This is a genomic window from Paenibacillus sp. SEL1, assembly GCF_054602535.1.
In genome coordinates this window covers 785514-843184 of record NZ_CM137723.1, presented here as the reverse complement: position 1 = coordinate 843184, position 57671 = coordinate 785514, and the positions used below count along the sequence as shown (strand labels likewise).

The following is a 57671-nucleotide window of genomic DNA, read 5'->3' as shown; positions in this document are numbered from 1 at the left end:
AATCCCGATGAAAATATTCCCGGCTGTTCATTATTCAATGGGCGGTATGTGGGTCGATTACAATCAGATGACGAATATACCGGGCTTGTTCGCGGCTGGTGAGTGTGAATTCCAATATCACGGTGCGAACCGTTTGGGTGCGAACTCGTTGCTGTCAGCCATTTACGGCGGGATGGTGGCTGGACCTAAGGCTGTGGAATACATTAAAGGCTTGAAAAAATCTGCACAGGATATAGCTACCTCCGTATTTGATGCAGCAGTTCATCAGCAGACGGAGAAGTATGAGCGTATTTTGCATATGGATGGAAAAGAAAATGCTTATGTTCTTCATAAAGAGCTGGGTGAGTGGATGACGAACAACATGACTGTGGTTCGTTATAATGACAAGCTGGAAGCCACGATCCACAAGATCAAGGAGCTGAAGGAGCGTTACTCTAACATTAACATTAATGACGCTTCGCGCTGGAACAATGCGGGTGCGGCGTTTACACGGCAACTGTGGAATATGATGGAGCTGGCTGAAGCGATGACCAAAGGTGCGCTACTGCGCAACGAAAGCCGCGGGGCCCATTACAAACCAGACTTCCCGGATCGCAACGATGAGGATTTCCTGAAAACAACGATTGCGGACTGGACACCGGAAGGACCACAAATCTCGTATGAAGCGGTGGATGTTTCGCTGATCAAGCCGCGTATTCGGGATTATTCCAAGAACAAATAACGGAAGGGAGTGTATTTAGATGTCGGAGCAAGCAGTGAAGTCGAATAAAACAGTGAAGTTCGTTGTGACCCGTCAAGCTGATCCTAAAGCCAGTCCCTATACGGAAGAATTCGAATTGGCTTATCGTCCGGGGATGAATGTGATTAGCGCGCTGATGGAAATTCAGCGTAATCCGGTGGACAGCCACGGTAAAGAGACGGCCCCGGTATGCTGGGAGTCGAATTGCCTAGAGGAAGTATGCGGAGCATGCTCCATGGTGATTAACGGCAAGCCGCGCCAGGCCTGTGCGGCGCTCGTCGATAAGCTGGAGCAGCCGATTACGATCGCGCCGATGAGCACGTTCCCGGTAGTTCGGGATTTGGTCATCGACCGCAGCCGGATGTTTAATGCGCTCAAGAAGGTCAAAGCGTGGATTCCGATTGACGGTACCTACGATCTGGGCCCTGGTCCTAGAATGGCAGAGAAAAAGCGTCAGTGGGCGTATGAGCTGTCCAAGTGCATGACCTGCGGTGTCTGTCTGGAAGCTTGCCCGAACGTCAACGAGAAGACGACGTTCATCGGACCTGCGGCGATATCTCAGGTTCGTCTGTTTAACAGCCATCCGACAGGGGAAATGAATCAGGAAGAGCGGCTGGAGGCGTTGATGACGGACGATGGGCTGGAAGGATGCGGGAACTCGCAAAACTGCGTACGCTCTTGCCCGAAAGGCATTCCGTTGACAACTTCTATTGCCGAAATGAATAAGGAAACGACCAAGCATATGTTCAAGCGCTGGCTGACTGTATAGCAAATAGGTTATGCCCAAACAGGCTTTTTCTCAAACTGGAGAAAGCCTGTTTTTTTGCGCTCAGAAAAGATGGAGGGTAACATGGAGGAAGGAGCGCGGATAGCAGTTATGGTATAATTATGGTATTGTGTATCGTTTTTGGAGAAAAGGAGGCTGGACAGGTGACTGTGCAACCGATAACGAATCGACCTGTCACTAGGTCGGATGTCATGAAGGGATTAAAGGAGCTGGGAGTTCGGAGCGGCATGACATTGCTTGTTCACTCGTCGATGCGCAGCTTTGGACGCTTTATTCCAGGCGGGGCCTCGGCCATTCTTGCCGCGCTAACCGAAGCGGTTGGCCCGGAAGGGACGCTGGTGATGCCGACACAGTCTCATGACTTGACTGATCCTTCGACCTGGATGAACCCGCCTCTGGATGAGTCATGGTGGGAACTGGTACGCGAGGAAATGCCCGCTTATAATCCGGCCTGGACGCTGACCGGGGGGATGGGCATCATTGTAGAAACGTTCCGTGGCCTGCCGGGAACCAAGCGCAGCGGGCATCCGCATGTTTCTCTGGCGGCACGTGGACCTGCTGCTTTGGGATTACTGACAGATCATCAGCTCAACTATGGGCTGGGTGAGCATTCGCCCTTGGCAAAGCTGTATGAGGCAGATGCCTATGTGCTGCTGTTGGGCTGCGGACATGACAGCAACACGTCCTTGCATTTGGCGGAATATCGAACAGCCTATAATGGACGAGAAGTGATCACGCATCAAGCTCCTATGATGGTGGATGGAGCAAAAGCGTGGGTATCTTTTCAGGATTTTAATATTACCTCAGATGACTTTGAGAAGCTGGGACTTGATTTTGAACGGGACTGTCCCTCAGCTTTTACGCGAGTGAACATTGGAGAGGCTTCATGTTTTTTCGCGAGGCAACGTGATTTGGTAGACTATGCGGAGCAGTGGTTGTCCACCCATCGCTAAAGCTTCTGGACAGTAAGAATTTCTAAAAAGTGAGATCAAGGAATAGATCGCAAGGGGGAACGCATATGGAGAAGACGCCGCACACCCGCCGCGAGAGTCAGGATGGCCCGCATCAGGGGGCCGCTATCCCTCCCGGTTCTTCGCGGCGTTCCGTTTCAAATGAACCAGCCAATCCTTCGCGCCGCCATTTTTTGAAAAAAGCGGCTTTAGCCACAGCCGGAACCGCGCTTCTGGCTGGAGGATATGCTTCCTTATGGGAGCCTAATCATTTGGAAATTACACGCTTCAACTTGACTCTCCCTCGTCTTCCGTCTGCTTTCGACGGAATCAGGGTCGTACATTTCAGTGATGTACACTTGGGTTTTCATATGGATGAGCAGGATCTGCGCGAGCTTGCGGACCGTATAGCAGGTCTGAAGCCAGATTTGCTCTGTTTTACAGGCGATATTGTAGATGACTATGCAGTATCCATGAAGGCTGCTGTTCCAGTTATGGCTTCGATGCACGCCACACTCGGCAAATTTGCTATTTTGGGCAATCATGATTATAGAGGCTTACCAGCCGGAGTTCAGGAATTATACCCAAAAACCGGATTTACGTTGCTGAGAAACGAGCATGCGATTGTAGAGCTTGCGGGACAGCGTGTAGCCATGGTCGGTTTAGAGGATAACATTATGGGCAAGCCCAATCCGCAGCGTGCCATCCACGGGCTACCTGATGAGATGTGCAAGCTGCTGCTGATGCATGAGCCGGACTATGCAGATGTAGCGGCGCAAATGTCCTTTGATCTTCAACTGTCGGGGCATACGCATGGAGGACAGGTACGCTTGCCGGTCATTGGAGCACCAATGCCGCCTCCGGGTGGACGCAAGTACATCCAGGGGTTATTTCATGTGGGAACAGAGAGAATGCCACTGTATGTCAGCCGAGGCATTGGCATGACACATTTGCCGATTCGCGTGCTGTGCAGACCGGAGCTTAGTGTCATTACGCTAAAATCCAGCCAATAGGCCATGATCTTTTTTTCATCTTTATCATATATGTTGGAACTACATAAAGATGGCTTGAATGTAGTGTAGAGATGTAGTCGTTTCGGACAAAGGAGTGAGGTTCAGATGGATCGTATTGCTGTCATTTCAGATATTCATGGCAATTGGCCTGCCTGTGAGGCGGTGCTGGAGGATATTGCTTCCCGAGGCATTAGCCGTGTGTTTTGTTTGGGGGATCTGATCGGCAAAGGGCCTAGCCCGTGCGAGGTTCTGGATGCTGTCCGTCAACGTTGTGAAGTGGTCGTGCGGGGGAATTGGGATGAGCTGGTTAGTATTACGGATGATCTCAATTTTAGCTGGCAAGCCGAACGCTTGGGGGCAGAACGAGTGCAGTATTTGGCACAGTTACCGTTTCATTATGATTTCAGAATGAGCGGACGCCGTATCCGTCTGGTGCATGCCTCGCCGCAAAGTGTATATCACCGTGTGCAGCCATGGGATGAGCCGGAAAAACGGCTTGCCATGTTCGATCCGTTAGCAGAAGAAAATGGAAAAGTTGCTTTTGCTCCAGATGTTGTGGGATATGGTGATGTGCACAATGCTTTTATCCAGCATTTTCAGGGAAAAACCCTTTTTAACGTCGGCAGTGTCGGGAATCCGTTGGATGTTACGCAGGCTTCCTACTGCATTTTAGAGGGCGAGATGGGAGAGGATCAACCTACGTCCTTCTCCATTCATTTTGTACGTGTACCTTATGATATAGAACTGGCGGTAAAACAAGCGGAGGAAGCTGCTGTGCCTTCTTTGCCGTATTATATTCGAGAGCTGCGCACAGGAATTTACCGCGGGATTCAGGACCTGGATTAAGTATGGAAACATTCATTTCTAAAAGCCAATCCATCCGCAGGGGGGAACATTGTGCTGACCAGAGAAATGCTTCGTCTTGGGCTACCGGAGCTTTACGCCCGCCGAGTCCGATTGCGCCAGCTAAGAACGGAGGATTATCCCGCGCTGGAAAGGATTCTATCCGATCCATTGGTGATCCAATATGTGAATCGAATTCGCAAACCAGTCAATACACGAATGCGGCGTCTGGTTGCGCAAATTAAAATATCTGCTGATTCACTAGATTCCCTGCATTTTGCGGTGGAATGGCATCAGAGAAATACAGGAGAAAGCAATCTACTAGGTGAATCCAATGAGCTTACCTCCTCACCGTTGCTCGGTATCGTCTCTTTTCAGCAATGGAATGAAAGAACGGGTGAGGCACAACTGGGCTATATTCTGGATCGTCCTTTTTGGGGACAGGGGCTGGCTACAGAAGTGGTGGGAGAAATGCTGAATTTTGGTTTCGGATCTTTGAAGCTCAAGCGGATCGAAAGTCGTTGCCAAGAGGATAATCAGGCTTCCATGCGCGTACTTATTAAAAATAAGATGCGCCTGCTGCGTACAATTGGTGCTTATGATCCCTCAGGAGAGGTGCCGAGTGTATTGGTATTTTCGATGACCCAAGGGGATTATGCCTAGAAATGGAAGTGGAATATTTTGTTACAAAGATGAAATATAACTGCAAAACAACTCTAACACAGGACGGGTACAATACAGACATGACCCCCTTTTGAATAATAAATGTTGCTGGGACCCGATGATTCGGGTCCTCTTTTTTTGTTATTCTATAGTTAGGACTGAACAGGAAAGAAGGGCTGATATTGGCTTTGAATATATGGAGTGCAGACATTCATCATTTATTTGACCAATTCACGGAGCTTGTGGATGGTCGTATTCATCATAAAAAATGGGAGCAACAACTCACGCTTCCCCCGCATATGGGCAAGGGAAGCATGACACGCACACAGATTCGCCCAGGTATGGAAATCGTGGTCACGGATCTCACCTTTGAACAGAATATGAAGCTTCATATTCAGGAGGCTTGTCCGCTCTTTGAACTCAGCTATTGCTTAAACGGTGAAATATACTGTGAATGGAACGGCAAAGAAAGTCATACCAATCGTTTGACCGGGAATGTTTTATATTTAGAGGATGAACTGGTTTATGAGGAAAAGAAGGCAGGAGTTCGCCATCAAATGCTGGAAATACGATGTTCTCCACAAGAGCTTTTTCATTATGCCGGGGATATCGCAGAAAAGCATAGCATGGAAACATGGTTACAGCGTTACAAGGGGAATATCGACTCTTATGCGGATACGCCAGCCATGCATAAGTGTGTTTTTGACATGATACATTGCAACTACAATGGGGCGATGAAACGGTTATACATGGAAAGCAAGGCAATGGAGTTTATTGCATTATTTGGGGAGATGGATGGACATGAAACAAGGGGGACAAGCCATTTTATAAGTCGTGAAGATATATCCAAGCTCCAAAAGGCTCGTGAATTCGTCATTCTTCATTTTGAACATCCCCTGTCTATTCAAGCGCTGGCCCGAAAGGTTGGGCTTAATGAATTCAAGCTAAAGAAAGGATTCCCCCATGTATTCGGAATGACTATTTTTGAAATGGTGCGTAAGCAAAGAATGGAAAAAGCACTCTGGTACTTGGAAGTTGAACAATTAAACATTGGAGAGACTGCCTTTTCAATTGGGTACAGCAACGCCAGCAATTTTACGACAACCTTTCGAAAATATTATGGTTGTAATCCTAGCGAATATATCAAGAAAATACGTAACCCAGATACATTTTCGAATAAATCTTAATGAAACCATCCTTCAAGCATGTCCATCATGTTTGGAGGATTTTGCATTTGTGCTCCTTCTATAGGGATAGAAAATACCTCCGTAGGTAGAGCCTCCTTGCTTTATAGATGATAATGGTTATCAGTTGAGATGAGAAATGAAAAGGTCAAGATAACCATTATAGAGTTGGAGGAACTACAATGAAAGATCGTTTTGCCATATCCATGACTAATCCTCAAGCAGTACAGCGGGTAGACTCGCGTCGCTGGTACGCATTAGCTCTTATTTTACTTCCCACTTTGTTGATTTCATTGAATACCTATATGATGCAGGTTGCCCTTCCGATGATGCAGGCGGACCTGCATGCCAGCTTTTCGGAGGCACAGCTCATATTTACGGGCTATTCTCTGGGATTGGCTGTGGCCTTGATATTGGGTGGCAAACTAGGAGATATGTATGGTAGAAGACGCATGTTATGCATCGGGGTGTTGGGTTTTACATTAATGGCTTTGTTAGGAGGGATCGTATCGCACCCTACATTAATCATTATGATCCGTGTGCTTCAAGGGATATCAGCCGCCATGATTCAACCTCAGGTTCTATCTATCATGCAAAGCAGCTTTCTTCCCAGGGAGAAAGGGCTGGTATTTGCGATTTATGGAGCTATCATTGGGGTTGGGTTTACACTTGGTTTAATTCTGGGTGGATTTTTGGTAGACTGGAACCTTTTTGGCCTGGGTTGGCGTATTATTTTCTTTTTTAATGTTCCCTTTGGGCTGTTAGTGTTACTCTTTTGTCCTATTATTTCGGAATCCTATGGCAGATCCGTGCCAAACATGGATTGGGCAGGGGCCTTTCTGTTGCTTCTTGGTTTATTGTTGTTTGTCTATCCGTTGACAACCGGACAAAAGCAGGGCTGGGCTTCATGGACATGGGGTTGTCTGCTGTTGTCTATTCTAATTTTGGTTGCTTTTATAGTTACGCAAATGGGAAAAGAAAAGAAGGGAGGCTCGCCTTTTATTCGTCTATCTATATTTAGAAAGGGTTCATTCGGCGCAGGGATATTGACGGTAATTGTCATCTATCTTAGTATGTTTTCGTTCTTCTTTATTTTGAATTATTATGTACAATCTGGTTTGAAATACAGTGTTCGATCCACAAGTATGGTCTTTTTACCGCTAGGTGTTGGCTTTTTTCTTACCTCATTATGGTCGTCCAGGCTGGTTAAGAGGTGGGGGAGCAAGGTGCTGAAATCAGGTATGCTAATCATGGGGATTTGTAGCTTTCTGCTCATTGGATCGTTACATCTAGATGCGTTCCACCTATTTCATATTCAAAATATCATGATACTAGGTGTATATGGTTTAGGTCTCGGAATGGCCACAACGCCACTGGCTCATGTCGTCCTGGGTGCTGTATCGGCTGAAGAGGCAGGAACGGGCTCAGGCTTGTTTACGACCTTTATGTACTTGGCTAATTCTTTGGGAGTCGCTTTGATCGGGTTCTTGTTCTCTTCCTCGCTTCATCACACGCTTTCAGAAGCTAAATTGTCAGATTATATTAGGGCATTCTCTATCTCTGTGGCGGCGAGTGGCCTTCTTGCCTTGGCTGGGCTCATTTGTATTTCAGTTTGTTACAAAAATGAAACATAACTGCAAAGTTACTTTAACATAGAGTGGGTACAACATAGACATGACCCCCTTTGAATTATATATATTGCTGGGACCCGAAGCTTCGGGTCCTTTTTTTTATGATTTATAAGAACGGTTCAGGCTGGTTACCAGCTCTGGAAGCCATTCATGTAGGGAGAGAAATGAGTACCCCTCTGACTGGGCTTTGGACGTTTCCATGTACCACGATTGTGTAATACCAAATGGAGACATGTGCTCGTCTGCTGTTTTTTCTTTCATTACAGCTTGTTTTCCCGTTACCTGCTCAATGATTGAAATGATCTCTCCAATCCTCACGGTACCGTCGGAGCAAGCATTTACGGGACCAGTTAAATGAGTGTGACCAAGCCAAAACAGAAAATCTGCGGCTTCATCGGAACGAATAAATGAGATTTGTGCTGCGGAATTAGGGACTCCTATTTCTATTCCTTCACGAACATGTTCGATATGAAAATGAAGTCTTTTCGTATAATCGTCTGTCCCCAATACAATCGGAAAACGAACAGCAACTACAGGGAATGTAGCTTGCTGCATAAAAACTGCTTCTGCCTGCCGTTTAGCCTCCTGATATGTAAAATCGTCCTTTCCGCCCTTGCGAACCGGGTAAGCCTGAGGGTCAAAGATGCTCTCTGTCAGCACTTCCGGGCTCGAATCATAGACGGATAGGCTGGAGGTCACAATATATCTCTTGGCTGTAGCATCAAAAATGCGGCAGGCTTCGCTGGCTTCATCTGGAGAAAAGCAAATATTATCATAAACAACGTCCCACACTTGCTCACCTACCGCCTCAGCGAGCGCTTGCCGGTCGGTACGGTCTGCACAGATCCGCTGAATGCGGTCACCAAACGAATCGCTCGTTTGGCCTCGTGTGAGGATGGTAACGGAGTTCTCGGAACTCTCCAGCAGACGTTCCACCAGTCGCTTGCCAAAAAAGCGCGTTCCACCCAAAACAAGTATCTTTTTCATACTTACATCACTCCTTATAAGCTTGTTTTTATTAAGGTAGACGAAATAATGACTGTTAAGGATACAGGGCGAATGAAAAGAGTTTGATGAAGTGCTCTTAGTTACATAGCTCATCTAACAATTAAGTAAAAAGAGGAGGATCATAGGTTGTAGTGGAGTCGCATGTCCTGAGGGGCAGATGAATTTGAACCGGAGTGGAGAATTTGAATCTGGAGAAGCGCAGGCGTTCGCCTTTGCAATGGGATTCTACCCTTTAAAGGGCTTATAATATCCAGTGAATCCCGTTGCAACAGCGATCATAAGATCAAATCATTCGCATAACGGTGGAGCACCGCCTAATCTTACTCTCCTAGAAGCTTCAAGAAATTGGCCGGCACCGTAATTTGCTGATTATTAATCATAATCTTCCGAAGCTCCTCTATGGAGTCTTCTTCACCTCTAGCGTCTTTAATCTCCTTAATTTCACGATGCAGTCGCTCCATTTGAAGATCGAGAGCATTAGCGGAATCTGCTGCGTTCTTTAATTCACGTGTCAGGTTTTCGGGCACAGACTGGTTGTATTTATAAAAGATTTTATGCTCCAGGCTGGCCCAGAAATCCATCGCAATGGTTCGAATTTGCACTTCTACGCAGACTAGCTCCTCACAATCCGACATGAATACAGGAACTTGAACCAGCAAATGCAGGCTCTGGTAACCGTTCGGCTTGGGATTCTTGATGTAATCCTTAATTTCCAGTACCTTCAAGTCACTTTGTCTCTGAAGCATGTTACTGACATCATAAATGTCAGAAATAAAAGAGCAAGTAATACGCAAACCTGCGATATCCTTGATATGATCTTTGATAGCATCCAGCGATAACTCGCTATTTTTACGAATCATTTTATTCATGATGCTCTCAGGAGATTTAAGGCGTGATTTGGTATGCTCAATAGGGCTGTAATCGTGCAATGCTTGAAATTCCTGCTTTAATATTTCAATCTTGGTTTCCATTTCGTCGAGCGCAAATTTATAGATGAGCATAAATCGCGTGATGTCATGCTTTAGCTTTTTAAGCTTGTTCATAGGATCTTCCAAGTGCATATGTAATTCTCCTCACACATAGATGTCATAATCTTGCTAAGCGTTCGCCTTTGCAATGGAATTATCACCTTATAAATTATAATCCCCAACAATCCCATTGCAGCAGCGTTCGTAAGATCAAATGATTTGCGGAGCGGCGATCCCCAACTTAAACAAATTTTAAAGCGCCACAGGAATTTTACGTTTTTCTTTAAAATAGACCCATTCCCGGAAGCCGATATCCTTCAGCATTGCCTTTACTTCTTCCCAGTCATCGCCAACCCGCGAAGGCTTATGGGCATCCGAACCAAAAGTGACCTCCACACCAAAATGGTGCGCTCTTTCTAAAATAGAAGCAGACGGGTACCATCCGCCACTTAGCTTGGTTTTACCCGAAGTGTTAATTTCAATCGCCACATTAGATTCCGCAATTACCTGCAAGGTTTCATCAATGGCTTCATCGGCAGGAATGTCTGAAAAGGCAGGAAAGTTTCCCTTCATTGCGTCAATATGACCCAAAATTTGAAACATGCCGCTTCGCGCAGATTCCTGAATGAGCGCATAGTAGGCTTGTTTGACCTCGATTTTACGAGCGTCGCTTAATTTGTTCCAACGGTTACGGTTAAAAATGCTGTTCCCTTCGACATTGTGAATCGACCCAATGAGGTAATCAAATGGATAAGGAGCCAGAGTGGAACGATATAATTCAGCAAAATCAGGAAAATAATCCGTTTCCAATCCGAGGAGCACGTCAATACGGCCTTCATATTCCTTTTTAAGCTGTTGTACCTCTTCTACGTATTCAGCAAGCTGTGACTTAGCCATATAAATTTTAGGAAAAGCCTGATCCTGTTCGCTGCCCAGGAAAGGGGAATGGTCCGAAATACCAATCGCTTGTAAGCCCGACTGAATGCCTGCTTCAATGTAATCTCGAATGTTTCCGTCTGCATGACCGCAGCGGAAATGATGGGTGTGCAGATCAAATTTCATAGCCTGTCTTCCTTTCGTAATCAGGGTTTATATTTCGTATGGTGTTCATAGCGAATTACGTTATTCAGAATTGGTGAAATTCGTCTCCGGCATCCCCTTCAGATCACTTAAAAATTGCTGCATGGCTGAGTTTAGATATCGGCCGGATTTATAAATCACTCCTACCGGATGACTAACTTCCAGCTCGGGAATATGGATCATTTTTAATGTGCCTGCACGCAGTTCAGAAGTGACCGATAGTCTGGAAATAATGGCAGCACCGAGATTAATTTCGACCATCCGTTTGACTTCCTCGCTGCTGGACAACTCGATCACGACATGAGGTACGATTTGGTGCTTTTTAAATACATCATCCACGAATTTTCGTCCCACCGTATCGGGAGAGAGCAGAATCAACGGAATTTCCCGAAGGGCTTCAATGGTAGCATGTGGTTGTGAGGCCAGTGGATGAGTAGGAGACACGACGAGCTCAAAGGAATCGTAGTACAGAACCGAAGTGCTTAAATTGGGATTACGTTCAATCAGATAACCGATGCCAACATCAATAAGTCCGTTCTCCACCTGCTGATAAATCATTGAGGAAGCCATGGATTGAATGGAGGTTTTGATGAGAGGGAACTGATCCTGAAAGTAGGAAAGCACGCGCGGTAAAATTTGAATAGCGATGGATGTTGTGGTGCCCAGCGCAATGTGACCCTGCGGTGTTTCGTTTAGATCGTATAATTTTTGTCTTAATTCCTCAACAACCTCTAATATGCGCTCGGCGTGTTCCAAAAAAACAGCTCCCCGGTCGGTCAGGGTGACAGGCTGGTTGCGGTCAATCAGAATGGTTTTGAACTCATCCTCCAGACTTTTAATTTGGGCGGACACCGCCGGCTGCGTCAAATTGAGAAGTTCTCCGGCTTTGCGGAAGCTCATCGTTTTGGAAATCATGATAAGTGTTTCAAGTTGACTGATGTTCATGAAGTTCCTCCTCTCTTTTCTTAATCTTGTCGCAGCTGTATAGAATGAATATTTTTAGCCAATCCCATAGGTTCATATGTAAAACCGTCGTTATGCTTTATTTCATTAAATTATAGGTTATTCGAGCAGGAAGGGCAATGAATCGAAGCAGAGCACCTTAAAGTGTGGTATATTGGGAAATAAAGACTAAAGTCCTGAAATCCTTCAAAAATAATCAATCTAAAACCGGTAAGAAGCAAAGATATAGGACATTATTCACATTTTTTGTGATTTAGCTATAAAAAATTACCGGGTAGCTGTCGATAAGTGATATAGAGAGCATTTTATTGAGGATCGATTCGTTTTACAGTAATATTTAATTAAAAAATTCTAATTTAAATGGGACTTTTGTTGTGTGTCTAAAAGCCCATCGTAAAGGGGCGCTTTGATCGTGAAGGCAGAAGTGATAAATCCTTTTTTGGAGTCGGCGCGACGGGTCATTGAACAATTGATCCAAGTATCTCCTTCACCCGGAAATCTTGGTGTGAAAAATGTCGAGCTGGTGGACGACCACATCTGGATTATGATCGGGATGACCGGACAGCTTAGCGGAAATATTGTGTTCGGCCTGAATGAACAGGTGGCGCTACGTATGGTATCAGCGATGATGGGCGGATTTGTGTTGACTGAAATTGATGAGATGGGAAAAAGCGCAATTTCAGAATTGGGCAATATGATTAGTGGGAATGCCAGTACGATTTTGTCCAGTCAGGGAATTGTTGTAGATATTACGCCTCCGCAGGTCATGAAATCAGAAAACTTGACCACTTTTGTGCCTCAGCGTGCCCTTTATATTCCGCTTACGGTGGAAGGAATCGGTGAGCTGGATATTCAGGTGATGATCTCTTAATATTAAAGGAGCAAGTTTCTTTAATATGGAGGGATGACCGTGAATATACTACAGGACAAGATAGTTGTGATTACAGGTGCATCCAGTGGAATTGGCGCCCTTTGCGCTCAGTTGTTAAGCGAAAAGGGCGCGATTCCTATTTTAACAGCACGCTCGCAGGAGCGACTGAAGCAAGTATCTGCGGGAATCAGCGGCAGACATGAGCTTATCCAACTGGACGTCACCCGCCAGGAGCAGGTAGAGGCTGTTGCTGCACGAGTATTGGAACAGTACGGACGGGTCGATATATTGCTTAACAATGCGGGCTACGGAAAGTTTGAGTATTTTAATGAAACCGATCTGACGGAGTTTGAACAAATGATGGACGTGAACTACATGGGTGTTGTTCGCTGCATCAAGGCGTTTCTGCCGCAAATGACAGAGCGGGGCCATGGACAGATTGTCAATGTAGCATCGATGGCCGGGAAAATCGGGACAGCCAAATCGTCTTCTTACACGGCGACGAAGCATGCGTTGCTCGGTTTCAGCAATGCGCTTCGGCAAGAGCTGCGCGGGAGTGGAGTGACTGTAACGACGATTAATCCGGGGCCGATTGACACACCCTTTTTTGAGCTGGCAGATCCTTCAGGAGGATATGTTCGAAATGTAAGCTGGTTTATGCTAAAACCTGATAAGGTAGCACGGCATATCGTAAGAGCGATGGAGCTTGGCAAGGAGGAGGTTAATCTGCCACGTTGGGTATCTCCTTTTCTCAAGCTGTATCAGTTAGCTCCCAGACTGACCGACAGGCTGGGTCATGGTGTGATGAATAAGAAATAAAAGATGTCCCGTAAGCCATTAGCTGTGGTGAGGGACATCTTTTATTTTTGTGATTTGGTAACAGGGCTATTTTCGCATATAATGAAGAGTAACGAATTTACGTATAGGGGTTGGACCTTTTCATGACATTGAATTTTGAATCGCTCGGCGTTGAACAAGATCTGTTGGACAAACTGACTGAGCATGAAATTACACAGCCTTCGCCAGTTCAGGCAGAGGCTATACCGGAAATAATGAAGGGAAAGCATGTATTGGCGCGCTCACAAACTGGGACAGGCAAGACACTGGCTTATTTGCTGCCGCTGCTGCAAGCGATTGATCCACAGAAAAAGGCTACGCAAAAGCTGATACTAGCTCCAAGCCAGGAGCTCGCTATGCAAATTGTACGTGAGGGTCAGCGCTACGGAGAGCATCGCGGAATCCGTGTACTCGGTCTGATTGGTGGGGCGGCTATCAAACGTCAAATCGAAAAGCTCAAGGATCATCCACAGCTTGTCGTGGGTACACCAGGACGTGTACGGGAACTCATCGCTTCGAAAAAGCTGAAAATGCACAATATTACAGCCATCGTCATCGATGAGGTGGATCAGATGTTCCAGCTTGGCGGAGCAGGCGATGTAACCAACATATTGGGCACCGCCCAACGTGATCGTCAATTGGTATTCCTGTCCGCAACGCTGAACGATGAGATTCAGTCGCTGGCGAAACGGGAGATGCGTGAATACGTAGAAATTGGGATTGATCCCGACCAGAAGACGGCCAGTGGACTGGAACACTATTACTTTGTATCTGAAGAACGGGATAAGGTGGATATGCTGCGCCGTCTGGTGCGTCATTTTAATCCGAGAAAAGCGCTGGTGTTCGTGAATACGACCAATGCCATCGGGGAGATTGAAGCCAAGCTCAAGCATATGGGGCTGACTACGGCGTCCTTGTATGGAGATGCGGATAAAGTTACGCGTAGCAACGTGTTGGCCAAATTCCGCGAGGACAAGCTCAAAGTACTGGTCGCTTCGGATGTGGCAGCTCGTGGTCTGGATATTGAGGGACTTGAAATGGTCATTCATTTTGACCCGGCTACGGATAGTCAAGCTTATGTTCACCGTGCAGGACGGACAGGACGGATGGGACGCAAAGGATTAGTGGCATCGGTTGTCACCGACCGTGAAACGTTCATTATGCGTAAGTTCTCCCGTGAACTGGGCATTGACATCGCAGAGCGTGCGTTGCATGGAGGTCGAGTAGTTGTGCCGCGTCCGGCGGATGCCAAGCGTGCACCTGTACGACCATCCGAGGCTAGATCCTTATCTAACGGAGCATCGGCGGAGGACCGAAAGGCACCTGTTCGTGCCGAAAACGGACGTCCTGGCAGAAATTCCGCGAACGGTTCAGCTCCAGGCAAGAGCAAAGGAGCAGCCTTGTCCAAAGCAGGAAAAGCACAGCGCGAGCGTGATCGCAAAAACAAGGGTGCACCAAGATGGCTGAAGGAAAAAGGATCAAAACCGAACGAGTAAGGGAGAAGAGGGGGAGCCATGGAACAACAGCCTGTGTTGCAAATTAACGGACTGACCGGCGGATATAGCGCCAAGCGCCCGGTGCTGCATCAAATTTCGCTGGATGTGAAACCGGGCGAAATGGTAGGACTGATCGGTCTGAACGGGGCCGGGAAAAGTACGACCATGAAGCATATTTTGGGTCTGATGACACCGCAGGCCGGAGAAATTCGTGTGCAGGGGCATAAGCAGGATGAGAATCCAGAGGAATATCAGGGAGCCATTGCTTTTGTACCTGAATCTCCAGAGCTGTATCCTGAAATGACGGTGATGGAGCATATGGAATTCACGGCCAGAGCGTACGGAGTTAGCGAAGCAGATTTCCGCACGCGCAGTGATCAAATGCTAGACTTGTTCCGTATGCGGGATAAAAGTGGGAGTATGTCGATGCACCTGTCTAAAGGGATGCGCCAGAAAGTGATGATTATGTGCGCATTTTTAGCGGGACCGCCGTTGTATGTCATAGATGAACCTTTTTTGGGTTTGGACCCGCTGGGTATTCGTTCCCTGCTTGACTTTATGTTAGAGATGAAGCGTTCGGGTTCGTCCATTCTGCTCAGTTCTCATATTTTGTCCACGATTGAAAATTATTGTGATCGTTTCATTGTACTTCATCAGGGTGCCATCATTGCACAGGGTACGCTGGACGAAGTGACAGCACAGGCGGGTAAGCCGGGCATGCCGCTGGAAGATGCATTTTATGAGCTGGTACAGGGCAGGGAATGAGCATGGATTTGCAACGTTTGCATAAAGAAAGACGTGTAGCGTTCTGGGGACAGGTGCTGCCCTATCTGGGCTATGTCATTCAGAGCGGTCTGGCGGTGGTCTTCGGCTTTGCGCTGATTGCCTTTGCCGCATGGTACACGTCGCTACTGATGCATACTCCACCGGATTTGCCCATCCGCTGGATCATGCTTATTGTGGCTATTCCGATTGCTCATGCGAGCTTTCGTACGTATTTAAACGCAGCGGATATTGTTTTCCTCCGTCCACAGGAGCACGCGATGCACCATTATTTTAAGGCCAGCCGGATTCGGGGTGTGGTGTATAAAATATTCGGTTTGCTATTGCTGTCTATTATCGTGTGGCCGCTGTATATTCGCAGTGATGCGGCGCCTAAGCCGTTGCTACTGACCCTGCTACTGTTTGTGCTGTTAAAGCTGCTATTCAGCTACGGCGGCTGGCAAGAGCTTCGCATGGTATCGATTGGCGGGAGTGTAGGCTATCGTCTGCTTCGGTGGGTATTGGCTGTGCTGATGGTAGCCGCATGGCTATGGCAGCCTCCACTACACAGCGTGCCATTTATCATATTGGTCGGTGTGGTGTACGTGCTTGTTCTGCGTTTTCCGGTCAAGCTGCTAGTGGCTTGGGAAAAGCTGATTCGCACAGAGGGTATGCAGGCTGCTCGGGTGATGCGCACTTTGGGCTGGTTTGTCGATGTGCCCGCCCTTACGCAGAGAGTGACGCCACGTCGTTGGCTGTCCTGGTTGGGAGGTAACATACCTTGGAACAGAAGGGGAGCGTATCGTTACCTGCTGTTTAAGACATTCCTGCGTACAGAGCCAGCAGGTATTGTCATTCGGCTTGGAATTCTGGGGTTGTTAATTATATATATCACCCATGCTAGCTGGATTGGGATTGCAGTATATTTATTTTTCATATTCCTCATTGGTGTACAGGTTACTTCACTAAAGCAGTATCACAAGGATTCGTTGTGGCTTCAGTTATATCCGATTCCTGCGCATAGTCGTCGTGCGTCTTTTCTCGACTTTGTTGTTCGGTTGACGTTGCCGGCTGCTGTGGTTCTGTGGCTTCCTTTTCTGGCAAAAGGAACGGAAGATCTACTGTCTACACTGCTCACGCTGCTTGGGGGAGTTGCAGTAGTGTTCTTGTTACGAGGCGCTCAAGCCAAAAAATGGCGTTTGGACGGTCAGGATGAGGAAGAAGTGTAATTTGTATCTATGTGAATAAAGTAAAGGCTAATTCGTAAGCAGCAAGAGCTGTCTGCGAATTAGCCTTTTTTGTACGCTCGCTGTTATCGTAGCCGTGGGTGCAGATTTCCGCCTGCTTATATAAAGAGCGTTTTGCTGATGATAACTAATAAAATGAACAGTACCAGAATTGTTCCTGTGCTTGTGAATGCGCCGTAACCACCGTAACCGCCTCTTGTTTCTTCTGCTCCCATGCTCATTCTCCTCTCGGTCATTGTGATAAAGGATACATCGTATCTTATGAATTGGATTTTTAGATTGCGTGGGCCAATGCTCAGGTATGTTGCCGAATCGCCTTATATTTTTCATCAGATGTAGGGGAGGATAGAGGAAAAGACACGTATTATCGAGAATAGAAGAAGTACGTAGTCATTATCACTTGGAAAGTGGGAAAGACGAGATGCTGGTAGATAAGCTGCTCGTGAACATATTTCTTGTGTTTGTACCGTTATTGGTATATAGCGCTTTGTCAGATCATCGGCATAGGAAACATACCCCGTTGCTTATGGGAGGGGTGCTGGGTGTGTCTTCTGTGCTTTGCATTATGTTTTCGTACATTTGGTATGGATTATATTGGGACCTTCGATATGTTCCTCTGATCCTTTCTGTTTTATATTTTGGTCCAAAGGCAGGGCTTCTGAATATAACGCTGATGGTGATGGCTCGTATGTATATAGATCCAGAGTCTATGGTGGTGAGCTTTCCCAGCATGATGTTGTGTTATTTGGGCCCTCTCTTGGTGAGAAGAAAGTTTATGCAGCTCAATAGTATGTTGCTTCGGGTGGGCATGAATATGCTAATGAGTATATGGACCAATATTGCCATGCTTATATTTCTGTTAATACATTCCTGGGCCAATGGCAGGCTGGATAAGGATGAGGTCGAGCTGATCCGGGCAATACTCTGGTTCGGTGTGATTCAATTCCTAAGCATTGGAGCCTCCTCTTTCTGGATGGAGTTTAGTTTGGAACGGGAAGAAATGAGAAGAAAGATTAAATATGCTGAGCATCTGAATACCTTAGGTGAACTGGCTGCCTCTATGGCTCATGAAGTAAGGAATCCGTTGACCGTGGTTAAAGGGTTCCTGCAAATGGTTCAGTCAGGGCTAGAAGGGAAAAATCGCAGATATATTGCTTTGGCACTAGCAGAGGTCGATCGGGCTGAAAGAATTATTAGCGACTATCTGAACTTATCCAGACCGCAGATTGGGAACACAGAGCTGATGGATTTGTCTGGCATGGTTCAACAGATTGTTTTGCTATTGAAACCGATGGCGACCAAGCAAGGCGTAAGACTGTATACTGAGCTAAGGAATGAAATATACGTACATATGGATCGTAATCAGCTGTTACAGGCGTTAATACATGTGACGAAAAATGCGATCGAAGCTGCGGATGATGGGGGCAGGGTATACATAAAGCTGGCGATTCAGGAAGAGAAGGCATGTCTGCATATTAGGGATACGGGAAAAGGCATGAGTCAGGAGCATCTAGAGCGAGTGGGTACTTTGTTTTTTTCAACCAAAGAGGTAGGAACGGGACTGGGAACGGTCGTCTCCTTTCGAATCATTGAAGCTATGAACGGAAGTATACACTATGAGAGTGAGCCGGGAGTCGGAACCGAGGTAGTCATCCTGCTGCCACTCGCACAGAAATCTTTGCTCGCTGCTGAAGGATAGTTTGTTGCGAAGTGTGACTTACAATGGTTCAGCTCATTAAAAAGCGGTATGCCGCAACATCCGGCATACCGCTAATGATGTTATATTTAATCTGTTACATATTAGGCGTTCAACAAATCTTGTGCGCCACGGTAAACAATGTCATACAGGTCTTCCAGATACTCTTCCTCGATACATGAGAATGCGATTCGGAGATCATATTCACCCAGCGCAATCGTCCCTACCCCGTATTGTTCCAGCAAATGTGTGCGCAGTCGTTCAGCGGACAAGCCGTTCAGCTTGAGGCACATAAAATAACCCGAATTGAAAGGATAGTAGCTCCATACATCTCCGTATTTTCCACTATCGAGTAACGCTTTGACTTTATTAGCCCGACCCTTCATAATCTGGAACTTTTCTTTCTTCTGTTGTTCAAAGTCTGTTGACTTGAGGGCATCCAGGACGAAGGTTTGAGATGGGTGAGGACCGCTCGAAATCGTTGCCCGAATAATCCCTAATGTTTTTTGTTCTAGTGCGCTCAGTACATCCTGATGTTCCGAAGCAAAGGTAATAAATCCGACACGGAAGCCCCAAACAAATTCTTCCTTGGTAGCTCCGTCAATTTTGACTGGTAGAATTCTCGGATGAAGTCCAGCTAACTGACCGAATAGTGATTCGTGCAGGGAGTCCTCGAAGAACAGACCAAAATAAGCGTCATCCGTCACAACTACGACATTGATGCCTGCTTCCGCGGCTTCCTGGATGGCAGCAACAATCGCTTTACCCTCTTCGACTCCCGGTGTGTAGCCCGTCGGGTTATTCGGGAAGTTCAGCACAACGATCGCTTTGCCGTATTCTTTCTGTGCCAGTAGAGCGTCGCGTAATCCTTCACTATTAAAACGTTGATCCTCTGTGAACAACGGGAAATTCACCAAACGTCCATGACGGCGAATACCGAAAGTCAGCTCATAGTTTTCCCAGTTTTTGTCTGGGTAAATAACAGCATCCCCTTCATCCGTGAACAGGTCGGCAACAATGCTCAAACCGTGGGTCAGCGCGTTCGTAACTACGGGAAGGCCGTAACTTTTTCCAGCCAACGAAGGGTTTTCCTTCAGCATTTTGTCACGCCATACACTACGTAGTTCAGGTTTGCCCGCAGGGGGAGCGTAAGGGTATAAATCCTTGGGATTGTAAGCGGACAGCTTTTCCTGAATGACCTCCAAATGCATAGGACCATTGCCTTCTGTAGCAATGCCAATCGTAGCGTTGTACTTTTTAGCAAGCTTCCCTGCTTCTGCGGATTGACTCAAAATCCCTTCTTTTGGGAAATAAATTTCTTTCCCTAAAAGAGAAAGCATTTGATATACATGCTCGTTGCCTGTCTGAATGTTTTGGTTTAACTGCGCTGCCAGTGGATTCATTCCCGTTTCATCCTTCCAAGTCATTTTGATTACATATTATAGCATTACACACGGTAAGCGTCACGCAAAAGCATCTGGAACATAAAAGCGCATTTTTTTGCTTAATGACGGCGCTGAGCTTATATTATAAATTAACGGGATAGAGGACAACCAAAGATTAACAAAAGGAGGTGCAGATTTTGCTGGATACATCTGCGTCATCGTTTATCCTGTTGTCGGCCTTCGCCAAAATTGTGTGCGAGCCGGGCTGGAAGTGGCAGGTACGCGAGAAGCCGATGCCAAACTATGATTTATTTTATGTATGGAGCGGAGAAGGAACAGTGGTCTTAAACGGGACGTCGTATCCGGTGAGCAAGGGGAGCTGCTTCCTGTTCAAGCCGGGGGATGATACCCGTGCCACACATAACCCGCAAAAGCCGCTCATACTTACCTATATTCATTTTGATCTTATCGAACAACCAAAGCTAATTCCTGCAAGCTACCGTATGCTGGAGGAAACGTTCGAGGTAGAGCATATGCTTGCCAGATACGTTAGACTACGCCTAGAGCGTGCTTACGGAGCTGATGAGGAAGGCAAGCTGATCCTGAAACAACTGATGATTCATCTGCTGCGTGCGGACCGTAAGGAGCCTCAGGAGCAACAAGCCAGTAACCAGCTCACCGAGGTCATTCGAGAAACGGCCAACTATGTGCGTCAGCATCCGGGACTTCCTCATCGCGTCGAGGATTTGGCTGCACGAGCGGGGCTGTCACCGCGTTATTTTTCAATTAAATTCAAGGAGCTACTGGGTGTTTCCGCGCAATCTCATATTATCAGCATGCGGATTGAGCGTGCACAGCATCTATTACTACATGCCGGAATGAATGTGACCGAGGTGGCAGAGGCTTTGGGGTACCGTGACATCTTTTTTTTCAGCCGCCAATTCAAGCAGTACACGGGGAAAAGTCCGTCTGAGATCCGGTAATGCTATGGACGGTGGACAAGCTGTTTCGGATTTAGGCGTGAAGAATATAATGGATAAATTCCAAAAAAGGACCCGGGCAGTTACGCCGGGTCCTTTTTTATATGAGCAATTTAACATCATCCGATCCCAATGCTCATATGTGTAGCTATAATCCTGTTATGATAAATTCACTTATGCTTTGGGATCGTGTCGAAAGCAACCCAGACGTTGTCCCATTTTCACCGCATCCCCCAGCTTCAATGCGGGGTCTGGCTCAAACGTGCCGTTTTCAGTTAGCAAAACGACAGTTGATCCAAATTCGAAATAGGCGAGATCGTCTCCTTTTGTCCATGAGACGGCCTTATCATCCGTATATTTGATGCTACTCACATTCATTGCGCCAACCTTGACGACCGCCACCTCACCATATTCGTGGGCAATGTACGTAATCTGTCGTTCATTGCGGCTAAGAACTGCTCGCATATGTTGCAAGCCGAAGTCATTCACTGGGTATACCTTGCCGCGCAGATGCTCTTTTTCTACCAGCGTACCGGATACTGGTGCATGAATGCGATGATAATCCGTCGGGCTGAGATAGAGCACAAAAGCATAGCCGTGTGTGTATTTTTCAAGACGCGGAGAGCGGTTAAGAAGCTCTTCCAGCGTATAGTCCTGCCCTTTGACATTTAAAAGAGTGCCGGACGTAATTGGGCCAGTGAAAGTAATCCGTGCATCCACCGGACTGGTCATCACCTCGGCGTTCGTATCAATCGGGCGCATGCCCGCTTTTAATTTGCGTGTAAAATAGGCGTTTAGAGAACGGTATTCCTTCCATTCCTGTTCCGCCTCATGCGTCTGGATCTGGTACGTACGTATAAAGGTGGGGATAAAAAGTCGGCTTGCACCGCTTTGCGCGAAGGAGCCTACAATCCGGCACACCCACTTGCGCGATGATAGCTCCGTCATGAGCCGCAGCCACTGTTTTGCCATTACAGATCCCCCTTGTTCATTTCCGAGCCGTCTTGGCCGGAACCTGTCCGGCCGCTCTGAACTATATTGACACAGAATGTGACGTAAATCAATACAGTGGACGGTTTGGTGAACGTTCGGTGTCTGACGAAGGCATCCGTTCGAGAAGCCAACGAGCGTAAGCCATCGGCTGAGAGTATGTTTCTTTCCAGACATTGTGCATGCCCGCCTGGCTGAAGCCATAGCGCTGGTCACGACCGTTGCATTCAATAAAAACAATCTTGCCTTCATGGGTAATTCCCAGATCCAGACCGACGTCGGCGAGACGGGGAAGGGTTTGTGCCAGTCGGTGCACGATTTGTAATGAGAGTCGCTCCAGTTCATTCATCAGCCGGACTGCGTTCGAAGTCTGAACTGTCTCTGTTTGTGATAACACTTCTAGTAAGGAACGGGCCGTACCGCCCTGTGCCACATTGGAGACGAAGGTGTGGGAAGGAGCAATTTTAGCATACATGCCTGTCACACCCCAGATACCGCCATATCCGCGCTGAACCGACACACGGACATCAAACGGACGATTGTTGTACAAAGCAAGCGGTATGGTTTCCTGTACGATATGGGGCACCTGCAGCAGTCGCTTGTGCAGAAATAATGGGAGTTCTCCGACATTCAAACGTAGGGTGGACCAACGCTCAGGTATAGCCGGATGAGCGCATTGCAAAGTCCAGCCTCCGCGGGAATGCCGCAGACGCATAATTCCTCTACCCACGCTACCGCTACTGGGTTTAATTACAACATCTCCGGTTTCTTCCATCAAGGTATGGATGGAGGAAAGGTTGCCTTGCAATGTTGTGGGAAGGTGGATGCGTAGCAAAGGGTCTTCCTGCAGAATTGCATGTATATGGTCTTTGTGGAAACGGTTTTGTTCATTAAAAATATAGAACCCCTTTTGTACAAGCTTGCTGATATCTCTAGCATTTTCATTTTGCCGATAGAGAGTCCGATTGTGGATGACCGGCGGCAACGGAAGAATCATCTGCCGATACTCGTTGCCGTGTTTAACAAAAGCCCGGCATGTTCCGGTCGCTATATGAATATCCTCCAGACGAAGAAAGCAGGGGATAAGCTCGTAGCTTAACCCGGCGTCCTCGTAATTGGCGATAGATTCATATCGCGTCCTCATGGCGGGGATGCCCCGGTAGGTTGCCGGGTTGAGCATGACGCCGACATGCAACATGAGTATGTCCGCCCTCCTTGTAGTCACTCCAACTGATCATACTGTGATTCTAGTCCATCATATGTATCAAAGATCGGCCAGGCATGGACGCTTGCCTTGCGGTAAGCCCAAAGTTAGAAGCGAGGCACATTTCAGCGAGGCAGACGATATGATACAGGATGAGTGTTGAAGAGTGTTGGAATAAGCTCAGAAAGTAGGTGAGGTGATGCAGAGGCCGAAGGTAGCAGTCGTTACACCGGGCTCCTTTGTTATACCTTCGCCCCGCAGCAGTTCTGTGGAGCGGGTAATTGCCCGCATGGTACCGCTGGCTAGTCATGAGCTTCAAGCGCAGATCTATGGCATAAAGGGAGCTGAGGCACCGGATCATGGCGATGTCGACGGAATTCCCTGCATGCGTTATACGCGGGGAACAGGTTATATTTCTGAGGTGATTGCCGATTTAAAGAGATGGTTACCAGCGGTAGTAGATGTACACAACCGCCCGGCAGTTGCGTATGCAATTCGCGAGGCTTTGCCCGATAGCCGAGTTGTGCTGACTTTGCATTCGACCACGTTCATCCGGGAGCCTTACCTCAAACGGAAGGATATGGGCAGGCTGCTGTTGTCGATGGATCGCATTATCGTGAACAGTGCATATTTGGGGGCAATCGTAGCTTCTGACTGTCCCGAGGCCGTCAGAGAGCGCATCGTCATAAACAAGCTGGGTATCCATCCCGGCGATTTCCTGCCAAGGTGGACTCCTGCAGCAGAAGCGGCCAGGTCGGCGCGATTGGACGATTTCGGCTGGTCAGGCCGCCAAATCATGTTATTCGCGGGCAGACTGATGCCAGGGAAGGGTGTTCACCGGCTGCTGAAGGCCCTACGGCATGTGGTCCGCGCCTGCCCGGACGTACTGCTGCTCATTGCAGGTAGTGCCTATTACGGGCATGACCGTCTCACGCCATACACGGCGTCGTTGCATCGGCAGATGCGTAAACTAAGGTTGGGGAAGCATGTGCAATTCCTGGACTATGTTCCACATCCAGCATTGGCCTCGCTATATCAGCTAGCCGATGTGACCGTTGTTCCTTCAGTGAAGGATGAGGCCTTCGGGCTGGTCAATCTGGAAGCCATGGCGGCAGGAGTGCCTGTGGTCGCTTCACGAATCGGCGGTATTCCAGAGGTTGTACAACACGGCGAGACAGGCTGGCTTGTGTATCCGTCTCACAGTGAGCAGGAAATGGCCGATGCCATCATCAGGCTGCTCCAGCAACCAAGCTTGCGACGACAGATGGGAGAAGCCGGGCTTGGCGAGGTACGGAGACGATTTTTATGGCAACACTCAGCACAACGCTGGGCACAAATCATAACGGACTGCGTAGCGGAGTGACGTAGGTGCTGTTACACGCATAGGCTATCTTATAGGCATTAGCCATGATTCCCAGCCGGGTGAATGAAGCGGAGCGACCGCTGGTTCACTCCTGTGCCAAAGGAGCGGTCACCATGAACCATCGTACGAACCATAGCCCTAAGGATAAAAGAACAGCACGGCGTAACCTTTCCCATGCGGTTCCCTCCCCCCGTATTAACAAGGAGAAAGCGGCTTCGACTTCCGGCAGTCATAAATCGAACCAGCGTGGAACGGCAACGGTCCCTGCCCCCGTAGAGAAGGACACATCGGTTCAAGCTATAGAGGAAGCGGCATGGAAGAAGCATAAGCTCCCCAAAACGCTAGAGGAAGCGATGCAGATGAATCGAGCATCTGTACTGCTGTTGTCTGTGCCTGAGTCAGATACGGAATACAGGACGGATAACGACAAACCGTCTATTACGACGGAAGATCAGTCAGAGCAAGATTCGTTACTGGATTGTTCCATAACCAGTATTCACATTGCTGAAGGAAGACCGCGCCCAAAGCAACGCGTGGTTTTGTCTGAGCAAGATATCGATCTAGCTTTCGATACGGAGAAAGAATTAAGCCTGAATGCCATTCACGACGGATCAGCGACCAGTGACGAGGCTTCTGACGATCATATAGCTTCACCTCAATATGGGAGCATTTCTTTTCACCTCCCCGCACAAGCGGATAGGGGTGAAGTGAGCGTTGTATTTGAGAAGCCTTTTATAGATACACAGTATGTAATCACTGCCAATGCAAGTATACCGGGAGTGATGGTATCCGTCACACAACGTCAGAGGTATTCAGCAGTACTTACTGTGGAACGCATACACTCAGGTCCGCTATGTGAAGGGTTGGTCCTTTGGATTGCGATGGGGCAATAATAAGAAGCCGGAAATATAATTACCAATAATCAACTTTATACTAGAAAAAAGGCGTCCCATAGTGGGACGCCGTATACATAAGAGACAAGGGGGGAGACTTGTAATACCGGGGAAATTTATATTATTTTACTTATCTCACACCTACAGCGTCAAAAGACTTCATAGCAGAGGTTACGGCTATTGAATTTTCACCATAACTATCTTTGGCCGCTTGGATCACAGCGGCACGCGCGGTGGAGAAGTTAGACGTGGAAGTCAGATAATTGGTGAAGGCATTATAATAAATATATACGGCTGCATCACGTCCGATTCCATCTACCTTGACACCATGGAAAGTGCCTCCTTGTGCCAGTAGATAGTAGGCTTTATTAATAATACCGCTATTAATGTGGGCTCCACCATAATCCTCGTTGTTAGGATCAGGATAGAGATTGCTGTAGTGATCGACTTGACCGTATTTGACAGGATCGGAAAGGGAGCGAATGGCGTCGCCCTTAATATTAGGGGTATAAGCGACTTTGCCGAAATCCCAATTGGTGCGCTCAATGTCGTTGCCTATAATATCTGAGATGGCTTCACTTAATGCACCGGATTCAGCGAAATACACGAGCCCTGATGAATGCTCGGTTACACCGTGTGTCAGCTCATGGGCAACAATTTCAAGGTCGCTGCTAAAAGGGGCAAATAACGTGCCGTCTCCATCTCCATAAAGCATATGAGTGCCGCCCCAGTGGGCATTATTGTAGTTCTTTGCGCCGTAATGGACTGCCGAAGCGATGGCCATGCCATGCCCGTCAATGCTGTCGCGCCCAAATCTATCCTTGTAATAATCATAAGTGCGGATAGCGTAAGTGTGGGCATCCACCGCAGCCGGATCTTCCCATATGTTATCGGAATCTGTATACAGGGTGCCGGGGAGCGTCTCGGTGTTGTGGACGTTATAAGTTAGGATTCCTTTACCACGAGTCATATCTTTTAGTTGATACTTCTTACCCGAAGCTGTTGTGTCAAATGTTTTGGTATCACCGAATACACCGCGCCCTGTGCCGATCACTTCGTTAAGAATGTCATACTTGAATACGATTTTTCCGTCATTAGCGTCAATAAAGTAACGTGTGCGCAGCAGAGCGGGCTGTAAAGTATTAACTTCGGTTACATAGACGAGACGTGTTGAGTCTCCATCGGGATAGATGTACAATTCTGCTTTAGGGTCTACACTTGGTTCCAGATTGGCAATCTTGGGGATAGAGGATGCAGGCTCTACCATTTCCAATTTACTGTTCTCCAGTTCAACTGCTTTATCCAAATCCAAGGAGTCCTTATCAGTAGAAATTGATAATTCATTGTTAGATGCTTTTTCGTAAGTGTCTTTACTTACACTACTTGTATCCTCGTAAGGTTCAGGAACGATTTGGACGGAGGAGGAGAGAGAGTGAACCCGTATAGCTGCATCTTCATATGCGGTATATACAGCCTCAGTAGCACTGATTTTTGGAGTTGTATTTTCTTTAGCATTGGCTTGTTGATCTTCCGAAATGACCGCTCCCACATAAGAGGTGATTTGGCCAGACTTGTTCACATGGATGGTCTGTTCGGCTCCAAATACGGGAATTCCGTTTACATATTGTTTTAACCGATAATGCTTTGTACCAAATTTGTCACTGGTGCGATCCACGATACGAAATTGCTCGCGCACAAGGGAACCGATGTGGGTATCGTCCAGACTCAATAATGTTTTTTGTTGTCGATTTAAAAAGCTCCAGACCAAATTGTCGCCTGTTACCGTTGAAGGAGACTTCCAGTTCACCGTTTGGAATGTTGGTGTAAACTGAGTCGGATCGGGAACAGAATTTTCAGCTGCGGAGGCCCCGGGCGCTATAGATCCTAATAACATAGCTCCTCCTAGAAGTGAAACCCATACTTTCTTCAATTCATACTCACTCTCCCTGGTTAATGTTGAGGTAAAAAAACACCCTGTTTGAAGAAGTCTTGCGTCATATATGTAAGTCTTGTTGCTCCTTTGAAACGTGAAGAGGCTGGATAAAAATGACCTTATGTAAAATATTAAGGTTTATTTTTTTGCAATTTCATCGTCTTGGCTCTGATATTAGCACAGAGGTTGTCGAACGAGAAGATTAATTTTACAAAATACCCCAAAATGAATCTTTAGTCCCTGATTTACTGTTTATTTGTCTTATTTAGTCGAAAATGATCGGAGGGACTCAATGAACAAGAAAAGGGCGCCCCTTTGAGGGGACGCCATAATAAGGGGGGAAGGGGCGCAGACTTGTACACTGCACCCCTATTTTTTCGTCCATTATGAGCAGGCCTAAGTGACAGTTGCACAACGGCAAAGGTCTATGGACGGGATATGAGGATTATAGCGTATATGATTTAGTTTACGCCTACAGCGTCAAAAGATTTGGCAGCTGCAGTTGCTTGTGCCGAGTTCGCACCGTACAGATCATTTGCTGCTTGAATCACAGCAGCGCGTGCGTTGGAGAAATCGGAAGAAGAAGTCAGGTAGTTCGTAAAGGCACTGTAGTAAATTTGGACCGCTGCATCGCGGCCAATTCCATTTACTGCTACACCATGGAAAGTACCACCTTGTGCCAACAGATAGTAGGCTTTATTGATAATGCCGCTGTTCGTATGAACGCCACCGTTATCGGAGCTGCCTGTATACAAGTCGGAATAGTGATCTGGTTGATCATATAGCGTAGGATTGGACATAGAGCGCAGAGCATCGCCTGCAATGTTTGGCGTATAAATATCATCGCCTACAAGCCAGTTTTTACGCTGAATGTCATTGCCGATGACGTCCGAGAAAGCCTCATTCAATGCACCGGACTCTCCGTAATATTCCAAATTCGAAGTATACTCTGTGACACCGTGAGTAAGTTCATGACCTACCACATCGGGGTCCCCACTGAATGCGATAAATGTGCTACCGTCCCCATCTCCATAAGTCATTTGGGAGCCATTCCAGAAGGCGTTGTTGTAGCGGCTACCGTAATGGACTGTCGAACGGAGTTGCAGCCCGCGTCCATCAATGCTGTTGCGTCCGAATTTGGATTTATAGTAATCATATGTTTTGGCAGCATACGCATGGGCGTCCACGCCGGCTGGATCATTCCATACATTATCGGCATCGGTCAGAAGGGTACCTGGGATGCTTTGACGGTTGGAGGCCGTGTAGGTCACAATACCATTACCGCGTGTTGTATCTTTTAACTGGTAGCTACTACCGGAAGCCGTCGTGGTGAATGATTTGCTATCACCAAGCACACCTTTACCTGTGCCTGTCGCTTCATTAATGATGTCATACTGGAATACGATGCTGCCATCATTGGCATCAATAATGTAGCGAGTACGCAGTGGGGCAGGTTCTAAAACATTGACTTCTGTTACATAAACCAGCTGCAGGTCATCCCCTTTAGGATAGAAGTACAGATCAGCTTTAGGATCTACTTCTGGCTGCAGATTAGCGATTTTGGCAATGGAACTTTTTTCTGTCTCCACCGCCTCAATTTTGCTATCTTTCAGGGCAGATGCTTTATCAAGACTCAGCTCGTCCTTATCAGTAGATAGCGTTTTTCCGTTGTTAGCTGCTTCGGCGTAAGTGTCTTTGCTTACACTGCTTTGTTCCTCAACATCTTTAGAAATCGTATCGTCGGAGGTAGGGAGGGCTTCAATCCGTGCAGCTGCTTCTTTATATGCAGTGTAGACTGCTTCAGAAGCGCTGATTTTTGGAGTTGTACCTTGCGTAGCTTCAGCTTGCTGATCCTCAGTAACCACCGCTCCTAAGTAAGAGGTGACCTCACCAGATTTGCCCACATGAATAGTCTGTTCAGCTCCATATACGGGAATCCCGTTTACATACTGTTTCAGCCGATAATGGCTCACACCAGACTTGTCGCTTGTGCGATCAACGATTCGGAATTGTTCACGTACACTAGAGTTGTCCGCACCCAGTAACGATTTCTTTTGCCGATTCAAATAGCTCCATACAATGTCGTCCCCGGATACCGAGGAAGGGGCTTTCCATTGCTCGGCGTGAAAGGTCGGTGTAAGCTGAGTTGGCCCCGAAACGGAACTCTCCGCTGATGCACCAGACGCGACCGACCCTAATAACATAGCTCCTCCAAGAAGCGAAACCCATACTTTTTTCATTAAAAATTCACTCTCCTCGATTATTGTCAGGATGAATCATCCTGTCTTGAATAAGGCATTGCGCCATTTATGTAGGTCGTGTTGTCGTCTGGAATAGAAGAAAATGGAACATGAAGAGAAATACCGAAGTGTTTTTCATGAAGCGTACGTGAAAAGAGGGTACTGCAATATGAAGCATGTAGCTTAAAAAGGTGACAAACTCCTCCTTTCCTGTCGTATAAAAAGAAAATAGAATAATGGTGGATAATGGAAAAATATTGACTTATGCAAAAAAAACAAATGTTGATTTTTTGAACTCCCATCATCTGGCTCTGATATTAGCACAGAGAATGACGAACGAGAAGATCTATGTCACAAATTTATCCAAAATGATTCTTTAGACCCTAATAACTCATTTATTTAATAAGATTAATAAGTTATGTAAAATAAAGTCGAAAATTGCTGTGTCGAAAAGACTCCACGATTGCCGTTACACACGGCTTTTGGACCGCATAGGTTATGTTGAACTGTCCTAATCATGCTGTCCATCTATACAGCAGGAAGGGAGGTGAGACGGGAGCATGAAGAAGCAGGGAAGAGCTGGATACAAGATCAAACGGAGGCGGCATTCCGGCGCTTACTATCATTCTAAGATGTGGCTGCCGTTACGAATGCCGAACATGCATAAGAATCCGGTAGCCCCTACCATGAGGGAGGTACTCGACACGGAGAGAGGGGCACAGATCGGCGAAGAGCGACCATCTGAAACGTCATCAGTGGGAAAGTTTTTCGTATCTGTCATTATTCCGGCCATGAATGAGCAAAAAACAATCGGAGCTGTAATTCGCGAAGCGCGCCGTGTCCATCCACATACAGAGGTTATCGTCGTTGAGAACGGATCACACGATAGAACGGCGAAGGTGGCAGCAGCGGCGGGAGCTCGTGTGCTTTCCTTTCCGGAACCGCTCGGACATGATGTTGGCCGTCGTATTGGAGCGGAGGCGGCATCCGGACAGATCCTGCTTTTCCTGGATGGGGATATCGTCATTCCCTGCGTTAGACTCCGGCCGTTTATACACGCCATATGTGCAGGGGCGGATGTGGTGCTGAATGATTACCATGGACCTGTGAATCGTACGCCCGTACACCCTGTAGTGGAGGCAAAGCATGTATTGAATATCTTGTCGAATCGTGCTGATTTAGGGGGAGCATCTATGACTGGCATTCCACACGCCATAAGTCAAAAGGCTCTAAAGAAAATAGGTCTAAAGCCCTTGGAGAAGCCTCCTTTATTTCAAGCTATGTCCATCGCCTCCGAGTTACGAGTGGTGACTGTATATGGAATAGCTGTCGGAAAAATAAATGCGACACGTAAAAAACAGAACGGCAAGGACCCGCTGGCAGATGTAATTGTTCAGGATCATCTGGATGCCATTGCCTGGCTTACATCGCGTCTGGGAACGCGTGCGGGATATACGGATTTGGAGCGCAAACGGATCAGAGACGAGGTGAAACTGTGAATAGACAGTATCGCAGAGGGAAGCGTGAAGAACCGAGTTGGGGCATGAGACGTGTTCAGCGAAAACGAGGAACGACGACTTCAATGCATAGCCGTAGGATGAGAAAGCCCACACCTCGGGCGAAAGGAATGACCGAAGTGACTCCGCCTGTAGAACGCGAAGTTCCAGGAGATATTGTGTTACAGGGAACGGCAGCGGCCGTGGTCAGCGCCTGTAATGAAGATTCAACGATTGACCGGGTACTGGGCGAGCTGGAAAAACTTCCGCTTACGGATATCATTGTCGTATTGAACGGCTGCACGGACGGCACGCGCTCCACCGTAGCCAAACATCACCCCAGTGTGACTCTTGTCAACGTGCCGGATCGACTGGGGCATGATGTTGGCCGGGCGGTAGGCGCGCGTATGACGCAGGCTGATATTGTGCTGTTCGTGGACGGAGATTTGCCGATTCCAGCATCTGATTTGCTGCCTTTTCTCCACGCGGTGGATCAGGGAACGGATGTTGCGCTTAATGATCTGGGCAGACATTTGCCGCCCTATGCCCAGCAGGACAGCGTGACACGGTGCAAAGCATTCCTGAATCGCGTACTGCGCAGGCCGGATTTGGGAGCAAGCTCATTGACAGCCGTACCGCATGCATTATCTCGGCGTTTACTGGATCAGCTTGGCTCAGCCGTGCTTGCCGTACCGCCAAAAGCCCACGCCCTGGCAATTCTGCATGGCATGATCGTGACGGCAGTACATGCTGTCGATGTCATTAAAACAAACCGTAAGCGGACCTTCAATGTTGGCAAAGGGAACGCTATGGAACAGTTGATCGTCGGTGATCATGCAGAGGCACTGACGGCGGTGTTTCAGGTAGCCGGGTATTCCCCGCTCGGGCCTGTTCCAACACGGGTAGACGTTGCCAAAGGGAGGAATGCACAATGAGTCTGACGAGCATCATTATTCCGACTTATAACGGCCTACATCTGTTAAAGCCGTGTATTGAGGCAATTCGGACACATACGATAGATGTACCGTATGAAATCATTGTTGTGGACAACGCTTCGAATGACGGAACGGATGATTTTTGCGCATCCGAGCGGCTGATCAGCATACGTCTTCCTGAAAACAGGGGCTTTCCAGCAGCATGTAATATGGGGCTCCGGCTGGCTTCGGGTGATCAGTTCGTTATTTTAAACAATGATGTGACGGTTACGCGGGGATGGCTATCGATTATGTTGGCTGCATTGCAGAGCGAAAGCATGGTGGGATTGGTGGGACCGGTGACGAATTACGTCAGCGGTATTCAGCAGATACACGGATTGGAAGGAGATTTGGCCAGTTGTCTGAGATATGCGGAGCAGAATAATGCAAGTAATCCCTCCAGATGGCAGGAGGTCAAGCGGTTGGTCGGGTTTTGTTTGCTGTTCCGGCGCGATCTGATGGAACGGATCGGATTGCTGGATGAACGGTTCAGCCCCGGACATTATGAGGATGACGATTATTGTCTGCGCGCACGTGTGCATGGCTACAAGCTGCTCATGTGCAATGACTGTTTTGTCTATCACGAGGGGAATGCGAGCTTCTCACGCTCGGAGACTTCCTGGATTGAAGAGCTGATCGAGCGGAACTATCGTTTGTTTATAGAGAAATGGAGCATAGATCCCAGAATGTTCATTGAAACTGGAAACACTGGGGTTGCATGCACTGAACATGCTGTCGAAGGAGGAAGGAAGATATGAAAGGGGTTATTCTCGCAGGAGGAACCGGATCGCGCCTTCATCCGTTGACTACATTACTCAACAAGCATCTGCTTCCGGTCGGCAAGTATCCCATGATCGTATATGGTATCGAGAGGCTACGACAGGCTGGAATCACCGATATGCTTATTATTATTGGTAAACAATCGGCCGGGCTGTATACCGATTTTTTGGGCAGTGGCAGTAATTATGGTGTCCAACTGACATACCGGATTCAAGAAAAGGCGGGCGGCATTGCGGAAGCACTCGAACTGGCAAGAAGCTATATGCAATCAGAAGAGAAATTCACTGTTTTGTTAGGTGATAATTTGTTCAAGGAAGACTTGGGACCTGTGATCGAACGGTTCAAGCAACAGCCCTCGGGGAGCGCCAGAGTGTTGTTGAAAAAGGTGGCAGATGCTCGTCGTTACGGGGTACCCGTATTTGATCCTGAGCGCCCGGAGAGCATTACGCGGATTGAAGAAAAGCCGCAGCACCCCCAATCCAAATATTGCGTTACGGGTATCTATATGTACGATACTGCCGTGTTCGATAAGATCCGGCAAATTACACCTTCGGCACGCGGTGAGCTTGAGATCACGGATGTTAACAACTGTTATGCCGCTGAAGGCAAGCTGGAATATGATATTTTACGGCGCTATTGGAGCGACGCAGGAACCTTCGATTCCCTTCAGGAAGCTGGAGTGAAAATGAAAGGACTTCTACCCTGATCTCAACGAAACACCATCCGGCCGGGCCAGGCATATAGTATAGGCATAATGCCACCCGGAGGAGTGAACGGCATGAAACGCCTGAGTATGCAAAGGAAACACAGCAAGCGGCTCGGAAAGAAAGGCTATTGGTCAGGATATAAAAGGGGCCAGGAGCAGGGCAACAAGTTGGGCCAGGCTTCGTTCGGCAAGGTTTTTGAAGGTGTCAGTATTATCATTCCGTCCTGCAATCAGCTTCAACAACTCCGTGCATGCATTCACCGTATTGAGGAGAATACGAGCCATCCTCACGAAATTATTGTGGTGGACTGCGGATCGACGGACGGGACATCCACCTATTTGCTCCGTAAAAGCATCGCTGTGCGTTATGCGCTGTTAAAAAAGGATGTTCAAATGATAGGTAGCCTGAATCAGGGGCTGATGATGGCAAAAGGTACAACTATTGCGGTATTGGATCAAAACTGCATGGTGACCCCCGGCTGGTTGGATCGGTTATTAGGGTGTTTATACAGCGATCCGCGTATTGGTGTTGTCGGGCCTGTAACGAATGGTCCATTCAAAGAACAGCAGATTGAGGTTCCTTATATGAACGAAAATGGAGCCCGTCCATTTGCCATGAGCTTCAATATTCCCAATCCGGATGCATGGCGAAAGGCCGAAAGCTTAGCCGGATTTTGTTTATTGCTGCGCAGAGAGACATTGGAAAAAACGGGCTACTGGGACGAAGGCTGCCACAGTACTGAGGAAGCCCATGTAGATTGGCTATTGCGTGTGCGTTTGTTGGGGATACGTATGGCAATTGCCGGAGATGCTTTTATCCATTATGAAGAAAGAGATCGGGATACGGTGTATGGTTTTCCTCAAACGACCGAAAAAAGCGGTTCAATGGAGGAAAGCAGCCGGAACCGATCCTTTTTTGTACAAAAGTGGGGAGACGCGGATAAGCTGTTCCGCAATCTGGAATTCAGTACAGCGGAGACGGACGGCCAGATATCAACAGGTAAGGAAACACACGTATCAGCGGCAAGCTTTTATCCCATCGGAGCGGTTGTTCAGGGACCGTCCGGTGCAGTATTTCGGTTAGAGCCGGGAAGAAGGCGGTATCTGCATGGAGTCAGTGCTGCGGGAGGTGAAAATGTGCGCCCTGTTAGAGTGTCTCAGCTGGATTTGTTGGTGCTTCCCTTGGTAGGAAAGCCGGAGGCTACAGTTTCCGGCAACATTGATGCACCTACAGCTGAGCTGCCAGAGGAACCCATTCCTGTACTGGCGGCTCCCGATCTGGAGAACATGTCCATGCTGCCCACACTGAATATACCGGCTCAACGCAAGCGATGGATCGAGGTATTGTATGCTGAGGGCGGGCAACTGTATCAAATCGGTAACGGCTGGAAAAGGCCGTTCCTTACCCTGTACGCTGCGATGAGCTGGCGGGCAGAGGACTACCGAATTCAGTTTTTGTCTCCCGGAGATTTGTCGGCTTTGGTGGAGAAGCAGCCTATTATTGCTCCACCGGTGCTGCACGGGCATCTGTAATGATCTGAATAGGCGCTTTTAGGCGGAACCGACTACTCGCTGCGGCATACGCTGTAGTAGCGGAAAGCCCGTAGGTAATTCGTGCGTTCCGCACGGCGGAGCACATAAAGGAGGGGCTTATGCATAACGAGTTAGATGATTTGCTGATCCACATTTCGCACTCGCAGCAGCAGATGTCAAGGTTGTTGGATGCGGAACGGCAGGTGGTTGTGCGCATGGCGCAGATCATACATGAACTGCCAGATGAGGAGCCGCGTTTTGACGGAATTCCGGGCATTCTCGACAGCTCGGGACAAGTAAACAAAAGCATTGTGGCCTACTTGAACGGTATTGCCGATCTTCAGGAAGCAATGGCTGAAATGCTCGTTCGTGTCGTGAAAGAGACGGCATACCCGGAAGAGGAGTAACGTACCAACCGAGGGCAGGGAGTGAACACATGAGTAGGGAACAAGCAATGATTCACATGCTGGACGCAGCCTCCAAAATGCAGCGGAATGTGTCTATGATCCTGGAGGCCAAGGCGGTCGAAGCAGAAAAAGTGCGTAATTGGGCGTTGAACCATCTGGCCCCCCACGCATTTGACACCGATGAAGAGCAGTTGGGACGGCCTTTGGAAATTCACGAGCAGATGGTGGAAATGCTGGAGGGATTAACGCGGCTTCAGACTGGACTTTGCAGCAATCTCAAAGCATTGCTGGATCAGGATGAGCAGCAGGGTGGCGGCATGGAAGGGATGATGGGAGGAATGGGCTCGGGGGATATGAACTAATGAGCATGAGGCGTGAACGTGAGATCAAGCTGGATATGATGGAGTCTATTGCTGCCAGCCAGCACGCCGTTGCTCGGATGCTGACCAGTCTTGCGGACTTGACGCCCCATGCGGATATGTCGGCTACCCGTCTGGAAGAAACCATTCGTATACTCAGCAACTACCAGGGCGAAATCACGCAAATGTTGGCGGGTATTCCATTAAGACGGCAGGTATATGGAAAACCGACTAAGCCGTGGCTCCATGTGCCTGTTCAGAAAAATGAAACCAACACGAGAAAGCAAAGGAGGAATGGAAATGAGTACAAGGTGGGAACGCGCCACTCGGGACAAAGCCCGCAAAAGACGTAAAGATGCCCGGCGTTCCAGCATTCGCAGATTAAAACGGAGAAGAAGACGTCTGCTTGCTCTAAGACGCCGTAAAAGGGGACTTTATTCTGCACGTAGAAGACATCCTCATTTGCGGCGGCGGAAAAAACCTCAAGCTAACCCGGTGGCAGCCCCTTCTGCGGAGAATCCACAGCCCGGGACTGTTGCATTGGAGCATGATCCGCAGGCATTTCAGCAGGGATATGATGCAGCTTACAACGAGGGTTTCAATTCAGGTTTTGCCAAAGGTTATGAAGATGGACACCAGCTCGCTTACAAAGCTCAGTAAACTGTGCAAATCATCTAGTACTGTTCACCCCCGAAGCTAACAGCTTTGGGGTTATTTGCGGTTCAGCAGTTGGACGGGCAAACGCCAATTTTGTCCGGGCAGTGGCAGTCGTCCATGATGCGTTTGACCCCTCCGCATATAGTTTAGGAGTGACAGAAGTTTATCCTACAACAGGACAGGGTGAAGGATGTGAACGATCAACAAAGCGGAAATGAACGCGAAGCGTACCGATGCGGCTATCGGGAAGGACGCAGAATGGGCGGTTGCACGGCTGCTCTGTCACAGGTCGTGGCAATACAGCCTGCTGTTCGTCATTTGAAAGTGTTGTATATTCCGCAAGGTTTCGCAGCTATAGACACAGGTGTGCAAGAGGCATTAGGCCAAATATGCAGCTCTTGCGTCATCGGTACGCCTGCTACGATGCTAGCTGACGCCGAGGCTCAACGTCCAGACCTCGTGCTGGTCATGAACGGGCTGCATGTTTTTCCGGCGGATCATCTGGAGCAGGTGCAGCAAATACGAGCCCTAGGCATTCGGACGGCCATATGGTTTGTAGATGATCCTTACTTTACGGAGGATACGGCGTTGATCTGTCAATCCTACGATGTCGTATTTACGCACGAAATTTCTTGCCTACCGTTTTATCGCGATCAGGGAGTAACGAGGGTTCACTATTTGCCGCTGGCTGCGTCAGCTCGTATCTTTTATCCCCGAAGAGTAGAGCGGGAGCATCAGCATGATATTTGCTTCATTGGAAATGCCTTCTGGAACCGTGTGAAGCTGTTCGACCACCTTGCTCCCTTCTTGGCGGACAAAAGAGTGCTGATCGTAGGTGGACACTGGGATCGGCTGACCCGGCGGGATGTGCTGGAACGCTTTATCCGTCCGGGTTTTATGGAGCCGGAAGAGACCGCTCAATATTATAACGGCTCCAAAATTGTCATCAATATGCACCGCCCGACAGACCCCGGACTGGATAATCGGAATACACACCAGTTTTCAGCGGAGTCCATCAATCCTCGGACATACGAAATTTCTGCTTGCGGCACGCTTCAAATGACGGATGTTCGGAAGGATTTGAGCCGTTATTACCGACCAGGCTATGACATTGAAACCTTCTCTGGAGCAGAGGAACTGAAAGTGAAGCTGGACTACTATCTCAAGCATGACTGGGAACGCGAACGCATGGCCTGGCGCGCATTGTACACGACTATGCAAAAGCATATGTACTCCAATCGCATGGAAGAACTGCTGGACAAGGCGATGGCCTAAAGTAAACACCATAAACAGTGAGGAGTGAAAGTGATGACGATATCTACGACAGGACCGTATGACCCGGCTGTTCACCAGACGGCGGCAGCCTCCTGGGAAAGGGGGAGAATTGCGGGAGTGCATGACGGATACGACGAAGGATATCTGCGCGGACGTGCTAACGCAATTGTTGCGCGGATGAAAGCAGTTTTCCCTTTTCGACAAGTCCATGTACTGTATGTCGTCTCAGGCAAAGGCCTTCCGTATTCTCCGCTGGATGAGGCGGTCATTACCACGTTGCAAAGCATGACGGCTCAGGTTACCGTAACAGACCCACGTCAGCCGGTAGGAGATATTGCCGCTCAGCTCCGTCCGAATCTGATGCTGGCACTGGATGGAATGGATCTTCCGTTGGAGCAGGTTACTGCGGTACGCCAGTTGGGCATCCCCACCGCCATCTGGCTAACGGACGATCCATATTACACCGATACGACGACCAAAATTGTTACGAATTATGATTATGTGTTCACGTTAGAAATGAACTGCATGGAGCTGTACCGTCAGTTGGGTTGCACGTCTGTGCACTATTTGCCCTTTGGAGCATTTCTGACTCACTATTTCCCACTCAGCTCGCCCGCTTCGGTACGACGTGAGATTGGGTTTACAGGCTCAGCCTACTGGAACCGCATCTATTTCTTTAATCCGATTATGCCGCAGCTCATGGCTCGTAACATTAAAATCAACGGAATCTGGTGGGATCGTCTCCCGGATTATCAGTCGTATGGTGACAAAATTGAGCTGGGTCGCTGGATGTCTCCGGTCGAAACCAATGATTCGTATAACGGCAGCAAAATCGTAATTAATCTTCATCGTTCCCATCAGGATGATTCGGTGAACAACAACTCACTGAAAATTCCGGGGGCTTCACCCAATCCGCGCACGTTTGAAATTTCTGCCAGTGGCACGTTGCAACTGACAGATACAAGAGATGATCTGGCTCGTTTTTATAAGCCGGGGGAAGAGATAGAGACCTACAGCTCTCAGCAGGAATTGCTGGAGAAGGTTGAGTTTTATTTGACGCATGAAAAAGAGCGCCATGAAATTGCCCTACGTGCTCTGGAACGAACCCTGCGGGAGCACACGTATGGTCACCGGATTGACCAACTGTTGTCGGTCATATTTCCATAAGGTGATTCACACGTCTGATGGTTGCTATTTTAAAGGAGGTGAACTCCGATCAAGCCGAAAATGATGCTATTCAGCCATGTTAGCAACGTCCGCAGTATTACAGGGGCAGAGAAGCTGCTATTGCAATTTTGTCTAGACATGCGTACGTACTTCGATTGTATTCTCGTAACGCCTGGTGAAGGGCGGCTGACCTCAATGGCCCGCAAGCGCGGAATCACCGTTCTGACACAGAACTTGTTCATGCTGCATGGCATGTATACCCCATATGAGGGATTGGCGCAGGATGCGGAGAATTTGCGGACCCATGTGGCGTATGCACCGTTGTTCCAGATGCTTCGGCATGCTCGACCTGATGTGGTGCTGGTCAATACCTGTGTGAACGTCATGCCTGCAATGGCTGCCCAAGAGCTTAATATTCCGGTGATCTGGAAAATAACCGAGGTCATTAACCAGAATGCGTATACGCCAGTTTCTGTTTCTATCATTGAGCGCTATAGCCAATGGGTCATCGGCATTTCGCAAGCAGTAATGCGTCCTTTGCATGGTGGGGGACTGACACGTCCGCATACGGTGTTGTCTCCCTGCCGGGATATGGATATGCCATCTCCCAAAGAGCATGTGCTGGAACGGAAAAGGAAACGTGAAAAACTGGGGCTGCGGGATTTCCATATTTGCATTGGTTATATTTCTTCCTTTATTTACGAAGCCAAAGGGCTGTTGCCTTTTGTCCAAATGGCTCTAAAGCTGTGCGAAACCAATTCACGGTGTCGTTTCTGGATCATCGGCAGCTCGGTGGACTCGGAATATTACGTAAAATGTGTCTCTTTAATCCGCCAATCTCGTTATAGCCGCCGCTTCCAGTTCAATTCATTCGAGGAATCCGTATCAACGGCCTATAGCGCAATGGATATTGTTGTAATCCCAAGTATGGTGGAGGAAGGCTTTGGCCTGACCGCCCTGGAAGGGCTGGTTTACGGTAAGCCCGTGGTAGCCTTTGCGCAGGGTGGACTTGTGGAGTTGATGGAGGCGACCGGAAATACAGATTTTTTGGTAGAGCCGGGGAACAGCGACATGCTGGCGCAAAAAGTGGGCTATCTGCTCGATCATCCCGAAGAAGTGGAACGGATTGGTGTGCGTAACAACAGTGCGGCTACACGTGTATACGGACCTGATTCCTACCGAGGTAGTTTACACCTCATGGTCAGTCAATGGGTATGTCATCATCCGCATTGGTTCCCGTTGATTCAGCAGCCGGGTGGACCTGTATGGACGAGGGAAGGCGAAGGGTTGCGTCAGGTCACCGCTATACCGGAGGGATATACCAGCACGATTCGAGAATTTCCCGAATCGGTGGTGTGTCAACTGCCTGTGCTGGGCCTGCCGCCAATCGAATATGCAGCTATTCAAGGCTTGCCACAACCAGTATCCCCTTTACCTGACTTACCACCCGAATTGCCCCGCGGCAAGCGTAGTATTCGGGCGAGATGGCCAAAGGGCCGCAAGCGTACCCGACTGCGGAATCGCAGGTATAAGAGAAGCGGCGGCAAGAGTCGCCTCAAGAAAATTCACGGGTCCCCGTTGTCGAAGGGACTTTATCCGAAAACCAAGTCCAGACAGAAACTCAAGCGGAAATTCAAGCACCGGTCACGGCGACACAACACGCGCAAGCAGAAGCGAGTCACGCTCAAGGCTGGACAGCATACAAAACAACGGTCCGGGTGAACCTACGCCGGACCGTTGAGATGACGTTAAGCTGGAGCACAGCCAGTCTGCTGGATGGCTATCCTTCATTGAACGCCACAATTCAATGAAACAACGACAGCAAAGGTGGGTTCCAAAACCATGAAAATATTGACCGTGCTCGGCACAAGACCGGAGATTATACGGCTCAGCCTGATCATTCCAAAGCTGGACCGCCATGCAGATGAACATGTGCTTGTGCATACGGGCCAAAATTACACCGAAAGCCTGAGCGGGCAGTTCTTTCGCGAGCTGGGACTGCGTGCCCCGGATTATGTACTTCAGGAGAAAGCGGGGACACTGGGCAAACAGTTGTCCGCCATGTACTCGCAGATGGAGGATATTTTAAACAAGGAACGCCCCGATCATGTGCTATTGCTCGGTGATACGAACAGCGCTTTATGTGCCTTACTTGCGGAACGTATGGGTTATCCGGTCGTGCATATGGAGGCGGGGAACCGCTGTTATGATCTGGATGTGCCGGAGGAGAAGAACCGGCGTGTCATTGATGCGATATCTACCATTAATATGCCTTATACGGAGCAAAGCAAGCAGCACCTACTACGCGAAGGCTTCCCAAGCCAACGAATTATACTGACTGGAAATCCGATCTACGAAGTGATGCAGCACTATAAGAAAGAGATATCGAGCAGTGGAATTTTGAAAAAGTTGGGACTGTCGCCGGGAGAATATTTCCTGGTCACTGCCCACAGAGCTGAAAATGTGGACCATCCACCGCATTTGCTGGCTATTTTAGATGGTCTTAACCGGGTAGCCCAGCAGTTCGGACAGCGGGTCATTTGCAGTATTCATCCCCGCACTGCCGCCCGAATCGCAAGCCATCCGCCGATCCAGCTTGATCCGCTAGTGGAATTTCACGAACCGTTCGGTTTTTTTGACTTCGTTCTGCTGGAGCGGCATGCCCGCTGCGCTTTGACGGACAGTGGTACCGTACAGGAAGAATGCTGTGTCATGGGGGTGCCGACGGTTACGATGCGCCGGACGACTGAACGGCCGGAAACGGTAGATTGCGGCAGCAATATCGTGTCTGGTCTTGATGGCGAGGTTATAGCAAACGCGGTAGCCATAATGACCGGGATGACCCATAAGTGGCAATGTCCCGCGGGCTATCTGGCGGAAGATGTGTCGGATAAGGTAGTTAAATTTCTGCTTGGAGGGAAACGGCATGTTTGAAAACCAACGTATCTTGGTTACCGGCGGTACCGGCTCCTGGGGGCATGAGCTGGTTACCCAGTTACTGCCGCGTAACCCCAAAGAGGTTATTATCTTTTCACGCGGAGAATCCAGTCAGGTTGCAATGAACAGGCAGTTTGAGGATGAACGGCTCAGCTTCTGTATTGGAGATATTCGGGATAAGGATGCGCTGACCACCGCTTGTCAAGGAGTGGACTATGTATTTCATTTGGCAGCGCTCAAACACGTTCCCGTCTGTGAAGATCAGCCCTACGAGGCACTCAAAACCAATGTCGTAGGCACCCAAAACGTGATCGAGGCCGCTGTTGCCAATCAGGTAAAGAAAGTCATTTATATATCGACTGACAAGGCAGCGAATCCGTCCAATTTTTACGGCATGACGAAGGCGATTGGAGAAAAACTGATGGTTTACGCCAATCTGCTGAATAGCGATACACGTTTCGTGACGGTGCGCGGCGGTAATGTTTTGGGCACCAACGGAAGCGTGGTGCATCTGTTCCAAAGTCAGATTCGTCAAAAGGGCAAGGTTTCGATCACAGATATGAACATGACCCGCTTCTTCCTGACCTTGCGTGATGCGATCAGTCTCCTGTTCAAAGCTTCGGTGGAAAGTGTCGGCGGGGAAATTTTTATCATGACCATGCCAACCTGCCGTATTTTGGACTTGGCTGAGGTGCTCATTGAGGATTCAGGTGTGGAAAACGTAGAAATTGTAGAAAAAGGTGTGCGTCCCGGCGAGAAAATTCATGAGATTTTGATGAGTGACTTTGAAAGCCTGACGACGGTAGTCTATGACGAACAATATTTGGTCATTCTCCCAACGCTGAATATTCCTCAATTAAAGGACCGCTATAATCAGTGCCCTCCCGTGTCATTCAGCAGCTTTAGTTCGGAGTTTAATTTGATGTCGAAAGAGGAGATTCGCAGCATTCTCCAAAGCGGGGGGTTCATCAAATGAAGCTGCTTATTTTGGGTGGTAACGGCATGGCGGGCCATGTTCTGGTTAAGTATTTCCAAAACCAGAGCGGGTATAACGTGTTCTACACCACCCGTGATCCCGAAAATAAAGGCGGTCTGCTGCTGGATGTAAAGGACAGCTTTATGGTGGAGCAACTGGTACGGAGTGTACGGCCAGACGTTATGATTAACGCGGTAGGCGTACTGAATCAGCATGCCGGGGAGGATCAGATTGCAGCATACCAAATCAATGGCTTGCTGCCACATCTTCTCCGGCGGATAGCGGACAGTATTGGTGCCCGATTGATTCATATCAGCACGGATTGCGTATTCGAAGGAAATCGGGTACCTGGTTTATATAAGGAGACGGATCAACCCGATGGGACAAGTGCCTATGCTTTGACGAAAATACTTGGAGAAGTAAAGGCCGCAGGGCATCTGACTATCCGTACCTCCATTATCGGGCCGGAAATTCGGCCGGGAGGCATTGGTCTGCTGCACTGGTTCTTGCAGCAGAGCGGAGACGTTAACGGGTATCGCCGAGTCTTTTGGAACGGGGTTACGACGTTGGAATTAGCGAAGGCGATACAGGTGCAGATGAATGAACCGCTGGACGGACTCATTCATCTGGTTCACCCTGAACCGATCAGCAAGCATGATTTGCTGCTGCTGTTCAAAGACATCTGGAAAAGGGAGGATATTCGGATCGTGCCGAAAGATGAGCCGGTGCAGGACCGGACGCTTCGTTCTACCCGGGCCGATCTGCTCTACGATGTTCCTCACTACAGCATCATGCTGAAGGAGCTGCTGGAATGGACGGAAGCACAGCGGAACAACGTCGGCCTGTCATAGTCATTACCGGAGCGGCGGGCTATACCGGGATGCATGCCTGCCGCCATTTTGCAAAGCTCGGTTGGGAGGTAGCGGCGCTGACTCGCACTGCCGCTTCCGTCCCAGAACTGATCTTACTGGCTCACGATGATGAAAATAACAGCCCAGAGGCGGAGACCCGTAGCTGTATTACGCCTTATGTGTGTGACTTGCTCGACAAGAATCGTCTAGGCGAAGTCATTAGACAGATTGCTCCGGATTACGTGCTTCACCTAGGTGGTAAAAATTCCGTCCCTGAATCTTGGCAAAGCCCCCTGCTATACATGGAATCCAATGTACTGTCCACTCTGTATCTGCTCGATGTACTGCGACCTTTCCCCAAAGCCAGAATTGTTGTGGCGGGTTCTCGGCTAAAGACGGCTTTGCAAGCACCGTATCATCCAACGCATCCATACAGCCTTAGCAAAAGCCTTCAAGAGGCAGTCGCGCTCTCGTGGGGCGCGCTGTTCGAACAATCCGTCATGCTGGCAGAGCCTTGCAACTTGATCGGTCCGGGTCCATCTACCGGATTTTGTGCATTACTCGCGGGGTATATCGTTCAGACGGAACGTCTGGAGGGGCAGTCCGTAACTGAAATTGCCCCGTTCCGGGTATCTTCCCGACATGCGCAACGTGATTTCCTCGACGTTCGTGATGCCGTTCGCGCATACGGTGTGCTATTGGAACAGGGTGTGTCAGGCCGAGTTTACTCGGTCTGCACAGGCCGCATTGTGGAACTGGGCAATATCGTAGAACGTATGGTTGGGCTGGCCAAAACATCTATTCCCATACAATGGGGGGATGTGGCAGAGTCAGCATCCACCGAGGCATACCGTGCGAAAGAGCTGGAGGACATGGGCTGGAAGCCGACCATACAGCTGGGGCAATCGCTGGAGGATATGATTCAATACCGCCGAGCTGGAAAGGAAGGAACGATATGAGACCGAAAGTAACGATCGTCATTCCCTTTTATAACTGTGCATATGTGGATCAGGCTTTGCAAAGTGCACTAGAGCAAACTTATGGGCCCCTCGAGATTATTGTCGTCGATGACGGGTCCACGGAACATGTTGATATGCTTCAGCCCTATCGTCCATATATACATTATTTGGGCAAATCCAACGGTGGAACAGCCAGCGCCCTGAATCATGGTATCCGACATGCCAGCGGGGAATATATTGCCTGGCTCAGCTCCGACGATACCTATCATAGGGACAAAATTAATAATCAGGTTTCTTTTATGGTGGAAAACGGTGCGTACATCTCCCATACCAATTTCAATTTCATCAATCAATACAGCCAAGTCACAAGTTACCAGGCAGCCGCCGTGTTTCCGTCTATGACGGAGTTTTACCGTTTTTTTCAGCAAGGAAATCCGGTGAATGGATGCACGGTTATGTTTAAAAAGGAGCTGTTTGCACATATCGGTTTGTTTGATGAACTGCTGCCGTACACACATGATCTGGATATGTGGTACCGAGTGATGCTGGCGGGATATCCATTTCCTTTTCTGAACGAGTCCTTGGTTAACTACCGCTGGCATGATGAAATGGGAACCAAAAAACATTGGCCCGCTGTGGAGCGGGAGTACAACATCACCCAAGCACGTTATCGAGATCGCTTCAGTCAGGTGTTGAGTGGTTTATCCTCATGAAGCCGAAAGTCTGTCAGGGGGGATTGATATGGTAGATACGGGGATTGTTATGCCACTGTACAAACAGGATATCGGCTATCTGCAAGCCGCGATCTCATCCGTACTAGCCCAGAGCTACAGGGCATTTCGCTTCATCATTGTTATTGACGGAGCGCCGGAAATGGTGGGACCAGCGCTCCACGCAGCAATGGGAGACCCGCGCGTTCAGTTGGTTACGCTCCCTCAGAACAAAGGAGTATCCCATGCCCTTAACTGGGGATTCGATGAGTTGTTTAAAGATCCAGCGATCAAGTATGTGACCTGGGTATCCAGCGACAATGTTTATAATTCTTCCTTTATTGAACGATTGCGGCAGGAGCTGGAGCAGGGGCCGGACTCACTCGGCCTTGTGTTCTCTACCTTCCGCCAGGTTGATGCATATGGGAACCCGTTGTATGACGAGCAGCATCAACAAGCTTTGATCCGGTACCAAGGCCAGCCGCATCATGAACTGCTGAATGCCAGCATTGTCGGGGTTTCATTTATGTACAAAAGCAAATATGCCCGCCAGATTGGCGGCTATCGGCTGCAACCAGTTGAGGATTATGATTACTGGCTGCGGCTGACCGAGACGTGCAGCATGAAATTCATCCCGGAGATCCTGATGGATTACCGGGTGAATTCCACATTTAGTGTATCGGCTGGTTTGCACAGCCAGAAGGAGCACCGACGCTGGCGGCGCGCATTCCAAATCGCCAAGTATGAGGCAAGAGCACGCCGGGGCATCCCACTTGAAATGACCATTTTAATGCCTGTCACGGATATGGCTCAAGCTGAATCATTGCTGGATAATCTGCTGGAGCAGCACTACAGCAATTGTGTGGTACGGTTGCTGGATTTAACGCCAGAACAGGGAGCCAGCGCTTTCCTGTCGATGATGCTCGATCCTCGGTTAATCGTAACGCCACGTCAGCATTATTCGGTCCAAGAGGCACTGGTTCAGGCTATTGGTGAAACAACGACCCGCTTTGTAGTATGCTTCGGTGTCAAACCATATATTGCTGTGACGGATTTGCTGTATCTTACGGATTTGTTGCGCCCATTACAGGATACACATGCCTTTTCCTACTACACAGATGACCACTCAACCATCGGCAGCGGCCGAGGGGTTCAGTCTGTACCACCGGAATGGAATTACGTGTATTACACCCACAGATTGCATCAAGCACTGGAACAGGGCAGCTTTTAAATAACAGGAGACAGCGCCGGGATTGTGGTCAGCTCTGACTGAAGAACACGGTGTTCCTGTACAACATTACCAAACTGATCCAGTCCAAAGTTGGAGAGCACAACATTCGCTGGAGCAGCGGAGACCACGTTGTATTGTACCTCATAGGCAAGAACCCCTTGTATAAAGAAGGTACGTCGGGCAATGGAGTTTGCAGGTAAGTTAACCGATGTCACATACAGTGGTGTCTTGGTATCCGGTACAAGCGAGAAAAAAATTTGGATGGTCACGGTTGCCGCGTTCACAGTATCCTCGTTGACCAAATTTACAACGACATTGGAGCAGGCAGTACCAAAATCTCTAGTGTTGGTCATATATCCGGTTGTAAAAGCCAATCGAATCATCCTCTCAAAAAACAGAATATTGGAAAACCCCTGAAGGGATGCTTCTATACTATGAATCTATTGAAAAGAAAGCTTGTATGGTTGTCTGTAGGCTGTGCTGAAAAAAGTACATTTTGATAGAAATAGCATGTCCATTTATATAATGAAGGGAATGCTCGCGATGCCTTTGAATTTTCAGGTGACACCCAGCGGGTTGCCCAAATTTGAGCCCAGTGTCGCCGTTAATTTGTTGAATCCGAATATTGTTGTGGCTGTCGCTGTTGACTTTAGCAGCGGGCCCCCGTTGATTGGACTGTATCGTTCCTTGGACGCCGGGGCGAACTGGACTGATACTTTACTGCCAATTCCACCGGGATATACAGGAGCCGAGGCAGGAATGGTAGCCTATCTGTTCCCGAATATTTTCATCATATCCGCACATGTGTTTCCGGGAAATGAGAACGGGGCTGTCGTGATCTATCGCTCTACGGACGATGGAGCCACCTTTGATCCTCCAGTGGTCATTAATCCGGGCTATGGAGATTACATTAATAATGACTGGACCAATATCACGACGGATAACGCCGGGGCAAGTCCCTATCTGGGGCATGTCTATGTTACGTATAACCGTCAATATAATGTGGATTTTAATGCTCGTTCTGCGGCGTTCTACCAGCGTTCCATCGATGGAGGACTAACTTGGGATCGACCGTTATTGCTTTCGAATATCCAATCTTCTACAGAACGACCTGAACCTGCGGTTGACAAATATGGCAGTGTCTATGTCAGTTGGATTCGTACGGGGCCACAAACACCGGCTTTTTTTATTCGGAGATCCTTTGATGGAGGGGCAACTTTCAGCGGGGATATTCTCGTATCCAATATAACGCTGGTGCCCAATCCTTTGCCCGTCCCCGGTTATGACTTTCGGATATTGAATTTCCCCAGCTTGGCCGCAGACTGCTCGGGTGTGCCATCCACAACAAATACGCTATATGCCGTTTGGCAGGACTTTGGTCAGGGATACAGCAATATTTTGTTGTCCAAATCAAGCGATTTCGGCGGTACCTGGAGTGCTCCGATCATCGTGACGGACAGCCCGCCAGGCTCGCAAAATTTCTTTCCTGCGATTTCGGTGTCGCCTAAGACGGGTCTGGTCGTTGTCGTGTACTATACCAATCGCTTGGACGGCTTTAATCTGGATGTGTTCGCCGCCCAATCGTTAGATGGAGGCAACACCTTTACGAACAGTCGTCTCACGACGACCTCCTTTAATCCGAATGTCGGTGGAGGCGAATCAGAGCTGATCGGCGACTATATTGATGTCGCCATCGTACCGCCGAATAGTTACATTTCCGTCTGGACGGATACGCGTACAGGCAGCCTGACGATTTTTGCCGGTGTACCGGGAGGTGAAGCCTGATGCCGAACGTACAGCTCACGCCTAACGGAAGGCTGGCGCAGGAACCGAGTGTAGCTTTCAACCTGCTCGACGGTACCATTGTGTCTGCGGCGACTGATTTTACGACAGGGCCGCCGTTGACGGCGGTATACCGTTCAGGTAACGGCGGTGTCTCTTTCACCCAGCAGATTTTACCGCTACCAGCCGGCTATGTAGGGGCGGAATCCCATAGCGTCAGCTACGGTTTTCCCAACTTGTTTGTCATAGCCTGTCATGTATTTACCTCGGATGGGTTGAGCGGTACCATCGCTACCTATGTATCCAGAGATAACGGTAATACATTTGATCCACCCGTGATTGCCCAGCGAGGGTATGGGACATTTGTCAACAATGTTGAGGTCAGCGTGAAATTTGATACTTCTCAGGTCAGCTCCTATACCGGAAACATCTATTTATGTTATACGCATCAATACAATCCTAACTTTTTCGGCGGGTCTGTCATGTTTTTCCAGCGCTCACGGGATAGAGGGATCACGTGGGATACACCCGTGGTGCTCACCCCTGGCTCCAATCAGATTACGCGTGGGGAAATCACCGTGAGCATTACAGGGGTGATTTATGTCGGGTACATTGTGACGAATCCGGTTAACCAATATCAGGTCATTGTGTCCTTCAATGGGGGGACAGCATTCAGTTCTTCGCTGCCTGTGTCTTCTGTTGTCCCGGTTCCGAGTCCGTTGCCCGTGGCCGGCTTTGGCTTCAATGTGCTGCCGATGGCCAGCATTGCGGTGGATCGCTCTACTAGCCCGAATCAGGGAACACTTTATGCGGTCTGGCAGGATAATCGGGCAGGATATGCGGATGTACTGCTCGCCCGGTCGGTGGATGGTGGATTAAGCTGGACTGCACCGCAATCGGTGACAGGAGCCAGTGCCGGGGCACAGCATTTTTTCCCGGCTATTGATGTTTCGCCTGTGACCGGCGTGATTAAGATCGTATATTATACCAATCAAATAACGACCTCTTTATTAGACGTATTTGTGGCCGAATCAACGAACGGAGGGAATACATTTACGAACCTCAGAATAACAGACAGCTCCTTTAATCCTAACGGGATTAGTCCGGTTCCCGTCGTTACGATCGGTAATTTTATTGATGTAACGATCGTGCCGAATAATGGATTTTTTGCGGTCTGGACAGATGCGTTATCGGGTTTCCAGCAAATTTACGGAAGTAACGGAATGTAGCTCAGCGTACGAGACAGAGGAGGTGAGGCTGTTTTGAAAATTTTGTTGGCTACGTACTGGCCGATTCCTCATTTGGGTGGCGTATGGCCCTTTATGCTGCAAATTAAACGGAGACTGGAGCTACTGGGTCACACGGTAGACTTGATGGGGAACGGACCGGATACACCTAAATACCATATTGTTTTTGAAGATAGGGAGCTACTGAAGGATCAACTGCTGCCCCTGTTGCATACGAAGCTGAATGAATCGGCTGTCCCTGTATTACATCTGGATTCATGGGTGCAGACGGTGGAAAAGGATCGATACTGTATGGAACTGGCAGCGGCGTATTTCGGGGTTGAGCAGTATGATGTTATTCACACGCAAGATGTTATTGCAACGCGTGCTCTAAGTCGGGTCAAACGTAAGGACAGTGCATTGGTAGCGAATATTCATGGCTCGCTGGCTCGTGAAGTCATGATGGCTCTGGAGCGGGATCATGAGGAGGGTTACCGTGAGACGCTGATGTGGAAATATTATTGGGCGCTGGAGCACTATGGCGCTCTATCCGCGGATATTACCATTACGTCTACAGAATGGATGAAACAGACGCTCGTGCGTGAGTTCGAAGTGCCTGAGCAGCAGATTGCTACTTTCCAATACGGATTGGATACCGAGCACTTCTGGGAAGTCCACGCCCGGGGAACGGACGTCGTACGACCTGAGGGGAAAAAAGTTATAATTTGTCCTTCACGGCTAGTCTATATCAAAGGGCTGCATTATTTAATAAGCGCTCTTGGCCTACTGAAAGCAAGTCGTACGGATTGGGTTTGCTGGATTGTCGGGGAGGGAGATAAAAGGGAAGAGCTTCAAACACAGGCGAAGGAGCTAGGGCTGGAGGAAGATGTGGTTTTTTTGGGGCATCGTGAAGATGTACCTGCTCTTTTACAACTGGCGGATCTTTTTGTTCATCCGAGCATACAGGACAATCAGCCGTTTTCGGTCATGGAGGCGCAGATTTTGGGGCTTCCGGCAGTGGTATCGGATGCGGGTGGACTGCCGGAAATGGTGAAGCATGAACACACCGGACTGGTCTCCCCGGTTGGCGATGTGGAGGCACTGGCAGCTCATTTGCAGCATTTGCTGGCTCAGGATGAAGTGCGGATAGCTATGGGAAAACGTGCCAAAGCATGGGGGACCGCGCATTGGTCTCTGGATGTTATGATTGAGCGGCTCGTGAATATTTATGGGCAAGCGCTGAATCAAGTACGTTGAATACGTTGATTCTTATAGTTAGGAGGGAGAGCATGACTTTTCCTGTCGTTGGAGACTTGTACAACCGTATTTTTGAAATCCAGCAGTCGCACCCAGATCTGAAGGTCGATTACGCAATATGGAACCGAATTAACACCTCATTGCCGGAAGATTATAAGCTGCCAGACGCTGACATTTTGGAACGTCTGAGACAATCCGCACCATGAGGGCACAGACCATATAAAAAGGCAGGTCGGGCTTAAAACTCCCACCTGCCTTTAGTTTATTTCAGCTCATTTCCATCCAGTTTTCGTCAATCTTCATAAACGGAGCCTCGAATTATGAGCGGCCCTGTAACAACAGCACGGCGGTCAGCTGATTGTACGGTCAAGCAGTATACATAAGGCTCTGCCTGTTTTCCCGTTTCCTCATAGCTTAACTCGGCAAATCCCTCCTGATAACAGGAATCCTGCAACCAATCCAGCATAGGTCCCCGCTCATCATTGCGACGCAATCGAATGTCTAGCTCCCCGATATCCCAGTTGAGCAGCGGATTTTCCCATGCCAAAGAGACTTCAATGACAATATGTCCTTCAGATTCACTTGCAGGAATGATTAATGTAGAGAGCACGCTCTCCTGCTCGGTGACCTGAAAAGGCAGTGCATATGTGCCTGGCTCAGCTTTATTTTGAACTGAATATTTCAACATACCTTCTTCCTCCTCTGCCCGTTCATTAGGGCGTCACGGTAAAATGACTGGCTGTACGTTTAGCGACAATGTTCCCGTTTTCCAAAAATTCAGCCAGGATAAACAGCGTTTCCGGGTTGTAAATACTCGTCACCACTCGCAGGTAAAAAGGATTTTGGGCGGTCTCCATATCCTTGAGTTCTAGCACGGAGCCAGCTTCAGGAGAAGGGCTCAATCGAAGGAGCTGCCGTCGGAAAACACCAATGTCATTTCCCATTTCCAGCAACACATCGACGGCTCTCTTTTCGCGATTGAAAAAGGTCACATGGCAGCTTTCTATATGGGCGCTGTGGTAAGCGAGATGATGATCGACGGTTAAAAGAAACACGGACATATGATGATGCCTCCTTGAATTCCGTTAGGTTATCAGCCTTAATATGATATGAAAAATAACCGAGATTGGACTGGATAGTTGTACGCCTCTTTGACAAAAAGCGCATTGGTGTCCAACCCTTTTCACCGTGCTGTGCATGTAATGTAGAGTGGAACATGCTACGGCCTGAAGTCCCTTTTCGACTACAGAAGAAGGGTCGCTGAGGGAAGGGGCGTATTAAAAAGGAGGCACGGCTATGAGACTCGCACAGCTGGCAGGGGAATATGAAGCGGTCTTCAGTCTGGGACAAAACTGTACACCTGCCATTCAATTGGAAAAGAACTGTTTGCGGCCGTTTGCCGGGGTACTGGATTGGATGATGTCTGACACGCTGTCCGATGTGAACCGCTTGCTAGAAAATCGGTTTGCCGGATTTATGGATTTGCCCAATTTAAGTGTCGTTGGTACGAGCCAACTGAATTATATGGTCAGAGATATCGCTTATAATGTGATCTCGGTGCATGATTTTCCGCAGGAACGCAATACGTCCTCAGATCTGGTGACCTATCCCGAGTTCAGGGAAAAGATAGACCGTCGTATCGAACGTTTTTTTGCAAAAACACAGATGGCGAAGCGCAGCTTGTTCGTCCGTATGCTGGGAACCTATGAAGAAGTAGAGGAACTGGAACGTATTTTGTCAGGCATGGTAGCGAATGAATTTCGTTTGTTGGTGGTGAATTGTTCCGGTGTAACGGAGTTGACGGAGGTGGATTGGCAGCTTCCACATGTATGCGCGGTGGAAATGCCTTTTGCCGATGTATGGAATTACAAAAGTGATCCGCACTGGCGTACCCTTTTTAAAGAGATGACCTTGTCTTCGGAAAGGGGAGGGCGTCGTGCTTGAGCGGTTGCAGGGGGATTATGATGCTGCATTCAGTCTGGGTGGACATTGCTTGCCTTCCATTCAGCTGGATAAAAACGGACTGCGTCCCTATGCGGGTCCGCTGGACTGGATGATTTCCGGTAACTTGTCACAGGTCAGTCGCTTGCTGGACGCCCGTTTTGCCGGTTTTATGGATGTTGATAGTCTGCGTGTCACGGGGCACGATTACGGCGAGCATAACTTCATGGTCGAGGATGCAAACTATGGGATTACAGCGGCACACCATTTTCCGGTTAGCGAGAATACATCGGAGCAGCTGACTTCCTACCCTGCATTCAAAACGACGCTTGATCGCCGCACCGCACGTCTACTGGATCAATTCACGCTTGCGTCCCGTCTGCTACTGGTTCGTCTCGGGGGCAGTCGGGAGCAAGCGGTGGAACTACATGATGTGTTATTGCAGAGGATTACACACGATTTTCGCTTGTTATACGTGGATTATACAGGGACTGATGGTGTGACGGAGCTGGATTGGGGATTGGAGCGGCTGGTTTCAGTGGAGCTGCCGCCTGAGGATATATGGAACGGTCAGGATGAGATGTGGCGTTATATGCTGGAAAATGTCAGGCTGCATCTCTGAGGTGCTGAGATTCCAGAGACACATTATAGATTGTCTTCGGACTGTGCTTGTGCCTGCGCCAAGCTATAGGGAGTCGCATAACATGATGCGAAGGGAAGTCATATGCTTCGGTTCAAAAGGAGGGTGAGCTAGTGAAGGCTTTGGTCACCGGGGGAGCCGGATTTATTGGTTCTCAGCTGGTACGTGCGCTTGCTGATTCGGGCATCAGAGTGCATGTGCTGGATAATCTGACGACCGGGAATATCGCAAATGTGGACCCGCGCGCAGTCATGCATATTGCGGATATTCGCAGCTCTGAAGCTAGGACGCTGCTGATTCGGGAAAGCCCGGATATTGTGTTTCACTTGGCCGCACAGGCGGATGTACAGCAATCCATCCATCAACCCGATGAGGACGCGGATGTGAACGTGCTGGGGACGATTCATTTGTTGCAGGCTTGTCATGAAGCCGGTGTGTCAAAATTTATATTTGCGTCCACGTCCGGTGTATATGGAGAGCTACAAAAGCAATGTATACAGGAAGACGATCCTGTGGAGCCGATTTCAGGCTACGGACTGTCCAAGCTGACCGCAGAATCGTATATTCGACTTTTTTATCGGCTGTACGGGTTGAACTACACGATTTTGCGTTATGGAAATGTGTATGGTCCCGGTCAGGCTGTGAAGGGAGAGGGTGGTGTAGTCGCTCTCTTTATGGAGCGGCTGAAAAAAGGGAGCCCCTTGCTCATTCACGGCGATGGGACACAAACCCGCGACTTTGTGTACGTCAAGGATGTCGTTCGAGCGAATATGGCGGCTATTCATGCAGCGGATCAACGCACAGTACATGTAAGTACGGGACGGACGACGTCCATCAATCGACTGGCCTACGATTTACTAAAGCTGCACGGTTCGTCTGTCCGCCCTGTATATTCACCGGCGCGAGCGGGAGACATTCACCATAGCTGTCTTAGTAACGCAGTCGCCAGACATTGGCTTCGTTGGGAACCGCTATACGGCATTTCTGCCGGTTTACAGGAAACGTATGTGAGCAGTATGGGCTCAGGCAAAGAAGGTATGTCTTGATATAAATCGCGCGGATATCAAAAAAGAGACTGAGGAAATACTCAGCCTCTTTTTCATTTGAATAGCAATTAGATGTTCTCGCCAGCCAGCTTCAAGGCTTGATCCAGGACTGCTGCACCGTTTCCTCTACCATAAGCCAACGTGTCAATGACATCTACAGGAATGCTATAGGGAGAAGCAATTTCGGTTACTGCCTTTTTACGCATCCGTACTTGAGGTCCGAGCAAAATAGCAATCACAGAATCTGTAATGCCTTCCAGCTCTTCCTTAATGGTGCTTTCGGGGATGGCTTCGATGTTCAGCTCTATGGATCTTGCTGCTGCTTCTTTTTTCATTTTAGAAACCAAAATAGATGTGGACATACCCGCAGCACATGCCAGAATAATTTTTTTCATCGTTGAGCGCCTCCAGAAATTCATTTTTAACTATTTATACTCTTCACCCAGATCAGCAACAAACGAGCGTTCCTTGATAACAGCTTGATACCAGTAGCCGGATTTCTTCAAATGCCGACTTCGATCATTGTCTAGGTTAATTTCCACCAGTCCGTAGCGATTTTTAAAAGCATTCATGGGAGAAACGTTGTCTGTAAAGGCCCACAGCATATAACCTGTACAGTTGGAGCCTGCTTCTACAGCTTGTAACGTGTAGTATAAATGCTCAGTTATAAAGTCAATACGATAGTCGTCCTGAATGATGTGTTCCTCATTTTTGAAGGCAACCTCATTCTCAATGCCCATACCATTTTCTGCGACAAACCACTCGATATTGTGATATTCGTTCTTGATACGCATTCCCATATCGTAAATGATTTTCGGATAAATCTCCCAGCCCCGTGACTTGTTCATTCTTTTACCCGGAAGATCAAAATGCTCATAGTAGTAAGAGGGGTGGAAGGGGGTGTTTTCATTCCACGCTTTACTCTGCGCTTTGACCCGGTGGGGATAATAGAGATTGATTCCGACGTAGTCAACGGTATTTTTCTTAATCACGGTCAGCTCTTCCGTTGTAGCTTCAAATGCAATATCATGCTTGCCCATGAGATCGAACAATTCTTGTGGGTATTCGCCTTTAATAAGCGGGTCCAGAAATACTCGATTGTAAAATAAATCATACACATGCGCCGCGTATTGGTCATGAGGGGCGCTTGATCGGGCATACGTGACTTCGGGATTCAGAATAACGCCTATTTTAGCCCCGTGCTGACTATAGTTATTTGCTTTGAAAAGCTGTACACACTTCGCGGTAGCCAGCGTTTTATTATAGTTCCATTGCATCCACTTCCGCGTATTTTGTTCATAGGGATAGCGGAGGGCATCTAGATAGACACGCGTTTGTACAACAATGGGCTCATTAAACGTAAACCAGTGCTTGACCCGATCCCCGTACCGTTCAAACACTTTTTCCGCATATTTTACAAACAGTTCCACTACATGCTTGGAGGACCAGCCCTCATATTTATCCATCAAATAAGCGGGTACCTCATAGTGCTCCAGACAAATCATCGGCTCGACTCCGCTTGCAATCAGCTCATCAATGACTCGGCCCATATAATCCGCATACGCTTCATCCACCACTACATTCTCATAATCCGTTAAGAAGCGGGACCAATTAATAGAAGTACGATAATGGGTTAAGCCAATCTGCTTCATCAGCGCAATATCTTCGGTATAGCGATTATAAAAGTCGGTTGCAACCGCGGGTCCATATCCATTGTGCCAGACATAGCGGTCATTTTTGTACCATTGGTCTAGGTATGAGTCCTGACCTTCTTTTTTACCGCTCCATCCCTCTGTCTGCCAAGCGGAAGCCGCTGCACCCATGATGAAATTCGACGGAATTTGTATCGTATGTTTAGCCATGACATGTTTCTCCTTTTCATTGTATAAAGAATGCGTTTTCAATTAATTGATGTATTTCTATAGTAACGCATTATTCAGCCGTTCGCTTGTTGGCAATTTTGACGAACGGGAAATAAATGATAATCGCTACCACAATACAAATAATCTGAGTTACGACGGCGCCAATGCTTCCACCTGTAGACAGGTAGGCATTAATAATAGGCGGAGTAGTCCATGGAACCATGACGACGGCTTTACCTGCAAATCCAAGCAACGTCGAGAAGTAACCAATCGTTCCTGTGATGAGCGGAGTAATAATGAAAGGGATAGCCATCAATGGATTCAACATAATCGGAAGTCCAAAAATGACAGGCTCATTAATATTAAACAGACCCGGACCCAACGAAAGCTTTGTTATTTCCTTCATATCTTCACGCTTGGAAGCGATCATAATACAAATCAAGAGGGCCAGTGTAATCCCTGAACCACCGATACTCATGTATACGTCCCAGAAAGGCATCGTAATAATGTTCGGAATGGGCAGTCCTTGCTCATAAGCAGTCATGTTGACGGTAATCGCGCCAAGCAGCAGGGGTTCACGAATGGGCTTTACCATTTGGTTCCCGTGAATACCGATCACCCAGAAGATTTGCGCAACCAGCATCAGCACCAGTATACCTGGCAGTCCCTGTACTACGGTCTCCAGAGGTTTTTGCACCACATTATAGACGGCATCGTACAGGTAGAGACCTGTAAACTTACGAAAGAAAAATCCGAGCATTGAGAAGACTGTCACCGTTATGATGGTTGGTATCAATGCAGAAAAAGAAACGGCCACATTGCTGGGAACACTTTCAGGCATTTTGATTTTTAGCTTATCGGACTTGCCCAACTTACTGTACAGCTCAACAGATAGGATGCTTATGAAAATACCTAAAAACAAGCTCTTGGTATCCGTAAATTGACGGGCTAAGACGTCTGTTACTTTTTGGATGTCACCGTTAACCATCAACTCTATCGTGGTTGGTGTCACAGAGATAAAACAGATTAAAGCAAGCAAACCGGGGAAGAGATTTTTCTCACCGTTAATTTTTCCTAGCTCCAGACCAATCATGAAAATAGCCAGAATGGTAAGGATATTCAAGCTGGCATAGTTAATGCCCGAGAAAATCGGTTTGTACTCAGCCAGGAATG

The 57671-nt window shown here is 48.3% G+C and carries 58 protein-coding genes (2 of these 58 cut by a window edge); 42 read left to right on the top strand and 16 right to left on the bottom strand.

Annotated elements, in window-relative coordinates; genetic code table 11:
• From sdhA to ACYCSE_RS03815, 8 genes are all read left to right on the top strand, one after another.
• Positions 1–721 carry the end of a succinate dehydrogenase flavoprotein subunit gene (sdhA, locus tag ACYCSE_RS03850; protein ID WP_061830109.1) on the top strand. The gene continues 1025 nt to the left of window position 1, outside the view, so the window shows 721 of its 1746 coding nt (coding positions 1026–1746); its start codon lies beyond the left edge, outside the window; its stop codon occupies positions 719–721.
• 19 nt (positions 722–740) lie between these two features.
• Positions 741–1508 carry a succinate dehydrogenase iron-sulfur subunit gene (sdhB, locus tag ACYCSE_RS03845; protein ID WP_013311795.1) on the top strand — a complete coding sequence of 256 codons (768 nt, stop codon included), beginning with the start codon at positions 741–743 and terminating at the stop codon, positions 1506–1508.
• Between the two features lie 161 nt (positions 1509–1669).
• Entirely contained in the window at positions 1670–2479 is an 810-nt protein-coding gene (locus tag ACYCSE_RS03840) for an AAC(3) family N-acetyltransferase (protein WP_348620513.1), read from the top strand.
• 65 nt (positions 2480–2544) lie between these two features.
• Positions 2545–3489, top strand: a complete 945-nt coding sequence (locus tag ACYCSE_RS03835) for a metallophosphoesterase (protein WP_165179097.1) — start codon at positions 2545–2547, stop codon at positions 3487–3489.
• A 105-nt stretch (positions 3490–3594) separates the two neighbouring features.
• Entirely contained in the window at positions 3595–4335 is a 741-nt protein-coding gene (locus tag ACYCSE_RS03830) for a metallophosphoesterase family protein (RefSeq protein ID WP_250266606.1), read from the top strand.
• Between the two features lie 51 nt (positions 4336–4386).
• The gene (locus ACYCSE_RS03825) at positions 4387–4995 is read left to right on the top strand and encodes a GNAT family N-acetyltransferase (protein WP_061830107.1); all 609 of its coding nucleotides are present in this window, start codon (positions 4387–4389) and stop codon (positions 4993–4995) included.
• A gap of 182 nt (positions 4996–5177) precedes the next feature.
• Entirely contained in the window at positions 5178–6182 is a 1005-nt protein-coding gene (locus tag ACYCSE_RS03820) for a helix-turn-helix transcriptional regulator (protein WP_459701487.1), read from the top strand.
• A 179-nt stretch (positions 6183–6361) separates the two neighbouring features.
• Entirely contained in the window at positions 6362–7813 is a 1452-nt protein-coding gene (locus ACYCSE_RS03815) for an MFS transporter (RefSeq protein ID WP_459701485.1), read from the top strand.
• A 96-nt stretch (positions 7814–7909) separates the two neighbouring features.
• Here the strand turns inward: ACYCSE_RS03815 and ACYCSE_RS03810 are convergent, their stop codons facing one another.
• The 4 genes from ACYCSE_RS03810 to ACYCSE_RS03795 all read right to left on the bottom strand — a co-directional run bounded on the left by ACYCSE_RS03810 (position 7910) and on the right by ACYCSE_RS03795 (position 11811).
• On the bottom strand, positions 7910–8797 hold the full coding sequence (locus ACYCSE_RS03810; protein WP_459701483.1) for an NAD-dependent epimerase/dehydratase family protein: 888 nt from the start codon (positions 8795–8797) through the stop codon (positions 7910–7912).
• A 341-nt stretch (positions 8798–9138) separates the two neighbouring features.
• Positions 9139–9879 carry a GTP pyrophosphokinase gene (locus ACYCSE_RS03805; protein ID WP_061830104.1) on the bottom strand — a complete coding sequence of 247 codons (741 nt, stop codon included), beginning with the start codon at positions 9877–9879 and terminating at the stop codon, positions 9139–9141.
• 159 nt (positions 9880–10038) lie between these two features.
• The gene (locus tag ACYCSE_RS03800; protein ID WP_235308446.1) at positions 10039–10848 is read right to left on the bottom strand and encodes a histidinol-phosphatase; all 810 of its coding nucleotides are present in this window, start codon (positions 10846–10848) and stop codon (positions 10039–10041) included.
• A 60-nt stretch (positions 10849–10908) separates the two neighbouring features.
• A complete protein-coding gene (locus ACYCSE_RS03795; RefSeq protein ID WP_459701480.1) occupies positions 10909–11811 on the bottom strand; it encodes a LysR family transcriptional regulator in 903 nt (300 codons plus the stop codon).
• 430 nt (positions 11812–12241) lie between these two features.
• Here ACYCSE_RS03795 and ACYCSE_RS03790 point away from each other — a divergent pair, with 430 nt between their 5' ends.
• The 5 genes from ACYCSE_RS03790 to ACYCSE_RS03770 all read left to right on the top strand — a co-directional run bounded on the left by ACYCSE_RS03790 (position 12242) and on the right by ACYCSE_RS03770 (position 17024).
• On the top strand, positions 12242–12700 hold the full coding sequence (locus tag ACYCSE_RS03790; RefSeq protein ID WP_061830098.1) for a chemotaxis protein CheX: 459 nt from the start codon (positions 12242–12244) through the stop codon (positions 12698–12700).
• A gap of 39 nt (positions 12701–12739) precedes the next feature.
• Positions 12740–13519, top strand: coding sequence for an SDR family NAD(P)-dependent oxidoreductase (locus tag ACYCSE_RS03785; protein ID WP_250266601.1), 780 nt, complete (start codon positions 12740–12742; stop codon positions 13517–13519).
• Between the two features lie 122 nt (positions 13520–13641).
• On the top strand, positions 13642–15033 hold the full coding sequence (locus ACYCSE_RS03780; protein ID WP_061830094.1) for a DEAD/DEAH box helicase: 1392 nt from the start codon (positions 13642–13644) through the stop codon (positions 15031–15033).
• 18 nt (positions 15034–15051) lie between these two features.
• Positions 15052–15798, top strand: a complete 747-nt coding sequence (locus ACYCSE_RS03775; RefSeq protein ID WP_013311782.1) for an ABC transporter ATP-binding protein — start codon at positions 15052–15054, stop codon at positions 15796–15798.
• A gap of 2 nt (positions 15799–15800) precedes the next feature.
• Positions 15801–17024, top strand: a complete 1224-nt coding sequence (locus ACYCSE_RS03770; protein ID WP_061830125.1) for an ABC transporter permease — start codon at positions 15801–15803, stop codon at positions 17022–17024.
• Between the two features lie 116 nt (positions 17025–17140).
• Here the strand turns inward: ACYCSE_RS03770 and ACYCSE_RS03765 are convergent, their stop codons facing one another.
• Positions 17141–17257 (bottom strand): YjcZ family sporulation protein, encoded by a 117-nt coding sequence (locus ACYCSE_RS03765; RefSeq protein ID WP_216637468.1) that lies wholly within the window; start codon positions 17255–17257, stop codon positions 17141–17143.
• Positions 17258–17463: 206 nt separating this feature from the next.
• On the opposite strand from ACYCSE_RS03765, the gene ACYCSE_RS03760 reads away from it, so the two are divergent.
• A complete protein-coding gene (locus tag ACYCSE_RS03760; protein ID WP_061830091.1) occupies positions 17464–18741 on the top strand; it encodes a sensor histidine kinase in 1278 nt (425 codons plus the stop codon).
• A gap of 101 nt (positions 18742–18842) precedes the next feature.
• Here ACYCSE_RS03760 and ACYCSE_RS03755 read toward each other — a convergent pair whose 3' ends face one another.
• The gene (locus tag ACYCSE_RS03755) at positions 18843–20141 is read right to left on the bottom strand and encodes an aminotransferase class I/II-fold pyridoxal phosphate-dependent enzyme (RefSeq protein ID WP_061830089.1); all 1299 of its coding nucleotides are present in this window, start codon (positions 20139–20141) and stop codon (positions 18843–18845) included.
• A 179-nt stretch (positions 20142–20320) separates the two neighbouring features.
• Here ACYCSE_RS03755 and ACYCSE_RS03750 point away from each other — a divergent pair, with 179 nt between their 5' ends.
• Entirely contained in the window at positions 20321–21106 is a 786-nt protein-coding gene (locus tag ACYCSE_RS03750) for a helix-turn-helix domain-containing protein (protein WP_061830088.1), read from the top strand.
• A 171-nt stretch (positions 21107–21277) separates the two neighbouring features.
• Here the strand turns inward: ACYCSE_RS03750 and asd are convergent, their stop codons facing one another.
• Complete coding sequence (gene asd, locus ACYCSE_RS03745) at positions 21278–22075, bottom strand: archaetidylserine decarboxylase (RefSeq protein WP_061830087.1); 798 nt, start codon at positions 22073–22075, stop codon at positions 21278–21280.
• Between the two features lie 88 nt (positions 22076–22163).
• The gene (locus tag ACYCSE_RS03740; RefSeq protein WP_452567462.1) at positions 22164–23291 is read right to left on the bottom strand and encodes a YheC/YheD family endospore coat-associated protein; all 1128 of its coding nucleotides are present in this window, start codon (positions 23289–23291) and stop codon (positions 22164–22166) included.
• A gap of 205 nt (positions 23292–23496) precedes the next feature.
• Here ACYCSE_RS03740 and ACYCSE_RS03735 point away from each other — a divergent pair, with 205 nt between their 5' ends.
• Both ACYCSE_RS03735 and ACYCSE_RS03730 read left to right on the top strand, forming a co-directional pair.
• Entirely contained in the window at positions 23497–24660 is a 1164-nt protein-coding gene (locus tag ACYCSE_RS03735; RefSeq protein ID WP_459701470.1) for a glycosyltransferase family 4 protein, read from the top strand.
• A gap of 113 nt (positions 24661–24773) precedes the next feature.
• Positions 24774–25553: a WIAG-tail domain gene (locus tag ACYCSE_RS03730; RefSeq protein ID WP_459701467.1), complete on the top strand. Its 780-nt coding sequence runs from the start codon at positions 24774–24776 to the stop codon at positions 25551–25553.
• Between the two features lie 130 nt (positions 25554–25683).
• On the opposite strand, the gene ACYCSE_RS03725 is transcribed toward ACYCSE_RS03730, so the two are convergent.
• Positions 25684–27483: a M4 family metallopeptidase gene (locus ACYCSE_RS03725; protein WP_459701465.1), complete on the bottom strand. Its 1800-nt coding sequence runs from the start codon at positions 27481–27483 to the stop codon at positions 25684–25686.
• Between the two features lie 464 nt (positions 27484–27947).
• Positions 27948–29726, bottom strand: coding sequence for a M4 family metallopeptidase (locus tag ACYCSE_RS03720; RefSeq protein ID WP_069290305.1), 1779 nt, complete (start codon positions 29724–29726; stop codon positions 27948–27950).
• Positions 29727–30286: 560 nt separating this feature from the next.
• On the opposite strand from ACYCSE_RS03720, the gene ACYCSE_RS03715 reads away from it, so the two are divergent.
• The 18 genes from ACYCSE_RS03715 to ACYCSE_RS03630 all read left to right on the top strand — a co-directional run bounded on the left by ACYCSE_RS03715 (position 30287) and on the right by ACYCSE_RS03630 (position 46744).
• Positions 30287–31225, top strand: a complete 939-nt coding sequence (locus tag ACYCSE_RS03715; RefSeq protein ID WP_459701461.1) for a glycosyltransferase family 2 protein — start codon at positions 30287–30289, stop codon at positions 31223–31225.
• The gene (locus ACYCSE_RS03710) at positions 31222–32157 is read left to right on the top strand and encodes a glycosyltransferase family 2 protein (protein ID WP_459701459.1); all 936 of its coding nucleotides are present in this window, start codon (positions 31222–31224) and stop codon (positions 32155–32157) included. Before ACYCSE_RS03715 ends, ACYCSE_RS03710 begins: the two co-directional genes overlap by 4 nt.
• Positions 32154–32954, top strand: a complete 801-nt coding sequence (locus tag ACYCSE_RS03705; RefSeq protein ID WP_322160328.1) for a glycosyltransferase family 2 protein — start codon at positions 32154–32156, stop codon at positions 32952–32954. The genes ACYCSE_RS03710 and ACYCSE_RS03705 overlap by 4 nt, the downstream gene beginning before the upstream one ends.
• Positions 32951–33682 carry a sugar phosphate nucleotidyltransferase gene (locus ACYCSE_RS03700; RefSeq protein ID WP_235308456.1) on the top strand — a complete coding sequence of 244 codons (732 nt, stop codon included), beginning with the start codon at positions 32951–32953 and terminating at the stop codon, positions 33680–33682. Before ACYCSE_RS03705 ends, ACYCSE_RS03700 begins: the two co-directional genes overlap by 4 nt.
• A 72-nt stretch (positions 33683–33754) precedes the next feature.
• On the top strand, positions 33755–35215 hold the full coding sequence (locus ACYCSE_RS03695; protein WP_459701456.1) for a glycosyltransferase family 2 protein: 1461 nt from the start codon (positions 33755–33757) through the stop codon (positions 35213–35215).
• A 119-nt stretch (positions 35216–35334) separates the two neighbouring features.
• Complete coding sequence (locus ACYCSE_RS03690; protein ID WP_013311765.1) at positions 35335–35622, top strand: hypothetical protein; 288 nt, start codon at positions 35335–35337, stop codon at positions 35620–35622.
• Between the two features lie 29 nt (positions 35623–35651).
• The gene (locus tag ACYCSE_RS03685) at positions 35652–35984 is read left to right on the top strand and encodes a hypothetical protein (RefSeq protein ID WP_029518277.1); all 333 of its coding nucleotides are present in this window, start codon (positions 35652–35654) and stop codon (positions 35982–35984) included.
• Positions 35984–36334 (top strand): hypothetical protein, encoded by a 351-nt coding sequence (locus ACYCSE_RS03680; protein WP_250266586.1) that lies wholly within the window; start codon positions 35984–35986, stop codon positions 36332–36334. The genes ACYCSE_RS03685 and ACYCSE_RS03680 overlap by 1 nt, the downstream gene beginning before the upstream one ends.
• Positions 36282–36641, top strand: a complete 360-nt coding sequence (locus ACYCSE_RS03675; protein ID WP_061830076.1) for a FliH/SctL family protein — start codon at positions 36282–36284, stop codon at positions 36639–36641. Before ACYCSE_RS03680 ends, ACYCSE_RS03675 begins: the two co-directional genes overlap by 53 nt.
• A gap of 180 nt (positions 36642–36821) precedes the next feature.
• Complete coding sequence (locus ACYCSE_RS03670) at positions 36822–37913, top strand: CgeB family protein (protein WP_459701452.1); 1092 nt, start codon at positions 36822–36824, stop codon at positions 37911–37913.
• A 33-nt stretch (positions 37914–37946) separates the two neighbouring features.
• Positions 37947–39080, top strand: coding sequence for a CgeB family protein (locus ACYCSE_RS03665; RefSeq protein WP_235308461.1), 1134 nt, complete (start codon positions 37947–37949; stop codon positions 39078–39080).
• Between the two features lie 60 nt (positions 39081–39140).
• Positions 39141–40802 (top strand): glycosyltransferase, encoded by a 1662-nt coding sequence (locus ACYCSE_RS03660; protein ID WP_459701449.1) that lies wholly within the window; start codon positions 39141–39143, stop codon positions 40800–40802.
• Positions 40803–40922: 120 nt separating this feature from the next.
• The gene (wecB, locus tag ACYCSE_RS03655) at positions 40923–42014 is read left to right on the top strand and encodes a non-hydrolyzing UDP-N-acetylglucosamine 2-epimerase (RefSeq protein ID WP_165179119.1); all 1092 of its coding nucleotides are present in this window, start codon (positions 40923–40925) and stop codon (positions 42012–42014) included.
• Positions 42007–42993, top strand: coding sequence for a polysaccharide biosynthesis protein (locus tag ACYCSE_RS03650; RefSeq protein WP_061830071.1), 987 nt, complete (start codon positions 42007–42009; stop codon positions 42991–42993). The genes wecB and ACYCSE_RS03650 overlap by 8 nt, the downstream gene beginning before the upstream one ends.
• The gene (locus ACYCSE_RS03645; protein ID WP_165179120.1) at positions 42990–43844 is read left to right on the top strand and encodes a dTDP-4-dehydrorhamnose reductase family protein; all 855 of its coding nucleotides are present in this window, start codon (positions 42990–42992) and stop codon (positions 43842–43844) included. The genes ACYCSE_RS03650 and ACYCSE_RS03645 overlap by 4 nt, the downstream gene beginning before the upstream one ends.
• Positions 43805–44803, top strand: coding sequence for an NAD-dependent epimerase/dehydratase family protein (locus ACYCSE_RS03640; protein WP_459701444.1), 999 nt, complete (start codon positions 43805–43807; stop codon positions 44801–44803). Before ACYCSE_RS03645 ends, ACYCSE_RS03640 begins: the two co-directional genes overlap by 40 nt.
• The gene (locus ACYCSE_RS03635) at positions 44800–45516 is read left to right on the top strand and encodes a glycosyltransferase (RefSeq protein ID WP_061830068.1); all 717 of its coding nucleotides are present in this window, start codon (positions 44800–44802) and stop codon (positions 45514–45516) included. Before ACYCSE_RS03640 ends, ACYCSE_RS03635 begins: the two co-directional genes overlap by 4 nt.
• Positions 45517–45544: 28 nt before the next feature.
• On the top strand, positions 45545–46744 hold the full coding sequence (locus tag ACYCSE_RS03630) for a glycosyltransferase (RefSeq protein ID WP_459701441.1): 1200 nt from the start codon (positions 45545–45547) through the stop codon (positions 46742–46744).
• On the opposite strand, the gene ACYCSE_RS03625 is transcribed toward ACYCSE_RS03630, so the two are convergent.
• The gene (locus ACYCSE_RS03625) at positions 46741–47127 is read right to left on the bottom strand and encodes a hypothetical protein (protein WP_452567451.1); all 387 of its coding nucleotides are present in this window, start codon (positions 47125–47127) and stop codon (positions 46741–46743) included. The genes ACYCSE_RS03630 and ACYCSE_RS03625 overlap by 4 nt on opposite strands.
• Before the next feature lie 160 nt (positions 47128–47287).
• On the opposite strand from ACYCSE_RS03625, the gene ACYCSE_RS03620 reads away from it, so the two are divergent.
• Genes ACYCSE_RS03620 through ACYCSE_RS03605 form a run of 4 tightly spaced genes read left to right on the top strand, consistent with a single transcriptional unit; the run spans position 47288 to position 51215 of the window.
• Positions 47288–48529: a sialidase family protein gene (locus tag ACYCSE_RS03620; protein WP_459701438.1), complete on the top strand. Its 1242-nt coding sequence runs from the start codon at positions 47288–47290 to the stop codon at positions 48527–48529.
• Positions 48529–49755, top strand: coding sequence for a sialidase family protein (locus ACYCSE_RS03615; protein ID WP_322173089.1), 1227 nt, complete (start codon positions 48529–48531; stop codon positions 49753–49755). Before ACYCSE_RS03620 ends, ACYCSE_RS03615 begins: the two co-directional genes overlap by 1 nt.
• 33 nt (positions 49756–49788) lie before the next feature.
• Positions 49789–51009: a glycosyltransferase family 4 protein gene (locus tag ACYCSE_RS03610; protein WP_069290293.1), complete on the top strand. Its 1221-nt coding sequence runs from the start codon at positions 49789–49791 to the stop codon at positions 51007–51009.
• Between the two features lie 32 nt (positions 51010–51041).
• On the top strand, positions 51042–51215 hold the full coding sequence (locus ACYCSE_RS03605; protein ID WP_180984648.1) for a hypothetical protein: 174 nt from the start codon (positions 51042–51044) through the stop codon (positions 51213–51215).
• A gap of 86 nt (positions 51216–51301) precedes the next feature.
• On the opposite strand, the gene ACYCSE_RS03600 is transcribed toward ACYCSE_RS03605, so the two are convergent.
• Positions 51302–51697 (bottom strand): hypothetical protein, encoded by a 396-nt coding sequence (locus ACYCSE_RS03600; protein WP_250260506.1) that lies wholly within the window; start codon positions 51695–51697, stop codon positions 51302–51304.
• Between the two features lie 25 nt (positions 51698–51722).
• Complete coding sequence (locus ACYCSE_RS03595) at positions 51723–52070, bottom strand: hypothetical protein (protein ID WP_322173087.1); 348 nt, start codon at positions 52068–52070, stop codon at positions 51723–51725.
• A 235-nt stretch (positions 52071–52305) separates the two neighbouring features.
• On the opposite strand from ACYCSE_RS03595, the gene ACYCSE_RS03590 reads away from it, so the two are divergent.
• From ACYCSE_RS03590 to ACYCSE_RS03580, 3 genes are all read left to right on the top strand, one after another.
• The gene (locus ACYCSE_RS03590) at positions 52306–52953 is read left to right on the top strand and encodes a DUF1796 family putative cysteine peptidase (protein WP_459701433.1); all 648 of its coding nucleotides are present in this window, start codon (positions 52306–52308) and stop codon (positions 52951–52953) included.
• A complete protein-coding gene (locus ACYCSE_RS03585; RefSeq protein ID WP_061830061.1) occupies positions 52946–53572 on the top strand; it encodes a DUF1796 family putative cysteine peptidase in 627 nt (208 codons plus the stop codon). Before ACYCSE_RS03590 ends, ACYCSE_RS03585 begins: the two co-directional genes overlap by 8 nt.
• Before the next feature lie 131 nt (positions 53573–53703).
• Positions 53704–54636: an NAD-dependent epimerase/dehydratase family protein gene (locus tag ACYCSE_RS03580; RefSeq protein ID WP_459701431.1), complete on the top strand. Its 933-nt coding sequence runs from the start codon at positions 53704–53706 to the stop codon at positions 54634–54636.
• A 68-nt stretch (positions 54637–54704) separates the two neighbouring features.
• Here ACYCSE_RS03580 and ACYCSE_RS03575 read toward each other — a convergent pair whose 3' ends face one another.
• The 3 genes from ACYCSE_RS03575 to ACYCSE_RS03565 all read right to left on the bottom strand — a co-directional run.
• Complete coding sequence (locus ACYCSE_RS03575) at positions 54705–55031, bottom strand: PTS sugar transporter subunit IIB (RefSeq protein ID WP_459701429.1); 327 nt, start codon at positions 55029–55031, stop codon at positions 54705–54707.
• A 30-nt stretch (positions 55032–55061) separates the two neighbouring features.
• Positions 55062–56498, bottom strand: coding sequence for a glycoside hydrolase family 1 protein (locus ACYCSE_RS03570; protein ID WP_459701427.1), 1437 nt, complete (start codon positions 56496–56498; stop codon positions 55062–55064).
• Positions 56499–56568: 70 nt separating this feature from the next.
• On the bottom strand, positions 56569–57671 hold the 3' portion of the coding sequence (locus ACYCSE_RS03565) for a PTS sugar transporter subunit IIC (protein WP_459701425.1). 193 nt of this gene lie beyond the right edge of the window; 1103 of the gene's 1296 nt are visible here — the last part of the coding sequence; its start codon lies beyond the right edge, outside the window; the stop codon is at positions 56569–56571.

Bases quoted from the DNA above. Each gene is read 5' to 3' on its own strand.
- sdhB (WP_013311795.1), top strand. From the start codon at position 741: ATGTCGGAGCAAGCAGTGAAGTCGAATAAAACAGTGAAGTTCGTTGTG.
- ACYCSE_RS03835 (WP_165179097.1), top strand. From the start codon at position 2,545: ATGGAGAAGACGCCGCACACCCGCCGCGAGAGTCAGGATGGCCCGCAT.
- ACYCSE_RS03830 (WP_250266606.1), top strand. From the start codon at position 3,595: ATGGATCGTATTGCTGTCATTTCAGATATTCATGGCAATTGGCCTGCC.
- ACYCSE_RS03815 (WP_459701485.1), top strand. From the start codon at position 6,362: ATGAAAGATCGTTTTGCCATATCCATGACTAATCCTCAAGCAGTACAG.
- ACYCSE_RS03810 (WP_459701483.1), bottom strand. From the start codon at position 8,797: ATGAAAAAGATACTTGTTTTGGGTGGAACGCGCTTTTTTGGCAAGCGA.
- ACYCSE_RS03805 (WP_061830104.1), bottom strand. From the start codon at position 9,879: ATGCACTTGGAAGATCCTATGAACAAGCTTAAAAAGCTAAAGCATGAC.
- ACYCSE_RS03800 (WP_235308446.1), bottom strand. From the start codon at position 10,848: ATGAAATTTGATCTGCACACCCATCATTTCCGCTGCGGTCATGCAGAC.
- ACYCSE_RS03795 (WP_459701480.1), bottom strand. From the start codon at position 11,811: ATGAACATCAGTCAACTTGAAACACTTATCATGATTTCCAAAACGATG.
- ACYCSE_RS03780 (WP_061830094.1), top strand. From the start codon at position 13,642: ATGACATTGAATTTTGAATCGCTCGGCGTTGAACAAGATCTGTTGGAC.
- ACYCSE_RS03775 (WP_013311782.1), top strand. From the start codon at position 15,052: ATGGAACAACAGCCTGTGTTGCAAATTAACGGACTGACCGGCGGATAT.
- ACYCSE_RS03770 (WP_061830125.1), top strand. From the start codon at position 15,801: ATGGATTTGCAACGTTTGCATAAAGAAAGACGTGTAGCGTTCTGGGGA.
- ACYCSE_RS03765 (WP_216637468.1), bottom strand. From the start codon at position 17,257: ATGGGAGCAGAAGAAACAAGAGGCGGTTACGGTGGTTACGGCGCATTC.
- ACYCSE_RS03760 (WP_061830091.1), top strand. From the start codon at position 17,464: ATGCTGGTAGATAAGCTGCTCGTGAACATATTTCTTGTGTTTGTACCG.
- ACYCSE_RS03755 (WP_061830089.1), bottom strand. From the start codon at position 20,141: ATGAATCCACTGGCAGCGCAGTTAAACCAAAACATTCAGACAGGCAAC.
- asd (WP_061830087.1), bottom strand. From the start codon at position 22,075: ATGGCAAAACAGTGGCTGCGGCTCATGACGGAGCTATCATCGCGCAAG.
- ACYCSE_RS03740 (WP_452567462.1), bottom strand. From the start codon at position 23,291: ATGTTGCATGTCGGCGTCATGCTCAACCCGGCAACCTACCGGGGCATC.
- ACYCSE_RS03735 (WP_459701470.1), top strand. From the start codon at position 23,497: ATGCAGAGGCCGAAGGTAGCAGTCGTTACACCGGGCTCCTTTGTTATA.
- ACYCSE_RS03730 (WP_459701467.1), top strand. From the start codon at position 24,774: ATGAACCATCGTACGAACCATAGCCCTAAGGATAAAAGAACAGCACGG.
- ACYCSE_RS03720 (WP_069290305.1), bottom strand. From the start codon at position 29,726: ATGAAAAAAGTATGGGTTTCGCTTCTTGGAGGAGCTATGTTATTAGGG.
- ACYCSE_RS03715 (WP_459701461.1), top strand. From the start codon at position 30,287: ATGAAGAAGCAGGGAAGAGCTGGATACAAGATCAAACGGAGGCGGCAT.
- ACYCSE_RS03705 (WP_322160328.1), top strand. From the start codon at position 32,154: ATGAGTCTGACGAGCATCATTATTCCGACTTATAACGGCCTACATCTG.
- ACYCSE_RS03700 (WP_235308456.1), top strand. From the start codon at position 32,951: ATGAAAGGGGTTATTCTCGCAGGAGGAACCGGATCGCGCCTTCATCCG.
- ACYCSE_RS03695 (WP_459701456.1), top strand. From the start codon at position 33,755: ATGAAACGCCTGAGTATGCAAAGGAAACACAGCAAGCGGCTCGGAAAG.
- ACYCSE_RS03690 (WP_013311765.1), top strand. From the start codon at position 35,335: ATGCATAACGAGTTAGATGATTTGCTGATCCACATTTCGCACTCGCAG.
- ACYCSE_RS03685 (WP_029518277.1), top strand. From the start codon at position 35,652: ATGAGTAGGGAACAAGCAATGATTCACATGCTGGACGCAGCCTCCAAA.
- ACYCSE_RS03680 (WP_250266586.1), top strand. From the start codon at position 35,984: ATGAGCATGAGGCGTGAACGTGAGATCAAGCTGGATATGATGGAGTCT.
- ACYCSE_RS03675 (WP_061830076.1), top strand. From the start codon at position 36,282: ATGAGTACAAGGTGGGAACGCGCCACTCGGGACAAAGCCCGCAAAAGA.
- ACYCSE_RS03665 (WP_235308461.1), top strand. From the start codon at position 37,947: ATGACGATATCTACGACAGGACCGTATGACCCGGCTGTTCACCAGACG.
- ACYCSE_RS03660 (WP_459701449.1), top strand. From the start codon at position 39,141: ATGATGCTATTCAGCCATGTTAGCAACGTCCGCAGTATTACAGGGGCA.
- wecB (WP_165179119.1), top strand. From the start codon at position 40,923: ATGAAAATATTGACCGTGCTCGGCACAAGACCGGAGATTATACGGCTC.
- ACYCSE_RS03650 (WP_061830071.1), top strand. From the start codon at position 42,007: ATGTTTGAAAACCAACGTATCTTGGTTACCGGCGGTACCGGCTCCTGG.
- ACYCSE_RS03645 (WP_165179120.1), top strand. From the start codon at position 42,990: ATGAAGCTGCTTATTTTGGGTGGTAACGGCATGGCGGGCCATGTTCTG.
- ACYCSE_RS03640 (WP_459701444.1), top strand. From the start codon at position 43,805: ATGGACGGAAGCACAGCGGAACAACGTCGGCCTGTCATAGTCATTACC.
- ACYCSE_RS03635 (WP_061830068.1), top strand. From the start codon at position 44,800: ATGAGACCGAAAGTAACGATCGTCATTCCCTTTTATAACTGTGCATAT.
- ACYCSE_RS03630 (WP_459701441.1), top strand. From the start codon at position 45,545: ATGGTAGATACGGGGATTGTTATGCCACTGTACAAACAGGATATCGGC.
- ACYCSE_RS03625 (WP_452567451.1), bottom strand. From the start codon at position 47,127: ATGATTCGATTGGCTTTTACAACCGGATATATGACCAACACTAGAGAT.
- ACYCSE_RS03620 (WP_459701438.1), top strand. From the start codon at position 47,288: ATGCCTTTGAATTTTCAGGTGACACCCAGCGGGTTGCCCAAATTTGAG.
- ACYCSE_RS03615 (WP_322173089.1), top strand. From the start codon at position 48,529: ATGCCGAACGTACAGCTCACGCCTAACGGAAGGCTGGCGCAGGAACCG.
- ACYCSE_RS03605 (WP_180984648.1), top strand. From the start codon at position 51,042: ATGACTTTTCCTGTCGTTGGAGACTTGTACAACCGTATTTTTGAAATC.
- ACYCSE_RS03600 (WP_250260506.1), bottom strand. From the start codon at position 51,697: ATGTTGAAATATTCAGTTCAAAATAAAGCTGAGCCAGGCACATATGCA.
- ACYCSE_RS03595 (WP_322173087.1), bottom strand. From the start codon at position 52,070: ATGTCCGTGTTTCTTTTAACCGTCGATCATCATCTCGCTTACCACAGC.
- ACYCSE_RS03590 (WP_459701433.1), top strand. From the start codon at position 52,306: ATGAGACTCGCACAGCTGGCAGGGGAATATGAAGCGGTCTTCAGTCTG.
- ACYCSE_RS03575 (WP_459701429.1), bottom strand. From the start codon at position 55,031: ATGAAAAAAATTATTCTGGCATGTGCTGCGGGTATGTCCACATCTATT.
- ACYCSE_RS03570 (WP_459701427.1), bottom strand. From the start codon at position 56,498: ATGGCTAAACATACGATACAAATTCCGTCGAATTTCATCATGGGTGCA.